General features: G+C 34.9%; 55 protein-coding genes and 1 tRNA gene (1 of these 56 running past the window's edge). 26 read left to right on the top strand and 30 right to left on the bottom strand.

The window, feature by feature from the left end; all coding sequences use genetic code 11:
* The first annotated feature begins 96 nt into the window (after positions 1 to 96).
* The 11 genes from FLUTA_RS01380 (at position 97) to rlmD (ending at position 8,609) form a co-directional block, all read left to right on the top strand.
* Complete coding sequence (locus FLUTA_RS01380) at positions 97 to 852, top strand: TerC family protein (RefSeq protein ID WP_013685058.1); 756 nt, start codon at positions 97 to 99, stop codon at positions 850 to 852.
* Positions 849 to 1,424 carry a hypothetical protein gene (locus FLUTA_RS01375; protein WP_013685057.1) on the top strand — a complete coding sequence of 192 codons (576 nt, stop codon included), beginning with the start codon at positions 849 to 851 and terminating at the stop codon, positions 1,422 to 1,424. Before FLUTA_RS01380 ends, FLUTA_RS01375 begins: the two co-directional genes overlap by 4 nt.
* Before the next feature lie 41 nt (positions 1,425 to 1,465).
* Positions 1,466 to 1,735 (top strand): DUF493 family protein, encoded by a 270-nt coding sequence (locus FLUTA_RS01370; protein ID WP_013685056.1) that lies wholly within the window; start codon positions 1,466 to 1,468, stop codon positions 1,733 to 1,735.
* Positions 1,736 to 1,739: 4 nt separating this feature from the next.
* A complete protein-coding gene (locus tag FLUTA_RS01365; RefSeq protein ID WP_013685055.1) occupies positions 1,740 to 2,222 on the top strand; it encodes a hypothetical protein in 483 nt (160 codons plus the stop codon).
* An 84-nt stretch (positions 2,223 to 2,306) separates the two neighbouring features.
* Positions 2,307 to 2,624, top strand: a complete 318-nt coding sequence (trxA, locus tag FLUTA_RS01360; RefSeq protein ID WP_013685054.1) for a thioredoxin — start codon at positions 2,307 to 2,309, stop codon at positions 2,622 to 2,624.
* A gap of 76 nt (positions 2,625 to 2,700) precedes the next feature.
* Positions 2,701 to 3,381, top strand: a complete 681-nt coding sequence (locus FLUTA_RS01355; protein ID WP_013685053.1) for a hypothetical protein — start codon at positions 2,701 to 2,703, stop codon at positions 3,379 to 3,381.
* 91 nt (positions 3,382 to 3,472) lie between these two features.
* A complete protein-coding gene (gene lpxD, locus FLUTA_RS01350; RefSeq protein ID WP_013685052.1) occupies positions 3,473 to 4,519 on the top strand; it encodes a UDP-3-O-(3-hydroxymyristoyl)glucosamine N-acyltransferase in 1,047 nt (348 codons plus the stop codon).
* A gap of 1 nt (position 4,520) precedes the next feature.
* Positions 4,521 to 5,927, top strand: coding sequence for a bifunctional UDP-3-O-[3-hydroxymyristoyl] N-acetylglucosamine deacetylase/3-hydroxyacyl-ACP dehydratase (locus FLUTA_RS01345; RefSeq protein WP_013685051.1), 1,407 nt, complete (start codon positions 4,521 to 4,523; stop codon positions 5,925 to 5,927).
* The gene (lpxA, locus tag FLUTA_RS01340) at positions 5,924 to 6,700 is read left to right on the top strand and encodes an acyl-ACP--UDP-N-acetylglucosamine O-acyltransferase (RefSeq protein ID WP_013685050.1); all 777 of its coding nucleotides are present in this window, start codon (positions 5,924 to 5,926) and stop codon (positions 6,698 to 6,700) included. Before FLUTA_RS01345 ends, lpxA begins: the two co-directional genes overlap by 4 nt.
* A 51-nt stretch (positions 6,701 to 6,751) precedes the next feature.
* Positions 6,752 to 7,171, top strand: a complete 420-nt coding sequence (locus FLUTA_RS01335) for an RrF2 family transcriptional regulator (RefSeq protein WP_013685049.1) — start codon at positions 6,752 to 6,754, stop codon at positions 7,169 to 7,171.
* Between the two features lie 10 nt (positions 7,172 to 7,181).
* The gene (rlmD, locus tag FLUTA_RS01330) at positions 7,182 to 8,609 is read left to right on the top strand and encodes a 23S rRNA (uracil(1939)-C(5))-methyltransferase RlmD (protein ID WP_013685048.1); all 1,428 of its coding nucleotides are present in this window, start codon (positions 7,182 to 7,184) and stop codon (positions 8,607 to 8,609) included.
* A gap of 80 nt (positions 8,610 to 8,689) precedes the next feature.
* Here the strand turns inward: rlmD and FLUTA_RS01325 are convergent, their stop codons facing one another.
* The 8 genes from FLUTA_RS01325 to FLUTA_RS01290 all read right to left on the bottom strand — a co-directional run bounded on the left by FLUTA_RS01325 (position 8,690) and on the right by FLUTA_RS01290 (position 18,362).
* Entirely contained in the window at positions 8,690 to 11,473 is a 2,784-nt protein-coding gene (locus FLUTA_RS01325; RefSeq protein ID WP_013685047.1) for a DUF4135 domain-containing protein, read from the bottom strand.
* Positions 11,474 to 11,500: 27 nt separating this feature from the next.
* A complete protein-coding gene (locus FLUTA_RS01320; RefSeq protein ID WP_148235368.1) occupies positions 11,501 to 12,583 on the bottom strand; it encodes a hypothetical protein in 1,083 nt (360 codons plus the stop codon).
* 113 nt (positions 12,584 to 12,696) lie between these two features.
* Positions 12,697 to 12,894: a hypothetical protein gene (locus tag FLUTA_RS01315; RefSeq protein ID WP_013685045.1), complete on the bottom strand. Its 198-nt coding sequence runs from the start codon at positions 12,892 to 12,894 to the stop codon at positions 12,697 to 12,699.
* Positions 12,895 to 13,329: 435 nt separating this feature from the next.
* On the bottom strand, positions 13,330 to 14,085 hold the full coding sequence (locus tag FLUTA_RS01310; RefSeq protein WP_013685044.1) for a phosphatidylethanolamine N-methyltransferase family domain-containing protein: 756 nt from the start codon (positions 14,083 to 14,085) through the stop codon (positions 13,330 to 13,332).
* Positions 14,082 to 15,059, bottom strand: coding sequence for an NAD-dependent epimerase/dehydratase family protein (locus FLUTA_RS01305; protein WP_013685043.1), 978 nt, complete (start codon positions 15,057 to 15,059; stop codon positions 14,082 to 14,084). The genes FLUTA_RS01310 and FLUTA_RS01305 overlap by 4 nt, the downstream gene beginning before the upstream one ends.
* Positions 15,059 to 16,450 (bottom strand): sugar transferase, encoded by a 1,392-nt coding sequence (locus FLUTA_RS01300; protein ID WP_013685042.1) that lies wholly within the window; start codon positions 16,448 to 16,450, stop codon positions 15,059 to 15,061. The genes FLUTA_RS01305 and FLUTA_RS01300 overlap by 1 nt, the downstream gene beginning before the upstream one ends.
* Positions 16,451 to 16,464: 14 nt before the next feature.
* Positions 16,465 to 17,328: a hypothetical protein gene (locus FLUTA_RS01295; RefSeq protein ID WP_013685041.1), complete on the bottom strand. Its 864-nt coding sequence runs from the start codon at positions 17,326 to 17,328 to the stop codon at positions 16,465 to 16,467.
* 35 nt (positions 17,329 to 17,363) lie between these two features.
* Complete coding sequence (locus FLUTA_RS01290; protein ID WP_013685040.1) at positions 17,364 to 18,362, bottom strand: Gfo/Idh/MocA family protein; 999 nt, start codon at positions 18,360 to 18,362, stop codon at positions 17,364 to 17,366.
* Positions 18,363 to 18,548: 186 nt separating this feature from the next.
* On the opposite strand from FLUTA_RS01290, the gene FLUTA_RS01285 reads away from it, so the two are divergent.
* A tRNA-His gene (locus FLUTA_RS01285) sits at positions 18,549 to 18,624 on the top strand.
* A gap of 111 nt (positions 18,625 to 18,735) precedes the next feature.
* Here FLUTA_RS01285 and FLUTA_RS01280 read toward each other — a convergent pair.
* Together FLUTA_RS01280 and FLUTA_RS21695 are read right to left on the bottom strand one after the other, a co-directional pair.
* On the bottom strand, positions 18,736 to 19,689 hold the full coding sequence (locus FLUTA_RS01280) for an ISAon1 family transposase (protein WP_043023561.1): 954 nt from the start codon (positions 19,687 to 19,689) through the stop codon (positions 18,736 to 18,738).
* Between the two features lie 19 nt (positions 19,690 to 19,708).
* Positions 19,709 to 20,062, bottom strand: coding sequence for an ISAon1 family transposase N-terminal region protein (locus FLUTA_RS21695; protein ID WP_043023560.1), 354 nt, complete (start codon positions 20,060 to 20,062; stop codon positions 19,709 to 19,711).
* A 296-nt stretch (positions 20,063 to 20,358) separates the two neighbouring features.
* Here FLUTA_RS21695 and FLUTA_RS01270 point away from each other — a divergent pair, with 296 nt between their 5' ends.
* Positions 20,359 to 20,949 (top strand): YceI family protein, encoded by a 591-nt coding sequence (locus FLUTA_RS01270; protein WP_013685038.1) that lies wholly within the window; start codon positions 20,359 to 20,361, stop codon positions 20,947 to 20,949.
* A 23-nt stretch (positions 20,950 to 20,972) separates the two neighbouring features.
* On the top strand, positions 20,973 to 21,482 hold the full coding sequence (locus FLUTA_RS01265) for a YceI family protein (RefSeq protein WP_218916782.1): 510 nt from the start codon (positions 20,973 to 20,975) through the stop codon (positions 21,480 to 21,482).
* A 65-nt stretch (positions 21,483 to 21,547) separates the two neighbouring features.
* Here the strand turns inward: FLUTA_RS01265 and FLUTA_RS01260 are convergent, their stop codons facing one another.
* The 13 genes from FLUTA_RS01260 to FLUTA_RS01200 all read right to left on the bottom strand — a co-directional run bounded on the left by FLUTA_RS01260 (position 21,548) and on the right by FLUTA_RS01200 (position 37,829).
* On the bottom strand, positions 21,548 to 21,928 hold the full coding sequence (locus FLUTA_RS01260) for a response regulator (protein ID WP_013685036.1): 381 nt from the start codon (positions 21,926 to 21,928) through the stop codon (positions 21,548 to 21,550).
* Between the two features lie 117 nt (positions 21,929 to 22,045).
* Positions 22,046 to 23,218 carry a hypothetical protein gene (locus FLUTA_RS01255; protein WP_013685035.1) on the bottom strand — a complete coding sequence of 391 codons (1,173 nt, stop codon included), beginning with the start codon at positions 23,216 to 23,218 and terminating at the stop codon, positions 22,046 to 22,048.
* Positions 23,219 to 23,339: 121 nt separating this feature from the next.
* Entirely contained in the window at positions 23,340 to 24,761 is a 1,422-nt protein-coding gene (locus tag FLUTA_RS01250; protein WP_013685034.1) for a vWA domain-containing protein, read from the bottom strand.
* Positions 24,762 to 24,816: 55 nt separating this feature from the next.
* Positions 24,817 to 26,316 (bottom strand): glycosyltransferase family protein, encoded by a 1,500-nt coding sequence (locus FLUTA_RS01245; RefSeq protein ID WP_013685033.1) that lies wholly within the window; start codon positions 26,314 to 26,316, stop codon positions 24,817 to 24,819.
* A gap of 43 nt (positions 26,317 to 26,359) precedes the next feature.
* Complete coding sequence (locus FLUTA_RS01240; RefSeq protein ID WP_013685032.1) at positions 26,360 to 27,916, bottom strand: glycosyltransferase family protein; 1,557 nt, start codon at positions 27,914 to 27,916, stop codon at positions 26,360 to 26,362.
* Positions 27,917 to 27,970: 54 nt separating this feature from the next.
* On the bottom strand, positions 27,971 to 28,813 hold the full coding sequence (locus FLUTA_RS01235) for a DUF2911 domain-containing protein (protein ID WP_013685031.1): 843 nt from the start codon (positions 28,811 to 28,813) through the stop codon (positions 27,971 to 27,973).
* 90 nt (positions 28,814 to 28,903) lie between these two features.
* Positions 28,904 to 29,557 (bottom strand): inorganic pyrophosphatase, encoded by a 654-nt coding sequence (locus FLUTA_RS01230; protein WP_218916788.1) that lies wholly within the window; start codon positions 29,555 to 29,557, stop codon positions 28,904 to 28,906.
* A gap of 129 nt (positions 29,558 to 29,686) precedes the next feature.
* Positions 29,687 to 30,802 (bottom strand): mechanosensitive ion channel family protein, encoded by a 1,116-nt coding sequence (locus FLUTA_RS01225; RefSeq protein WP_013685029.1) that lies wholly within the window; start codon positions 30,800 to 30,802, stop codon positions 29,687 to 29,689.
* Between the two features lie 2 nt (positions 30,803 to 30,804).
* The gene (gene dnaG, locus FLUTA_RS01220; RefSeq protein WP_013685028.1) at positions 30,805 to 32,787 is read right to left on the bottom strand and encodes a DNA primase; all 1,983 of its coding nucleotides are present in this window, start codon (positions 32,785 to 32,787) and stop codon (positions 30,805 to 30,807) included.
* Between the two features lie 161 nt (positions 32,788 to 32,948).
* The gene (locus tag FLUTA_RS01215; protein WP_013685027.1) at positions 32,949 to 33,368 is read right to left on the bottom strand and encodes a toxin-antitoxin system YwqK family antitoxin; all 420 of its coding nucleotides are present in this window, start codon (positions 33,366 to 33,368) and stop codon (positions 32,949 to 32,951) included.
* A gap of 348 nt (positions 33,369 to 33,716) precedes the next feature.
* Positions 33,717 to 34,685, bottom strand: a complete 969-nt coding sequence (locus FLUTA_RS01210) for a polyprenyl synthetase family protein (RefSeq protein WP_013685026.1) — start codon at positions 34,683 to 34,685, stop codon at positions 33,717 to 33,719.
* Between the two features lie 99 nt (positions 34,686 to 34,784).
* Complete coding sequence (rlmN, locus tag FLUTA_RS01205; protein WP_013685025.1) at positions 34,785 to 35,864, bottom strand: dual-specificity RNA methyltransferase RlmN; 1,080 nt, start codon at positions 35,862 to 35,864, stop codon at positions 34,785 to 34,787.
* Positions 35,865 to 35,960: 96 nt separating this feature from the next.
* Complete coding sequence (locus tag FLUTA_RS01200; RefSeq protein WP_013685024.1) at positions 35,961 to 37,829, bottom strand: LTA synthase family protein; 1,869 nt, start codon at positions 37,827 to 37,829, stop codon at positions 35,961 to 35,963.
* 127 nt (positions 37,830 to 37,956) lie between these two features.
* Here FLUTA_RS01200 and FLUTA_RS01195 point away from each other — a divergent pair, with 127 nt between their 5' ends.
* The 11 genes from FLUTA_RS01195 to FLUTA_RS01145 all read left to right on the top strand — a co-directional run bounded on the left by FLUTA_RS01195 (position 37,957) and on the right by FLUTA_RS01145 (position 48,786).
* Positions 37,957 to 38,634: a response regulator transcription factor gene (locus tag FLUTA_RS01195; protein WP_013685023.1), complete on the top strand. Its 678-nt coding sequence runs from the start codon at positions 37,957 to 37,959 to the stop codon at positions 38,632 to 38,634.
* Positions 38,631 to 39,902: a sensor histidine kinase gene (locus tag FLUTA_RS01190; RefSeq protein WP_043023559.1), complete on the top strand. Its 1,272-nt coding sequence runs from the start codon at positions 38,631 to 38,633 to the stop codon at positions 39,900 to 39,902. The genes FLUTA_RS01195 and FLUTA_RS01190 overlap by 4 nt, the downstream gene beginning before the upstream one ends.
* Before the next feature lie 111 nt (positions 39,903 to 40,013).
* On the top strand, positions 40,014 to 40,469 hold the full coding sequence (locus tag FLUTA_RS01185) for a PepSY-like domain-containing protein (RefSeq protein ID WP_013685021.1): 456 nt from the start codon (positions 40,014 to 40,016) through the stop codon (positions 40,467 to 40,469).
* 94 nt (positions 40,470 to 40,563) lie between these two features.
* Positions 40,564 to 41,340 carry a DUF2490 domain-containing protein gene (locus FLUTA_RS01180; protein ID WP_013685020.1) on the top strand — a complete coding sequence of 259 codons (777 nt, stop codon included), beginning with the start codon at positions 40,564 to 40,566 and terminating at the stop codon, positions 41,338 to 41,340.
* Between the two features lie 103 nt (positions 41,341 to 41,443).
* A complete protein-coding gene (locus FLUTA_RS01175; protein WP_013685019.1) occupies positions 41,444 to 42,013 on the top strand; it encodes a nucleotide exchange factor GrpE in 570 nt (189 codons plus the stop codon).
* 59 nt (positions 42,014 to 42,072) lie between these two features.
* The gene (gene dnaJ / locus FLUTA_RS01170) at positions 42,073 to 43,191 is read left to right on the top strand and encodes a molecular chaperone DnaJ (protein WP_013685018.1); all 1,119 of its coding nucleotides are present in this window, start codon (positions 42,073 to 42,075) and stop codon (positions 43,189 to 43,191) included.
* Between the two features lie 285 nt (positions 43,192 to 43,476).
* On the top strand, positions 43,477 to 44,382 hold the full coding sequence (locus tag FLUTA_RS01165; protein ID WP_013685017.1) for a CPBP family intramembrane glutamic endopeptidase: 906 nt from the start codon (positions 43,477 to 43,479) through the stop codon (positions 44,380 to 44,382).
* A 22-nt stretch (positions 44,383 to 44,404) separates the two neighbouring features.
* Complete coding sequence (locus FLUTA_RS01160; protein ID WP_013685016.1) at positions 44,405 to 45,328, top strand: ABC transporter ATP-binding protein; 924 nt, start codon at positions 44,405 to 44,407, stop codon at positions 45,326 to 45,328.
* Positions 45,318 to 46,607: an ABC transporter permease gene (locus FLUTA_RS01155; protein ID WP_013685015.1), complete on the top strand. Its 1,290-nt coding sequence runs from the start codon at positions 45,318 to 45,320 to the stop codon at positions 46,605 to 46,607. Before FLUTA_RS01160 ends, FLUTA_RS01155 begins: the two co-directional genes overlap by 11 nt.
* Before the next feature lies 1 nt (position 46,608).
* Complete coding sequence (locus tag FLUTA_RS01150) at positions 46,609 to 47,502, top strand: Ppx/GppA phosphatase family protein (RefSeq protein ID WP_013685014.1); 894 nt, start codon at positions 46,609 to 46,611, stop codon at positions 47,500 to 47,502.
* A gap of 114 nt (positions 47,503 to 47,616) precedes the next feature.
* Positions 47,617 to 48,786, top strand: a complete 1,170-nt coding sequence (locus tag FLUTA_RS01145) for a sigma-54-dependent transcriptional regulator (protein ID WP_013685013.1) — start codon at positions 47,617 to 47,619, stop codon at positions 48,784 to 48,786.
* Positions 48,787 to 48,790: 4 nt separating this feature from the next.
* On the opposite strand, the gene FLUTA_RS01140 is transcribed toward FLUTA_RS01145, so the two are convergent.
* The 4 genes from FLUTA_RS01140 to FLUTA_RS20405 are packed head-to-tail and all read right to left on the bottom strand — an operon-like array spanning position 48,791 to position 52,188.
* Complete coding sequence (locus tag FLUTA_RS01140) at positions 48,791 to 49,231, bottom strand: hypothetical protein (RefSeq protein ID WP_013685012.1); 441 nt, start codon at positions 49,229 to 49,231, stop codon at positions 48,791 to 48,793.
* 15 nt (positions 49,232 to 49,246) lie between these two features.
* Positions 49,247 to 50,203 (bottom strand): hypothetical protein, encoded by a 957-nt coding sequence (locus FLUTA_RS01135; RefSeq protein ID WP_013685011.1) that lies wholly within the window; start codon positions 50,201 to 50,203, stop codon positions 49,247 to 49,249.
* Positions 50,204 to 50,206: 3 nt separating this feature from the next.
* The gene (locus tag FLUTA_RS01130; protein WP_013685010.1) at positions 50,207 to 51,220 is read right to left on the bottom strand and encodes a hypothetical protein; all 1,014 of its coding nucleotides are present in this window, start codon (positions 51,218 to 51,220) and stop codon (positions 50,207 to 50,209) included.
* Positions 51,217 to 52,188 (bottom strand): hypothetical protein, encoded by a 972-nt coding sequence (locus tag FLUTA_RS20405; protein ID WP_013685009.1) that lies wholly within the window; start codon positions 52,186 to 52,188, stop codon positions 51,217 to 51,219. Before FLUTA_RS20405 ends, FLUTA_RS01130 begins: the two co-directional genes overlap by 4 nt.
* Before the next feature lie 185 nt (positions 52,189 to 52,373).
* Between FLUTA_RS20405 and FLUTA_RS20400 the strand changes: the two genes are divergently transcribed.
* Positions 52,374 to 55,385, top strand: coding sequence for a glycosyltransferase family protein (locus FLUTA_RS20400; RefSeq protein ID WP_013685008.1), 3,012 nt, complete (start codon positions 52,374 to 52,376; stop codon positions 55,383 to 55,385).
* A 20-nt stretch (positions 55,386 to 55,405) separates the two neighbouring features.
* Here FLUTA_RS20400 and pseI read toward each other — a convergent pair whose 3' ends face one another.
* The 3 genes in view from pseI to FLUTA_RS21085 are tightly spaced (each overlapping or abutting the next) and all read right to left on the bottom strand, a layout consistent with a single transcriptional unit that may run on beyond the window.
* A complete protein-coding gene (gene pseI / locus FLUTA_RS01110; protein WP_013685007.1) occupies positions 55,406 to 56,443 on the bottom strand; it encodes a pseudaminic acid synthase in 1,038 nt (345 codons plus the stop codon).
* On the bottom strand, positions 56,440 to 57,114 hold the full coding sequence (locus tag FLUTA_RS01105) for an HAD family hydrolase (RefSeq protein ID WP_013685006.1): 675 nt from the start codon (positions 57,112 to 57,114) through the stop codon (positions 56,440 to 56,442). The genes pseI and FLUTA_RS01105 overlap by 4 nt, the downstream gene beginning before the upstream one ends.
* On the bottom strand, positions 57,111 to 57,671 hold the 3' portion of the coding sequence (locus tag FLUTA_RS21085) for an NAD-dependent epimerase/dehydratase family protein (RefSeq protein WP_013685005.1). Its footprint extends 1,341 nt past the window's final position; 561 of the gene's 1,902 nt are visible here — the last part of the coding sequence; its start codon lies beyond the right edge, outside the window — the gene reads right to left on this strand; it ends in the stop codon at positions 57,111 to 57,113. Before FLUTA_RS21085 ends, FLUTA_RS01105 begins: the two co-directional genes overlap by 4 nt.

The following is a 57,671-nucleotide window of genomic DNA, read 5'->3' as shown; positions in this document are numbered from 1 at the left end:
AATTTCAGAACTAAAAAATCTGTTAAAAATGAAAATTATCACAAATCGATTTTTTATAGTTGAATTGAAGTTAAATTTGTCCTAAAATATAGCAAAGTGGATTTTAACATATTAACGACCGGTATCGGAATTTTTTATTTAGTAGTACTAACTTTATTGGAGATAGTATTAGGGATTGATAATATTATTTTCATCTCTATTATCACAGATTCATTAGTGAAACAAGATCAGCGCAAAGCTCGGATTTTAGGATTGAGTTTAGCATTGATTATTCGATTGTTGATGTTGAGTATCGTTTCCTATATCATGACTTTGGATAAAACGCCACTGTTTACAGTTTTCGACATCAAGTTTACTGCGCATTCCTTGGTTTTATTGATTGGAGGACTTTTCTTGATTTACAAATCGGTAGGAGAAATGCATAGTAGTGTAAAAGGAGAGCACTCGGAAGGTAAAACAAAGAAAAAAGTGCGTTTAAGTGCTGTTGTTATGCAAATCGTGATGATCGATTTTATTTTCAGTTTTGATTCAGTGATTTCTGCTATTGGTATGACCAATGACATCCGTCATGAAACTCATGGAAATCCTTTTATAATCATTGTTTTAGCTGTTATTATTTCAATGATTGTTATGTTGATTTTTGCAAAACCAATCGCAGATTTCATCAGTGCTCGCCCAACAATTAAAATGATAGCCCTTGGATTTTTGGTGACGATTGGTGTTTTGTTAATCGCAGAATCATTTGGTCAACACATTCCAAAAGGATACATTTATTTTGCGATGGTTTACGCTCTGTTTGTAGAGTTTCTCAATATTCGGATGCGTAAAAATAAAAATGAGCCTGAGCAGTGACCGAAGAGGAAATACTAAAAACCCTGCGTGTTAATGATCTTTCGGAAGTTTTTGATGCGCTTGAATTGGAACTTTTTGAAATAAAAAAAAACATTTTAGGAAAACCTTTGCTTCGTCAAACACTCAAATCGAAATTACTTCGATTGAAAATCCTTGCGCAAATCGCAGTAGATCAAAATTTGTTTCAAAACGATTCGAAAGTTGTTTTTAAAATTGATTCGATAGAAACAGACGAGGTCTTGAAACTTTGGGAATCGTATATGCATGCCAAGAATTACTGGAAAATGATGCTTTCACAAATGCAATCACCAGAACAAATAGAAGCTGCTTTAGAAGATGGATTAAAGATAGAGGGATACTTTACAAACCAATTTCCAACTTTAAATTGGACTGATGAAGAACCTGTTTTTGGTATTGAACCAGATCCCATGTTGATTCAAAACGGATTGAAAAATGCACTTGAAAGAGGATGGATAACGTTTGCTGATTTAGAAAAGAATAAAGGTGAGTTAAAAAAAGATCTGCTCTTAGCTTTAAAGCGCTTATCTTTGTTGCCGAAATACGTGCAATGAGTGTAGTTGAAGCGCATGTAAATAGAAATAACAGTTAAAATATGAGTGAAGGTACTTTTGATAAATTGAGAGAGCAGTTGGAGTTGCAAGAATGGCCAAATGTCTATTTGTTTAAATTTATTGTTCCAAACACCCCTCATTTATTAGCTCAAACGACGGCTTTGTTTGATGAAACTGCTCACATTCAATTTCATGAATCAAGTAATGCAAAATTCGTAAGTGTGAGTGTGAAAGAAATGATGTTAGATGTTGATTCAATCATTGAGGTTTACAACAAAGCACAAAAAATAGAAGGAATAATATCACTTTAAACCCATGAAAAAAACATTACTTACACTTGTTGGATTAAGTTTATTAATTACAACATTAGTGCTTTTTAGAGTAAACTTTGTAAAAGGAATAAGATCTTGGGAAAGTAAATTGCTTGCTACATTAATTGGTTTGGCGGCGATTACTATGTTGTATATTGCATACAAAGCTGTCATCAAACGTTTCTCAAAAGGAATGCTTCAAAAAGAAGATTATGCTTTGTTATTCGATTTGGAAGGGAAATATCAAACTGGCATTTTGGAGTTCTATTTTACGATAGAAAAAACTAAGAATGTTGTGTTTTCAATTTTGAACGCAAAAATGGAAGCAATTGAAGTGGTTCAGGATAAGGAATTTCCATCTGGCGGACATATCATTCGTTATGATACGAAAGGCTTAGATAATGGAGTGTTTTTCTATTGTTTGGAGACAGATAATCAAAAAACTATGAAAAAAATACATGTTCAGCATGACAATCTGACAGTGTAATTTGTCTTGGCAAAGCTTTTGACAAACAAAAACAAATAGTACTTTTAAACCGACGAAAGAAGTCACATTAAAACACAAACAATTATGGCAATAGAAATCACAGATGCAAACTTCGAAGAGCTTGTATTGAAATCAGACAAACCGGTAATGGTAGACTTTTGGGCAGAATGGTGTGGTCCATGTAGATTAATTGGTCCTATCGTTGAAGAAATGGCAAATGAATACGAAGGTAAAGCAATCATAGGTAAAGTAAATGTGGATTTAAATCCAGGTGTATCAGCACAATTTGGTATTCGTAATATCCCAACAATTATTTTTGTTAAAGGTGGGGAAATTGCTGATAAATCAGTTGGAGCAGTTCCAAAAGGCCAATTGACGGCCAAATTGGACGCATTAATTTAAGTAAAAATTGAATAGGTAAAAGTCCGTCCCGATAACTATCGAGGATCGGACTTTTTTTTTGAATAAATAGTTTCTCATGAAAAATTTTTGGCGACGTGTGCGCTTTTACGGGGTGGGTTTTGGTATCGGCTTAATCTTTGTTTTTTTCTTTTTTAGAAATAGAGGTTGTACTTGGTTGCCTGAAAACAGAGTCAAAAACACGATTATGGGTAAAGTACTTGTGGTTTCAGATGCGAATCAGAAACTTTTAGACAAACATCATTTGAATGACTCAACGATTGTGACTTTTTTGGATGATGGATCCATTTCATTTGGATCAAGTAAAAAGCAGGGTAATTTAAAAGTGTACAAAGTGACCAAAGAAGTGAATGGCAAATCGATTGACTTGTGGTTTTCCATTCCTGAAGGTGGATTCGTTTCAGAAGTGATATGGCCAAAAGGTTCCATTCAAAGTTATAAAAATACAATCACTGGTTTTGGGCGGATGATTCATTTTCCAAACGTAAAAAACTTTGTTTATCTGAAAGAAAATGATGTACTATCTAAACAAATGGTAAAATTCGGATTGAAAGATGATAATTCGGTACAGTTTTTATTGAAAAAATCAGGTTTGATTGATTTTTCAAAATCTAAATTGAACGCAGAGCCTACGCCAGAGCAATATATTGTAATTCCGCGTAAAAGTGGTGATACTTTGAAAGCTCGCACAACTTGGTTTAAAGATCATATTGAATTTTACGAATTCGAAGAAAATTAATGCAAAATATAGGGGGTTTCATCACAATGAAGTGTTAATAAATCGTATATTAACACACGCTTAACCTAAAGGTTTTTACTAATTTTGTTTCATGGAATTTTCTGCGCTGCAAATAGCTGCTATTTTAAACGGTGAGGTCGTTGGTAACTCTGAGATTACTGTTAATGGATTGGCTAAAATTGAAGAGGGCGTTACAGGGACTTTATCTTTCTTGTCGAACCCAAAGTATGAGGAGTATATTTACACAACGCAATCAAGTATTTGCATTGTAAATAGCACTTTTGTTCCATCAAAGGCTTTGCCTCAAACACTTACGTTGGTTAAAGTTGAAGATGCATATGCATGTTTTGCTAAGCTTTTAGAGGTGTATAATCAAATGCGTCAAAAGCAGCCGAAAATTGAAATTCCTTCGTTTATTTCTGAAAGCGCAAAAATAGGTGAGGGGCTATATTTGGGTGCTTTCGCATATATTGGTGAGAATGTTGTCATAGGTAAGAATGTGAAGATTTACCCGCAGGCATACATTGGTGATGGTACTGTTATTGGTGATGATTGTACAATTCATGCTGGTGTAAAGATTTATGCTGATACCAAAATTGGTAATCGCTGTGTTTTGCATGCTGGAGTTGTAATTGGTAGTGATGGTTTTGGGTTTGCTCCTGATGAGAAGGGTGTTTTTTCAAAAGTTCCTCAAATTGGAAATGTCATTTTAGAAGATGATGTGGAGATTGGTTCCAATTCAACGATTGACTGCGCTACAATGGGCTCAACGATTCTTCGTAAAGGAGTGAAAATTGATAATTTGGTTCATTTGGCACACAATGTAGAGGTTGGTAGTCATTCTGCTATAGCTGCTCAAGCAGGTGTTGCAGGGTCTGCAAAAATAGGTAAACATGTACTTGTTGGTGGTCAAGCTGGAATTAGCGGTCACCTTCATGTGGCTGATGGGACACGAATTGTGGCGCAATCAGGTATTCCAAATACGATTAAAAAAGCGGAAATTTTAATGGGGTCTCCTGCAATACCGATGGATGATTACAAAAAGTCATTTGTTGGATTTAGAAGACTTCCAATCATTATTAAGAAATTGTCTGAATTAGAAGATAAAATAAAAACACTCTCAAAATCTGCAGAATAATATGTCAGAAAAACAATTCACCCTTAAAGAAAAAATCAGTTTCAATGGTATTGGATTACATACTGGAGAACAAGTTGTAATGGAGATTCACCCAGCGGCTGACAACCATGGATATAAATTCCAACGATTAGATTTAGAAGGTCAACCCATTATTAAAGCAGATGCAGATTTAGTAGTTTCAACGGATCGAGGAACTACACTTGAGTCAAATGGTGGGAAAGTGTATACAACAGAGCATGTTTTGGCAGCGTTGTATGGAATGGAAGTAGATAATGCTTTGATTACATTGACAGGGCCTGAGATTCCAATTATGGATGGTTCTTCATTGTTGTTTGTTAGAGAAATTCAACGAGTTGGTAGAGAAGAGCAGAAAACAGATCGCCAGTATTTGGAGTTGACAGAGAATATCAAATGGGAAGATGCTGAAAGAGGAATTGAATTTTTAGCCGTTCCTGATAAAGAATATCGTGTTACCGTGATGGTGGATTACAATTCACCGGCATTGGGTACACAGCATGCGAGTATGTATCACTTGGGTGAGTTTGAAAAAGACATCGCAGCATGCAGAACATTCTGCTTTTTAGGAGAATTGGAGTTCCTTGCTCAAAACAACCTAATCAAAGGTGGAAGTTTGGATAACGCCATCGTTTTGGTTGAACGTAATGATGTGAAAGAAGAGGAATTGGACCGTTTGGCGAAATTGCTTGGAAAAGATAAGTTGAAAGTGAACTACGATGGAATCGGTGTTTTGAATAGCTTGAAATTGCAGTTCGAAAATGAGCCAGCTCGTCATAAATTATTAGATATTGTTGGAGATTTAGCTTTAGTAGGAAAATTCATCAAAGGACATATTTTAGCAGCTCGTCCAGGGCATTCAGGGAATACACGCTTTGCGAAAGTATTGAAAGAAGAGATCAAAAGACAAGAGAAAGGCGCACGCCATTTTGATTTAGAGAAAGAACCCTTGTACAACATCAATGATATTGAACGGATGCTCCCTCACAGATATCCATTTTTGTTGGTTGACAAAATAATGGATATCACCGATGAAAAAATTATTGGTGTGAAGAATGTAACTATGAATGAACCGATGTTTCAAGGGCATTTTCCAGGGAATCCAATTTTCCCAGGGGTTTTGCAAATTGAGGCTACGGCACAATGTGGGGGTATCTTTGCTTTGAGTAAAGTAGAAGACCCACATTTGTATTCGACTTACTTTATGAAGATTGATAATGTAAAATTCAAGCAAAAAGTTATCCCTGGAGATACATTGGTGTTTGAATTAACGTTAATTTCACCTATTAGACGTGGATTGGTGCATATGCAAGGAAATGCGTATGTAAATGGAAAACATGTCATGGAAGCTGAAATGCTTGCGCAGGTCATTAAAGATAAAGTAGAAGTATGATAAGTCCACTAGCACATGTTTCTCCTAGTGCAAAATTAGGAGAAGGGGTAATTATTGAAGCATTCAGTACAATATATGATGATGTTGTTATTGGAGCTGGAACGAAGATCCATCCAAATGTTACCATTTATCCGGGTGCTAGAATTGGAGAAAATTGCGAAATTTATCCAGGAGCTGTCATTGCAGTAATCCCTCAAGATTTGAAATTCGACGGAGAATATACCACCGTTGAAATAGGTGATAGAACTGTTATCAGAGAGTGTGTTACGATTCATCGCGGTACAAAGGATATGTGGAAGACGACTGTTGGACACGATTGTTTGTTGATGACATATGTACATATTGCCCATGATTGTCAGATTGGAAATCATGTCATAATGGCTAGTTATTCTGGACTTTCAGGTCATTGTACAGTAGGAGATTATGCAATTTTAGAAGGACGTTGCGGATCTCAACAATTCATTCATGTTGGAGCCCACTCATTTATTGCAGGAGGATCATTAATTCGTAAGAACGTTCCTCCCTATGTCAAATGCGCACGCGAACCACTTACTTATGCAGGAATAAATTCTGTCGGGCTTAGAAGACGAGGTTATACGGATGATCAGGTACGTGAAATAGAAGATATTTACCGTATTATTTTCGTTCAGAATAGCCATGTTACAAAATCATTGGATATTGTAAAAGATACAATTCCGGATTCACCAATTCGAAGAGAAATACTTTCTTTTATTGAAGCTTCTGATAAAGGAGTTATCAAAGGATTGATTTAGTAATAGTCTTTTTGAATTTAATTGTAAATTAGCCTCAATAGATAAAACCTTATGTTATCAAAGAAAACAAAATATGCATTGCATGCTTTGACTTATTTGGCAAAGAAGGAAGCTAATGAACCAACTTTAATTCTTGAAATTTCAGAAAACGGTCATATTCCGCGTAAATTTTTAGAGTCTATTCTCTTGGATTTAAAAAAACAAGGGATTCTCAACTCCAAAATGGGGAAGGGAGGTGGATACTTTTTAAGACAAACTCCTACCGAAATTCAAATTTCAACAATCATTCGCCTATTTAATGGTCCAATAGCCTTGCTTCCATGTGTAAGTCTCAATTATTACCAGCGTTGTGATGAATGTACGGATGAGAAAACATGTGGATTAAACAAAGTGTTTATCGATGTTCGAAACGAAACACTGCGTATTTTAGAAAATAAATCAATTCAAGATATAGTCGATCAAGAATTGTAAGAACAACAAAGTGGTACATAGAAATCAAATTATAGAAATTAAAATCGACGATTTCGCATTTGGCGGTCAAGGAATTGCGCGCATGAAATCCGAAGAAGGAGATTTTATCTTATTCGTTGAAAACACCTTTCCAGGTCAATTTGTAAGAGCACGTGTAGACAAGAAAAGAAAACGACATGCTGAATGTAAATTACTCGATGTTATAGAACGCTCTCCACTTGAAAAGGAATTGCCATTTCAAGAAATTTCTGGAGCACCATATTTGTTTGTTCCGATTGAACTTCAACAAGAATACAAGAAAAAAGCTACGCTGGATGTTTACCGAAAAATTGGAAGAATTCCAGATCCTTCGGCTTTGTTTGACACCTTTATTTCATCTCCAGAAGCGTTTTTTTACAGAAACAAAATGGAGTATAGCTTTTCATGTATCGAGCATGTTCCAGAAACAGGAGAAGAGCTTGACGATGCTTTTGCACTCGGTTTCAAACGAAGAGGAACATGGTGGAAAGTCGAAAATTTGAATAAGCCAAGTGGTTTGTTTGATGAACAATGGGAAACAATCTTGCCTCAATTTAGAGATCTTTTAAAAACCTTCGGACTCCCAGCTTGGCATCCACCAAAAAAAGAAGGATTCTTTAGACACATTGTCGTTCGCAAATCATTTGATCAGGATAAAATATTGCTTCATATTGTAACAAGTTCTGCAGGAATAAAGAAGTTTGATAAAAAGCAGGTTGTTGCCTTTTTGACTGAGAAATTAGGAAATCGATTGGCTGGTGTTTGGCATACAATCAATGATAATATTGCAGATCGTGCCAAGATTGAAAACGGAACCAGTGAATTATTATACGGAGATTCTGTTGTAGTTGAGAAAATGTTGGGTCTTTCATTTGAGATTAGCATGGAAAGTTTCTTCCAGACGAATCCGAAAAGTGCTGAGCGTCTTTATACCAAAGCAATTGATTACGTGTGCGATCATGCAAAAGATGGTGGAGTAATCATGGATTTGTTTTGCGGAACAGGAACCATCGGTCAATTAGTAGCACAACGTGTAAATGCGGGAGAAATTATCGGTGTAGATATCGTTGAAGAAGCGATTGAAGATGCGAAACGTAATGCGAAACGCAACAATTTAAGTCATCTCCATTTCTTTGCTGCGGATGTTGGGAAATTTTTGACCTTGCATCCAGAATATTTGAATCGAATTGATACAATCGTCTTAGATCCGCCAAGAGCTGGAATTGCGCCTAAAACACTTCAGAAAGTAATTGCATTGGGTGCGTCTCATTTGGTTTATATCTCGTGTAATCCATCAACTCAAGCAAGAGATACTGAGACTTTAGAAAAAGGGGGATATAAATTGACCAAATTATCGTTGGTAGATCAATTCCCACATACCAGTCACATTGAGGCGATTGCTGTGTATGAAAAAGTTTAGTCTGATTATCATCTTTAGATACTTTTTAAATTTGAGTTTTCTTCTAGTCAATTAAAGTATTAACCTCGTTCAATATGGTGTTATTTAAGAGCGAAATTTTCAAGGGAGAGCCATTTGTTATTGGGGATTAAAAATTCGATACTTTCGTCATTCCCATAAGCTAGGAATCCGGATAACCCATTGTACAAACCAAAATAAGTCATCGACTTCATATGAATATCACCATCTAGATGAAAGAGATCTTCAAAGGTCATGTTAACTGTCTTATTATATTTCGACGGATTTAAATCCGCTAATTGTTGATTGATTAATAAGAGACCTAAACTGCCTCCTGATAGTCCAAAGCCGTTTATATTTTCGAAACTGGATTTCTCTGAAAAAATACTCAATAGATTAGTCGATTCTGGAATTTCAAGGGAAATCAAAAGAGAAATAATACCAGAAAAACCAGTATACCAGCTATAATTATTATCTAAGGTGTGAATGTTATTTAGAATGAATTCAATGTCATTTATCAATTGGTTGGTTAATTCAGCTTTTTTCGCTGCTATAAAATTATCTGAAATATTTTTTTTCTCAAGAGTGTTTAATAAAATAAGAAAACCAGCAGTCTGGCTTCTCATATCCCATTTTCGTAAGATATTGATATCTCTTTCTTCGATAACATGGGAAAATTTATTAAGAGTAGCTTTAATCTGATCTTCGAACTCTGAGTTCGTTTTATCTTCAAATAAATGAGAATTGTTTACCAAAAACAAAATGGTTGAGCTAATTCCATCCACAAAAGAAAAGTTGAGGTCTTCCTCTTGTTTTAAGTAGTTAGAAAACTGCTGAATAAATCGTTCTAATAAAAGATTATTATTGGATTTGATATAAATCATATCATATATAATGAACGAAATTATAGATGCAGATGCTGAATGAAACAAACCAAAATCACTGAACCCTAAATTTTCTAGAGAAGATCTGAAAACGGAATGTCCGAACTTAGATAGTTGTTCTATTACTTGCTTTGATTCCTGTGATTTATCTTTTTCTTTTAAGTTTGAAATAGCTAATAATAACCCATCAGTACCGTCATACAAACCAGTTTTCATTAAGCTAATAGTTGCAGAAAATCTCTTTGAAATTTGTAAATTACTTGTGTCTGGAATTGGATTTAAAATTAATGGAACTTCGTTATAATAGATATTAGATTGAATAATATCTACGACTTGAGACATCAGGTTGGATTCAGTTATTTTTAATTTACTGACGTTTCCGAATAAATTATTAAAAATATCTTTATCAGGTAGTTGCATTAATAAATTAGAAAATAGAATTTTTTCATTAAATACATGATCATAGACTTTCATAAGCCTCTCTTCTTTTTTGTAAAAATCGTGTATAATTAATTCTTTTCTGTCATTATACAAATTTCCACTGGAAAGATAGAACATCGGAATATCCAATTTAAGAATTTGATTTACTTCAGAGCGATTAATATCTGCCAGTTTTTCTTCTTTCATAGGTAGTAAAACAGCCAGTTGCCTCAGGAAAATTTCCTTATCGATTAGAAATTCCGGATGATATAAGTAATCCATTAATTGAGCATATCTCGCAGTATCTCTTACAATAATACGCGTCATATTTTGATCAATCTGATTGATTGTGTCGGTTTTTGTTTCTACTTGATAGTCTTTATATCCTGAGATTAAATGATAAATACAGGCAATGTACCCTTCACTATTTTCGATCAAATAAAAATCAGGCAGATAAGTATCGATTACTTCTTTTTTAAAAATGAAATTGAATAACTCCTGATCATTATTGATATTTCTGGATTTACTTCTCTTTGATGGCAGTATAAAGGAATAATCATATTCAAAAAGTCCTATTTTACTTGGGATGGAAGATGTGCCTGCAACCGATAATTCAAGCAATTTTGATTGTTGGTGAAACCGATTGTTTTCATCAATAATTTTTGGCATGAATATACTTTCGGAATCAATCAAAAATAAATTCCCATTTGAATAGATTAAGTTTTCACCTATAATATCTTCCAGTTGATTACATGTTATAAACTTGATTACTTTACCTAATTGATAAAAATAATCCTCTGTTTTTTTGTGTGATGGGACATCATTTTGACTGTTGAAAATATCTTTAGAATACCCGTAATCACCTTTTTCAATAAATGGCGGAATTTTCAAAATTAGATCTTCATTTTCCAGCAATTGCATAAGAATTTGATCGTTTCTAAAATTACGTGGCTTATAATAAATATTTCTATCTGTGAAAATTAGTTTACACACTGATTTATTTCCGCAATGTAGATCGCCTTTATAAAGCTCAATATTTTCCAATTTACCTGAAAATTGAAAAAATCCTTGGAGTTCTTTTATATCGTTTGTAATGCGTTCAAGAAGAGTATTGCAAAATAATAGCTGAGTTTCAATAAAATGATTAATTAATGTTTCTAGTACTGGATACTTCTGGAAGAAGTATCGAATCCATTCTGAATCATTTGTCAATTCAACAAACTGATAGTGGGTATCAGCTTCATCAATAAACGCATGCTCTAATGCAAGTTTTTTTTCTGCTTTTAACGTGTTTCTCAGGAGTTCGGTTATGAGATAAGAATACATGTCGTTTGAAAATGATTCCGTTATGGAAGAATAACTTGCCCAATTTGTATCAGTTCCTTGTTTTTTTTTAATAATTGTATTTAGGTTAGTTGTAATGTACCTTTTCAATGGAAATATCATCCCATAAAAATTATTTTCCGCAAAAGGGAATACCTGTTGGTTCTCTTCTATTAGAATATGCTTATTCAGATTCTGAATAAAGTCAATGGATTCGCTGGTGGTATTAAAATCAAACATAATGGTGTTTAATGATGTGATGATTTTTTATTTTAGTAATTCAATTAAATAGCTTACCTGTTTATCGGCAGGTACTTCTAAATATTTAGATAAAAAGTCTGCAGGTTTAATTTTCCAATCATTTTCAGGTAATTCTATAAAATGTTCGGTTCCATTCTTTTTAAAATACTCTTGCAATATTAATCCGGAACAGGCATAATAAATTGGTAAGAAAGAACCACCTTCTATCTGATTCATAAGGAGCTTCTCAATTAATACTTTTTGTTCTTCATCTGAAAAGGTAGCAATGTACGTTTCTTTTACAAACTTCAAGAAGTTCGTGAATGTCATACCCATACTCCCCCCATTATATACAGCAAGTCCTTCGTTTAAAAACAAGCCAAATGAGTAGTCCTGAAAAAAATAATGTGAGAATTCGTGCTTATCTATACTGATATTATGTTTGCTAACAATCAGATGAAATTTTTTGAAATAACGATTAGTGGCTGACATGCTATATGGAAATCCAAATATTTCAAAATTTCCTATAATGTAATTGAGCTTCTCATTCGGTTTTGAAAGATGGAATTGTTTTGATGTTTTTTTCAAAAACATCTTATAGTCTTTGTAAAAACCTTTATTTAAGTTGTTTAGGTGATAAATATTCCCAAAGGATGTTTTTTGTTTCTGGTAATTAGCATGTCTAAGTGATAAATCAACCACCCACTTATTATTTACTTTAGATAAAATTGCGTTATAAATGAAATTTGCTTCAAATTGAAAACAATAATCATTCCCTAGTTTTTCATAGTCAAGTTTATTAAGAATCTCAACTTCAAATTTGGTGTCATTTATTTGAAGTATATTAAGCAAATGATACTCTAAATAGTATAGCGGATAATACTCAGGAAAAAATTCAGATAAGATAAAATCTCGATATTCAATTCCGTCTTTACATATTGTTAAGCTTGTATCCTGTTTTGAAATAAAGGAATGTAAATTTAATATTCCTTCTTTTAGATCTGAATTTTTAGAAATTTCAAAATCAACTAGCTGAGAATTTGAAATTTTCGGAGAAAGGCTATCTACTTGAGCAATAGTTGTGTTCAAGTAGTAGAGAGCGAAAATCATTGCGAAAATTTTGAAATTCATAGAAGTCGTAAATTAGTCTAATAAAAGAAAGGTAAAGGCGATTGTATTTTACAATCGCCTTTACTAAAATATTGAATTTATTTCCTAGTTTATTATTTCTTTACTGGAGGAAGACAGGTAAAGCAAAGAGCAGTACCATCACAAGCATTACTGTTTGAGGTATATCTTGAACTTACAGCTCCAGAACCTGTGTCTTCTCCTCCTCGGATACTCCCTAACATGGATTTAATTTGTTTTTTTGAGATTTCACTTGATTCAATTTTTGAAATCATTTTATTGAACTTTGACATAATATTAAGTGTTTAAAAATAGGCCTACTCTTTTAAGAACTGAAAATCAGTTATTTTCATATAACAATAATTTTTTCGGCAACCAATAATTGCTACGTTCGCACCCGAGTAATATACCGGTCAATATATTATTTGGATACTTTTAAACATGTGACCGCACATTTAAATAGTTAATAAATGAAGATTTTTGATTTAATGGTTTATAAATAAATGGTTTTTCAATTTTATTATTGAAAAACTAATTTAATAAAAAAAAAATATCATGTGAACATTTTCTATAAAAAAATAGTTATTCATTTTTTTTAAGCGTATTCAGTAAGTTTATAAGTGTTTTTGGTTTTATTATTGCGTGTAGTGAAATAATAAAATAGATAGTTTACCCGATTAAATGGTTGATTTTGTTTCGTTTGAATTTATGAAAATTAGAGTAAATCACTAACAAATAAAAGGAATCACCGCTTTTCTTTCTTTCGGATAATCTGCGAATGTTTGTTTGTACCATTTGTGGTTCGCAAGTGCTCTTGGAAATAAATTACAAAAAGTAAAGAACGCAAAGCAGAAAGCAGGAAGATTCCAGCACAGAATCGCAAAACCAATCCATTCCAATAATTCACCACCTAAATTTGGTGCAGAAATCAAGTTAAATGGGCGTCCGAAAGGAATTTTGTATCCATCTGTAGGATTTTTTCTTAACCTGATCAAAACAGTATCAGAATAGATATTCGTGAACATTCCAATTACAAAAAGAGTAATTCCAACAATGAATTGCCAAGAAGTAAACCAATCATTCGTATAGGAAGAAAAATGAGAGAGATAATAGCCGATTAGGAATCCGTTTGCTAAATTATGGAATAGTGCCATTCCTACAATGCTCACAGGTATTTGCTTGCCTTTTGTACGTGTTCTGAATGGATAAATGAAACTTCTGTTGATGTAATGTGCAGTAAACAAGCTAACGATTGTCCAATCAACAGCTGAGAGTTTTTTAGAGCTTGTAAGAATGAAATAATAAAGAACAACCAATACAAATGCTTCCATAATAACCCATCCCCAGCGATTAGACATCGTTGGCCCCCATTTGGAAGTGGTGAATTTACCGTAAGGCGCATCCTTGAATTGAAGCCCTAAAAATGCAATAACGCCCACTCCGATCCAGACGTAGCAGAAGTAATAGAATTGTTCTTGTGTCATGATTTTTGATTCTCGCTATGCCAAGTTAATAAATCTTTCATCGTATCTTCTATTGGTCGCGGATTATGACCTAAATCTTTCCTTGCTTTTTCAGAATTAATTTGTTTATTTCCAAATTCTAAAATTTCGATGCTTTCTTTGGTCAGAGAAGGATCTTGTTTTCTTATTTTATAATATCTTCCAATTATTGGCAGAAATGATTTCACCAATCCAATAGGGACTTCAAAACAAGGAATTCGCTTATTGGAAACTTTGGCAACTACCCGTGATAAATCTTTCAGTGTATAATAATTTCCACCAAGAATATAGGATTCTCCAATTTGACCTTGAGTGAGTGCATTACAAATTGAATTTGCAATATCTCGCACATCTACCCAATTGTATCCTCCTTTGAATACGAATGGAACTTTTCCTTTAGACATAGAGATAAATGCGCTGTTTTGTTTGCACTTCGCATAGTTTGGTGGACCGAAAACAGAAGTTGGATTTACAACAATAATAGGCAAGCCTGCTTCAAAGTATTTATGTGCAAGAAGTTGCCCATCTCGTTTGCTTTTATCGTAATGATAAGCTGTGTCAGAAACAAAATTTCGCTTCTCATTCAACAATTCATTCATTGGTTGATGATTGTATGCATGAACAGAAGAAAGGTGAATAACACGTTTTAAATTGCTTTTTAAAGCAACACGGAGTACATTTTCTAATCCTTTGATGTTGATTTCTTGAACCAATCCATTCTGATCCCCCGAAATTGAAATAATAGCTGCACAATGAATCAAATAATCGCAATCTTTCATGAGTTCAGTGAGTGAATTCTCATCTAACAAAGAACCTTTTACGATTTCAACAGCTCTACTTTCCAAGAAGTTGCTTTTTGAATGAACAAGTGCTTTGATTGTATAATCTCTGCGAAGTAATTCTTCAATAATGGCATTCCCAATATGTCCATTACCACCTGTTATTGCTACTTTCACTACTTCCCTTTAGCTTTTACGATTATCAGAACAGTATGCATCAATATTTTCAGATCTAATGCAATGGATCGATTACGCAAGTAAAGCAAATCGAATTTCATACGCTGAATCATTTGATCTACATTTTCTGCATATCCATATTTTACTTGTCCCCAAGATGTAATTCCTGGCCTTACCTTGGTAAGTTCTAAAAACTGCGGTTCTCTGACTTTTATTTGATCAATGAAAAACTGTCTTTCGGGTCTAGGTCCCACCAATGACATATCACCTTTTAGTACATTGAAGAATTGAAGAAATTCATCCAAACGAGCCTTGCGCATGAATTTTCCGATTGGAGTAATGCGCGGGTCATCGGTACTTGAAAGTTGAGGTCCAGCTTTTTCAGCATCAATAAACATGGTTCTGAATTTGATAATTTTGAAAGGTCGTCCATTTAATCCAACCCTTTCTTGAAAGAAAAGAATTGGTCCTGGAGAGGATAACCGGACAGCTATTGTCAAGAAAATATAAACTGGAATTAGGAGAATAATAGCAAGAATTGAAAAGAAAATATCGAATACTCTTTTTGCAATGCGCTGCCAATAGGGCATAACTTCAGCATTAACTTCCATCAGCAATGCTCCAAATATATTGTTCAATTTTACCGATCCAGATAATATGTCGTACATATCAGGAAGAACTTTTATGACAATGTTTTCACTATTAATTCTAGAAATAATGTTTTTTAATCGTTCATGCTCCGTACTTTCTAAAGCAATAATAATTTCTTCTACTTTGTTTTCAGCAATAATTTTTTCCAATTGGTCTACATGCCCGAGATAAGGCATTTTATTCTCTAAAAGTTTGTCAATCCCATTTAGATTAACAAAACCAATGAATTTGTTTCCACCTCCTTTTTCAATACTTTCAATTTCTTGGTAAATGGCCACAGCTTTTTCAGAACCACCAATTAATAGCGTTTTGAAACCATCCTTTCGGGAATGAATTCGGCCAACTAGAATACTTGTGATAACTAATCGAGAGAAAAAAGTTAGTCCAAAATGAAGTAAAGCAAGTGTTAAAAGTGAGCGATAATAATTGAAGTATGTACTTACATCATCATCAATTAATAGGGCGAAAAATAAAACGATAGAGCCAAAAATGGTAGCAAAAGCTGTATAAGACAGGATTTTTAATCGATATAATCTTCTTACATCCTGATAGGTTCCTTGAAGTGTGTAAAATAACAACCAAAGGATTGGGATGAAAATGATTCCATAATAAAACGTTTGATTGAAAAAAAATCCTTCTTGTTCTATGGTTGTTTTTCGGTAGATGTAAAATAATGCCCACGATAAAGCCGCAGTAATTAAGTCACTTCCTATAAATAGCCATCTAAACAATCTTTGCATTCGAACTAATTATTCTATAAAGCGTGAACCACTTTGATATTATCAATATAGATATCACTTTGACTTAAATCAGGATCCAATAAAGTACGGATATATTGTCTGAAATAAATCGAATTTCCTGAGTTTGAAACAATATCTTTCAAATCAATATATATTTTCTTCCATTTCAAATCGGAATTTTGCCGATTCATAGAAATATTTGGGTTGTTTTGGAGAGCTCCATATGGATAAGAAAAAACTCCTGTTAAAACAGAGTTTGTATTCATATAATCGATTTCTAAATATACTTCGGCTCCACTTTTAGGTAAATACAATGAATCTGATGTTACCCCCATCCAAAGTGAATCGGTTGTGTTTAAAGCGATATGACCATAATTTCCCCAATGACCAATGGAACTATTACTTTCCTTGTTCATGGTTGCGTTTGACACCGTTAAATCATCAATAATTTTGATGGTAGAGTTTTCAAAATCTTCAATCCAAAAAACAGTACTTGAGTAATATTCCGTTGTTGGATTAATTGTATAGGTTTGTCCAGGTACCAAATCAAGGGTAGTTTCAAATTGAGTTAAAAACGGATATACTTTTTTTGTGGAGGAGATGCCATTGTTACGAATGGTTGGCAAAAGAACTACTTTGCACGAACCAGAAAGAAGAACTGGAATTTTGCACGGAACTTCAAAAACCCCAATTATTTTATTGTCTACATAAACAGATACATCCGTGATATTGTGAGTTAATTCACCTTGTGGGTTTAGAGGATTTAAACTTGGATTCAAGTCCCAAGTGTTTATTTCTAGCCAAATTGGGAGTGCATTATTCTTCACACAACTAGATAATCCAAAAGTTAGAAGAATAAAAAAATAAATATATTTCATTGATAAAGTCTATCCGTTCCTAACGCAAATTTACGTTAATTATTGTCGAAAACCGATAGATGACCCGATTTCAATTTATCAATAATTTGATAAGCAACATCGAGCGCTCTATAAGCATCATCTATTGAAACTACAACAGGCTGATTATGAACGATAGAGTTGTGAAAAGATCGAAATTCTTCTTGTATGGCATTTGATTTTTTTACCTCAGGTTTTAATGCTGAAAAGTTCACATCATCATTCAGTTCAAAACTGAAAAATCCAGGAGCTTCTTGATCTTTTGGAGTAATCATGATTTGGTCAACTGTTTGGTTCAAATAATCAATGACCAAATAACCTGTTTTTTGAAAAATACGCGTTTTCCGCATGTTGTTTAAAGACATACGTGATGCTGTTAAATTTGCAACGCAACCATTGTCAAATTCAATGCGAACAGAAGTAATGTCGGGTGTTTTGCTAACAACACTTACACCGCTAGCAGAAATCCTTCTAATAGAAGAATTGACACAACTTAACACGATATCTAAATCGTGAATCATCAAGTCTAAAATAACCGAAACATCTGTCCCCCGTGGATTGTATTGAGCTAAGCGATGGATTTCAAAAAACATCGGCTTAACAATGAGTGATTCAGCCGCTCTAAATGCAGGATTGAAGCGCTCAACATGCCCAACTTGAACGATAACACCAGCTTCACGTGATAAATCCAGTAATATTTTAGCTTGTTCGGTTGTTTCAGCAACTGGTTTTTCTATAAAAACATGTTTACTCGAACGAAGAGCTTTGTAAGCAATATCGTAATGGTGCAATGTAGGAGCAACGACATCTACGCAATCACATGCTTCGATCAACTCTTGCATGTCATCCCATCGAGTAACACCAAATTCTGAAATTGATTTTTCAGACGATTCATCCGAAGGATCATAGAAACCAATAAAATCGAATAAGTCACTTAATTCTAATAGAAGTCGAATGTGTATACGGCCTAAATGCCCCGCCCCGAAAACCCCAATTTTAAGCTTCTTTGTACTCATACTACAAATGTAAAGTTTCAGGCTTTTGAATCACAAACCCAAGAGATTGGTTATCAACAACAGATGTTTAGTTGGTTATTTTACTGTGGAAACCACTCATTTTCTGATAAATACTACTTTTAAGAAAAAAAAATGAAATTCCCTGTAGGATTTTCAATAGAAATATTTAATTTTGCACCACAATACGGAGGTTGTAGCTCAGTTGGTTAGAGCGCTGGTTTGTGGTACCAGAGGTCGCGGGTTCGAGACCCGTCTCCCTCCCTAAAAACAAAAGGAGAATGTGAAAACGTTCTCCTTTTGTTTTTCTATTCAAATTCCTCCCCAACTTTTGTGATTGATCCGATAAAAAGGGATCAAGACCAAATTCTGGGGACTAAGCATAAATTTGCGTTAATCGGAATAAAAAATATTGGATATCCCTAACACCTCTAAATTGAGATCTAAATGCTTTTATTTTGGCATTAAAGGCTTCAGCGGAAGCATTTGTACTTCGGTTATCAAAGTAATTGAGGATTGTTTTGTAATGATTTTGGATTGTTCTAGATATGGAGTTGAAAGATTTAAAACCAGCTTTAGTTACTTTTTCATGCCATTTGGCCAATTTGGTGTAAGCGTAAATTTTGTCTTTGGTTTGTTCAAAAATCCCTTTCAGTTGTTGTGCTAGTTGATAAGCTATTTGGATATCCGGATAAAGATAAAATAGGATTTCCGCTCGTTGTTTTTGATTGAAGGTCCATTTAGAAGGTTTTTTATAAAGTACGTATCTGCTTCTTGCTAATAATTGCCTGATGGTATCTCCGTTTTCAAGGATAACAGGATGGTATGCTTTCTTTTGATTCTTTGCTTTTTCAATGGCTTCATTTTCTGCATCGAGCGCTTCCCATCGATGCTTTACGCGAAGCTCCTGAACGGCTTCCAAAGCTAGTTTTTCGACATGGAAACGATCTGTAACAAGCACAGCATCTGGAAAGTTTCTTTTTGCAATCAAATTCATGCTTCCAGCCATATCCAGAGTTATTTCTACTACCTTTTTACGAAGCTTTAGTGGAATTTTTTGAAGTATTGTTGTAATGTATTCGGAGTTGGTTCCTGTTATAATTGCGACAATGGATCCTTGTTTTCCTTTGGCTGCTTTGTTGGTGATGATGGTGTAAAGCTCACCCTGAGATAGAGAGGTTTCATCCAGGGATAAATGAGTTCCAATATTATCGGTAAAAAGTAAATACTCTTTGGCATGAGCAAGCTGTTCCCAGTTCCTAAAATCACTTAACCAATCCTTATGCTGTCGTTGTAGTTTCTTACCCTTGACACCATAAAATGAACCAATAGTATGACAGCTGAACGGTTTAGAAGCGACTGATTTGTTTTAAAAAAGAGGCAAACTCATCGGTCATGCGAGTACCTTTAGCAACGATATTCCAATCTCTTTGAACAATCTCCTTGGTGTTCTTATCAGTCCATCTTCTGCGCTTTACATGCAGAAAAACATGTTTACCTCTGAGTGGAAAATCCTGAATCGTAATTTCATCATGGAATCCTTTAGAGATTAATTCTTTATGAAGATGCTCTGTTGGTGGTTTATTTAATTCTTCAAAGTAAAGATGCAACGTTTCATTTTGCTTTTCAACTTTCATGAAGTCAAAGAAATCAACCAATAACTCTGGAAGTACCAGTTTCAATAGTTCAATTTGTGGATCCAATCGCTTTTTTTTCCAAAGTTCTAAATTCTATTCAAATTCCTCCCCAACTTTTGTGATTGATCCATTTTATCCTTCAGATTGCCTTTGGATATGGAATCTCCAGAAATGTTTCCCGGATTAGCAATTCCAATGCACTTTTTTCCTGCATTATCCTTTTTGTCACTCGTTCCATTCTTTTGGAAGTTTAAATCAAGTAATTAATAACAAATAAGAGCCAGCCGTGGCTGGCGAAAAAAGATATCGGCGGTAGCGGATAATGATAATTTAAATAAGTAAATAAATAAACACAAACAAATATGAAACGTACATTAACAATTGTAGCTGCAGCATTTGCAGGATTATCACTTTCATTTACACTAGCAACCTCTTCAATCTGGTCTTCAGATGCAGTACACTCGAGACTTGGTTTTTCGGTGGTACACATGGGAGTTTCTGATTTGAATGGAAGTTTCAACACATACGAAGCAAAAATCACTTCAGCAAACACCGATTTTTCAGATGCTAAAGTGGAAGTATCAGGAGACATCAGTAGCATTAACACAGCTAGCGAAATGCGTGATGGTCACTTGAAAAGTGCAGATTTCTTTGATGCAGAAAAATTTCCAAAATTTACGTTTGTAAGCAAATCATTTACGAAAGTTGCGAAATCGAAAAACGAATACACAGTTGTTGGTGATTTGACTTTACATGGTGTAACGAAAGAAGTTAAAATGACTGCTGTTCACAATGGAACTGTTACAAATCCAAGAAGCAAAAAAGAAGTAAGTGGTTTCAAAATGACAGGTTCATTTAAAAGACTTGATTTCGGGGTTGGAGCTACAACGCCAGTTGAGGCTGCAAGTGATGAAGTTAAAATCACTGCTGACTTAGAATTAGTTAAAGAATAATGATGAAGAAAATAGTTTCTTTTATGTCAATACTCCTCCTAGTTGGGGGAGTATTTGCTTTCACACAGGTTGCGACTTGGAAGCTTGGAAAGGATTACGCTATTGAGTTTTCTGCAAAAGGAGTCGACGGGATTTTTAAAACATTCAGTGCGACTATCAATTTTGATGAAACGAAACTGGCTGCATCTAAGTTTTCAATGTCACTTGACGTGAATTCTATCAATACTGGAAATGGATTGCAGAATAAACATGCCATCGGAGATGAGTGGTTTGATGCGGAGAAATTTCCAAAAATCAAGTTTACTTCTTCTTCGTTTGAGAAAACGTCAGCTGGATATTCCGTGAAAGGGAAACTTCAAGTGAAAGATGTAACAAAGGATGTAACGATTCCATTCACTTTCGCTAAAAAAGGAAACAAAGGTACTTTTGTTGCTTCGTTTAGTATTGATCGTTCTGTTTATGGAGTTGGAAAATCGGGTGGAGATGTGAGCAATAATATTAAGATTACTGCAACATTACCTGTTTCGAAATAAACGCGTTTTAAACAATTTGAAAAGAGGATGAATGTCCTCTTTTTTTGTGTCTAATAATTGATAGATTACGATTTTAAATAATGAATTCGCTGAATTTCTTCAACAATATGTACAATGTCAGAATCTTTACTGATAAAGGCAGAAGCTCCATTTTCTAGATAATTCTCTGTGATTTCTGGAGAATTGTGAAAGCTATAAACAATCACTTTTGTATTGGATTGCGATTTTTTGAGGTACTCTAAAACTTCATTTCCATTCATGATTGGCATGTTGATATCCAAAAGGATAATATCAACAGAAGTTTGAATTAATTGCTGAATTAAATCTAAACCGTCCTGGGCCTTGATTAATACTTTGAATGGACCTTTAGTTTCTAACGCATTTACTAACAAAAGCCTTAAAGGTTCGTTATCTTCAGCATAAGCAACAGAAATAGATTGATTCATCGGATTTTGGTTCTATTTAGAAGGTTTAAATTACACAAAAATATCCAACAAATAAAATTAAGAAATTAGTTTGATTTATTTTAATCCCATTTATTCGTATTCAAAAAATCAGAGATGTTAGTTTGTTGGAACAATCCTTTTTATGACTGTTTTTGGTTCATCAAAGCTTTTCTTTTTGAAAGGAAAAACATTTGCCAATTCACCACTATAGAAAAATTCATAGGCTACAGAACCAAAGGTGTATTCTTTGTCTTTTATTTTATAAACAGAGCCACCAACAGCAGGATTTGGTTTTGGAACAGAGCGTTGGAATCCAAGATTAAAAAGAGAAGCCAAAATTTCAGGTCTGTCTTCAATAGAATAACCCGCTTTTTCCCATTGCGTTTTTATTTCACGCAAAAATAATGCTGTATAAAGGTAGGAATAGTAGTGGTTTTCCCACTGAACCAATCGCTGTAAACGAATATCTAATGTGTCATTGCTTTTACTTGCATAATTGATTGTTGAATCAAAATCCAAAAGAGCTTCGTATTTTTCGCCAGGGTAAAATTCACTTCCTTTTTCTGCTAAAAATCGCTCGATAGTTAATGCTGTTCCATTTTTTATTCCTGTAACGCCATAAGAAAGGTGGTTTTCAAGAGCCAATACTTTTAATGGACCAATATATCTTTTGTACGATTCTCTACTCGAATTAAACAAACGAATTTGTTCTCCGACTAAACATGCTACGATTAAACGTGGTTCAACTCCAGTAACTTTATACACCGAATCAATGTATTTTTTGTCTTTGGTAACTGCTTCTTTGAAGTCTTTCCATTCGGCAATGTTCATCCATTCAAAAACACTCAGTCCAGTTGATTTTTGATCCGATTTTTGGTCTTTGTGTTTCCACTTTGACCATGCTTTACGGTATGATTTGTTCTTTTTTAATTGTAAATCTACAGCATCGAGCATTCGTAAGGCTAATTTCTCGTCTTTGTTTTCAGTGTATGTAGCGAGAATTAAATTGGCATTTTTGGGATAATACTCATTCACAAGCATGATACGATTCAATACTTCAAATCGATGCTTAATCATGGAAACAGAATCAACTTTAAAGGATTGATCATACTTATCATGCATTTCGGAGAAATAACGATTGTTGACATCGACAGAACCTTTTTCATTGGTCCAATTGAATTTTACAGCGAAATAAGTTGCCGTGAGAATAAATCCATAAGCGGCAAATCCATAAAGCAGAAGAGTATACGGTATTTTGAACCACTTTTTCCTTAGAAAGGAGAATTTCATTCGTATTTATTTAGAACAGATGCAAAGCTAGGAATAGATTCGAAATAGAAACTGCTTTTAACAGATTCATTGTTTAATAAAATTATAGAAAATTATTTCGGTGAAAAACAATTAGAATGACTTATTTCTTAATTCCTTTGAATGCAGCAATCCTAATTTCTTCCGTTAGATTAGAATGCGCGTCAACTAGTTTTTGAATGGATACATACCTTCCATTTCCAAATGCAGCAGCTTCTTGCAATAATTTAGCATCCCTTTCGCGTGTTTCAATTCCTAAAACAGAAAAAACAACCCCCTTTTTCGCATATTTTTGAACCGTTTTCTGATAATCATCTGAATCTTTGTTGAAAGCTCCATCTGTAATAATGATAACCATATTTGCTTTTGCTGGATCATAGTTTTTCATAACCTCTTTGTAGCCCAATTTGATTCCCTTTCCTCCAGCAGTCATTCCTGAAGGCTTTAAGCTTGTAATTGAACTTTTCAAAGATTCCTTGTTACTACCAGAAGTGGGAGCTTGAAAAACATCAGCAGTGTTCGCGTAAGTTACCATTCCCATATCATCATTGGGCCTTAATTTACTCACCAACTGATTTAAAGAATACTTCATTAGATTCATTTTTTCGCCATTTTTCATGGAGCTTGAAATATCAATAACGAAAATCACATTGACATCTTTGAAATAGGACTCATCAAAATTGTCACTTGGAATGGCGGCTAATTCAGGAATAATTTTTTCTGTGATAGAATCAACCTGTTCATTATTCATTTGTTCGTTTAATTTCTTCTCAGCATCTAGTTCGGGTAGTTTTTGAGCAATATCTAATTCGGGAATTTCTATTTCGACTGGAACTGGTTGATCGTATTTCGGATCTTTTGACAAAGGAATGGTGATCTCAGAGATTTCAGGTCCTACATAAATTCCAGCTTCTTTGGTTAGATAGCCTTCTTTACTAACTAAAAAATAGAAGAAGCCAGGAGGTAGCTTTTCCTTGAATAATCCTAAGTTCCCCGTTACCCATGTTCCGCTTGGCTGACCGTTGTGTATGATACTTATGGTCGATTTTGAAATAACTTCTTTCGTTTCTTTGTCGATAGTACGAATTGTTAACTCACTTGGTTGAGCTGATTTTACTGGAACAGCATTGAAATCAGGACATTGCGTGAGATAGTCATTAGTAGGTAATTCATCTTCCAGAGAACCATTTAACTGATAGACAACAGGAGCTTCTGATTGGTCGCTTAAATGCATTTTAAACACAAAATTGAAATCACCTTTTTTTTTAGGGTTAACTTGAATTCGTAAATTGACGGAAGAATCGGGGGAAATTAGATCTGAGCTCAAACGGTAGGTAACTTCTGGGCTATGTTCAACCCGCAAAATGTAAATCTTCGTTGTTTTTGAATTTCCAATAGTCAAATCAATATATCGTTTGGAATTGGTATAAATTTCACCAAATTCAAACACATCATCAGAAATTGCTTGTTGAGCGTGCACAAATCCTGTAAAAAACAGGAGCCAAATGATTAAACTGATTTTCATTGTTGTCTGACTTATTCTAAAATACGAATAAAAAATGTGCTTGCAATAAGAATGCCTATTTTTTTAACTCATATAAATAAGTGATATTTTGATCTTCAATCCCTCGAACATACTTATCCATTTTTAATTGATATTCAGGAATGCTTTGTTGGATTAACTTGAAACCTAGTTTTTGGATGTTTTCTTTATGTGGATAGGTTTCTAAAAAGAACTGAGTTGTAACAAATAAATTGATCTCATTCTTTTTGATAATAGATGAATTGAGTGCTTCAAAATTATCAATTGGTGTGAAACCTACATTTTTATCTAAGTAGAATTTTTCATTGCGAAACCAAGGACTATATGGATTTGCATAAGGCATCGCAATGAGATTAACAATTTTATTCGGATATTTCAGATGAATGAAACGAGTGATTCCATTTCTACCGAGGCCAGCTGGGCTACTTGCCAAAATGGGCAAACCAACAATACTTGTTGTTACAATTCCCAAGCTAGTTAAACCAATTAGCATGAGTGCAATTTTTCGTGGAATCGAATCCATGAGTAGTTGAAAGAATTGAATAAAAAACAACGGAAAGAAAAATGCGATTGGAAATAGGAAACGTTCTTCTTTGTGAGACACTAACATGTGTAATAGAATGAAACTAATAATCATCCAAATGAATGGTGCTTTATTTCGAAAGATAATAGCAGAAGTAATACTTAAAAAGAATAAAGTTCCAATCAATTTTGTGGGGAGATGAAATAAGGAGCTGATGTAATAATCCCAGGGTAATTCTCCAAATTCAGCAGCTTTGTGTTGCAAGATATTTTGATCAAAATAGTTCCAAACACTGATAGTAAATTCGTTGTAAAAGATACTGTCAATAAGAATTCCGAAACAAAAAACGAGTGAAAATGCACCAATAATTTGAAGGAGTTCTTTCCAGTTTTTTCGATTGAAAATTAAAAACCACATTCCAAAACCTACCAGTGCGAACAAAATTTGAAAACGGAATAGAAAGCTTAGTCCGAAAAAAAGACCAGTAAGGAGTATCTTTTTTCGACTCTTGTTTTCGGAACAAAAACAGCCCATTGCGAAGAGTAAGAAGATTGCTGACCAGGTTTCAGATGAAAATCGAACTCCTAAATAGGGGATGTACCAAATAAGTAGGAGAAACCCCAAATACAGCGCTTCCAGAAGTTTGCTATTTGTACTTTCTTTTTTAGAAGGTATGAAGCGTTTGGTATTGGTGAAAAAGAAAACAAGTGCAAAAATGAGTAATAGAGCAGTTATTTCACGTAAGAGAAAAGAAATAGTGTATGGATCGCTTGCTCCAAAAAACTTGAAGATTGAAATGAATCCAACTGCAATTGTTGGTTGAAGGGTTGGTCTAATTTTAGTGTGATATTCCCATACGAGATCTTCCGGAGTATTCCATCCAGCTTTTAACCCAGCAAATTCTATGATTTGGTAATGCTCATCGGCGTGAAAAAAACCGACACTATTGGTTGCTGTAATAGTAAATACGACAACAGAAATGAAGATAATAATAGATTTTATGGATAACTTCATGAAGTAAGTATGTTCGTTAATTTCACTGAGTCAAAGCTACTATTTATTCATTAACGTGAGTTCGAGATCTTTTGGTAGTGCTTGTATTGTGTCTTTTCCATTCATAAAGATACAATACATCTGCATTTTCAAATCCTTTGACATAACGATTCATGGATTGTTCTTTTTTCGAAATACTTTGAGCAATCAACTTCAATCCCATTTTATCGATGTTCTTAGGCAGCTTGTTGTTCTCTAGATAATACCCACGAACAACTAACAGATTGATGCTCTTTGTTTGGAATAACGTATCAGAGAAATTTGCGAGATTATCAATTTGTTGAAAGTCAATCTTTTTTTCCAGATACATTTTTTCAGGAAGACTTCCCCATGGATTATATGGGTTTGAATAGGGGGTATTGATTAAATGGATTTTTTGTGTGTCGTAATGCGAGTGAATGTATTGGGTGATTTCCATTCTTCCAAGTCCAGCAGATTTAGTTGTCATGAAAAATAGCCCAACCACATGGGTGAAAAACAATGCGAAAATGGTATAGATAACGAGGGGGTTGAAAAATTTTCGAAGAAATGTGGATTGACTCATTACCAAGAAAGCGGAAATAATAAAAAAGGGAAATAGAAATACAATTGGAAATAGAAACCGCTCTTCTTTATGTGCAATGAGTGAATGGATTAATACGAAAGGAATAATAAACCAAACAACTGGATTTTTCGGTTTGAAAATTACAGCGATTACGAAGCAAATCAATAGAACAATTCCAATGAAATGAGTAGGAAGTTGAACCAATGCTTCGAGGTAATAATACTTGGAAGATGTTCCAAAACTTGATTCTACATTGTTAAGAATGTCATTTTCGAAGAACAACCAAAAGTAGTTCCAAGGCGTGAAAACCCATTCCGAATAAAACCAGCGATCGATAAAAATACCAATCAATAAGACGATTGAAAAACCGATTAAAACGCTCAATGTCGTTTTGAGTTTTTGTTGTCCGTAGATTAAGTGGTAAATTCCGATTCCGATGAGTCCGAATGCCATTTGAAACCGAAATAGAAATGAAAGCCCAAAGAGTATTCCTATAATGAGTGCATTGTATTTGTTTTTACCGATTTCAAAGTAGAATCCCAATGCGAAAAGTAAGCAGATTGCAGACCACGTTTCGGATGAAAATCGGACACTTAAAAATGGAATATACCAGCTTAAGAGTAATAAAATGAGATAAGTCGCTTTAAAAAAGGAATTGGATTGCTCTGGTTTAAAGATTACTATACTTGATTTTCGAAAGAAAAAAACGAGAGCAAATAGACACAAAAATCCACTAATCAACCGCAGTACGAATAAAGAAGTGTAAGGATCTGTAATGTGAAAGAAAGAGTTAAAGCTAAAAATCCAATAGGCTAGAGTGGGAAGTAAAGCGGATCTGATTTGTGTGTGATATTCCCAAGCAACTTCTTGCGGTGTATTCCAACCTGCTTTTAAGCCTGCGAATTCAATGACTTGATAGTGTTCGTCTGCATGGAAATAACCAACACTGAAGTAAGCCGTTAGTGCAAAAACTATCGTGGCAAGGAAGATGATGAGTGAGTTGAAATTCAATTTCATGGATATAAAAATAAGCGATTAGAATATCAATCTAATCGCTTATTTAAAAGAGATTTACTTACTCCATTCTTTCAATGACTCATTGAACATTTTTACATAAGGAGCATAGCTTGCTTTTTCAGCCAATGCTAATCCTTTTTTTGCAGATTCAATGGCACCTTTTTTATCACCCAATTCCGCTTGAATCAATGACTTTGTACGGAAAATCCAAAATGCTTCAGGTTGCATCTCAGTAGCTTTTGTTGCCCATTCCAATGCTTTTTTCAAGTCTTTTTTAGTCTCTAAATAGTAACTAGCTGCACCAGCGTAATCATTTGCAGAAGGTCCTGCCATTACTTTGTTGATGTTTGCCATCACTTTTGAATCGGTAGGAACTGCAAATGGAAAAGCAACTGCTGTTTGATCCCATTTTAGTGTTAAAGTTGCTCCGTTTGTTGATTCTAAACCATCCACTGAAATGGTAAATGTTTCTACTGCATCTTTCAAACTAGTTGACTTAGCATTTACTTTCAATGCTACTTTTTTCTCGTCCCAAACTTCAGGAGTCCCCCAGTTTGTAACATCTGTGTAGAAAATTAAGTCCCAAGATTCTTTCGTTGGTTTTGTGTAAAGTGCATAAGTTCCTGGTTTCAAGGTGTCTTTTCCAAAAATAAGAGCATCTGAATTCGTGAATTTCGTATTTTCATTTGCACCAGTTCTCCAAACTTCTCCAAAAGGAACAACATCTCCAAAAATCACACGACCTTTCTTACTTGGTCTTGAATAGTGAATAGAAAGATCTGTAAGACCTACTGTTTGCTCCAATTTACTCATTGAACTTGATTGTGGCGCTAATTGCGCGTTTGCTAATGTACTTAAGCTAAGAGCTAAAATTGTTGTGATAAACAAGTGTTTCATATTCTGAATTTAATTTATGTTTAATCCACTGAGGCAGATCCGTTATCGGAAGCAATACTTCCTCTTGTGTGATAAAAAAAATGTCAGGTATTAACCTAACAATTTTTCTAATGCAACTGCCAAATTCTCATCGGCATTTCCGTATTTGTTTGTATAATCGTTGTGTGATCTTTTAATCACTTCAAAAGCTTCTTCTTTCCCATAAACGTGAGTAATCTCCACATTTTTAGCTCCACCATCCAAGTCTTTGTAGGTCAAGAAAAAGTGACGCACACGATCAATCACCATTTTTGGCATTTCCGAAATATCTTCAATCCCTCCGTAAGCTTGATCTCCTTTTAGTACAGCAATGATTTTATCATCGGCTTCACCACCATCAATCATGCGGAAACCACCAATTACTTTTGCATCACAAATGATGTTTCCTTGGTGAAAAACCCGCTCCGAAAGAACACAGATATCTAATGGATCACCATCTCCTGTAATGTCAGTACGACCTGTTTTTTCATTTGAAAAAGCCGCCACTTCTTTGTCACAGTATGTTTGCGGAACAAATCCATACAAACAAGGCATGTGATTGGATAATTTTTGTGGTCGATCAACCATCAAATAACCTGATGGTTTGTGTATTTCGTATTTGATTGAATCTGCTGGGATAATTTCAATATAGGCATTCACGATTGCTGGTTGTTTCTCACCGATTTCAATTCCATGCCAAGGATGCGAAGTAAAACGCTTACTCATTGCATCAATAACTGCTTTAATTTCTGCTTTCATAGGGTGCAAATATACAAACTTGGATGAGTTTGAGAATGGATTGGAAAGTAAAAAGACTTTAGACTAAAGACAAATTTAGTCTTTGGTCTAAAGTCTCTAGTCTTTATCCTCGTTTGAATTTTGAATAATACGCATATCTCTCTGTGGATAAGGAATTCGGATTTTGTAATGACGGAATAAACGATCAATCTCAAAACGAATCTCTGACTTGTAGATATTGATATCCCAACTTTGGTCGGCCCAAAACAGCACTTCCATTTGAAGCCCATTCTCACCAAAATCATTTAATCGCACATCAACTCCTTTGGATTTGTGCACTTTTGGATGGCTCAAGACGGCTTGCTTTAGAATTTCACTCACCATATGTGTATCGCTTCCAAAAGCAACGGTTACTGGAAGGCGGAACCTGGAAAGTGTACTCCCATGGCTCCAATTTTCAATGTATTCTTGTGTAAGCTTTGCATTTGGAACAATTAATACATTTCCATCACGGGTTTCAATTTGAGTGGTTCTTACATTGATTCGAATGATTTTAGCCACCATTGATTCGGATGATTTACCATCATTGAATTCTACGACATCTCCTACACGAATACTTCCTTCAAATAGAAGAACAAATCCCGAAAACATGTCTTTGAAAACATCCTGTAATCCAAGTCCCAAACCGACCAATAATGCAGCAGAACCTCCTAAAAATAGTTTCGCATCGACATCTAAAGCGACTAAAATTAAGAAGAATGCAAATATGTTGATAATGTACTTTGCTACTTGTGTGTAAACGTATTCCGTTCCTATTTCGGATATTTTATTTCGTTTAAAGCGACGTTGAAAGAATAAACGAACGACATTGAGAACCACTCGCGCACTGAAAATGATGAGGATGACTAAAATGACATTCTCAAAGCTCACCTTGATTTTGGAAGTGTCAATAAATTTGTAATCTAAAAACTCTCGAAATGTGACTCCTTCATTGTTGATGTTGAAGCTTTTAACAGAAATGTATGTTGCAAGTGCAAATCCACTTTGACTGAGTAATTTGAGCCATGTAGTTTTACGACCCTCCAAATGAATATTTGCAGAAGTCAAGTAACGTTTTACAGAACGAGAAATAATTTTTCGCGCAACATAAGCGAGAAAGAAGGAAACCGCAATAATTAGAATATTCAGATAGGAAACCTGAATGAGACCAAGTTTGAATTGCTCTTCTAACATATTTAATGAATAATTGTTTGATTCAATTTTCCTGCAATAGACATTTTTACACGTTCCAATACGATTTGTTCAGAGAGTAAATCCTGAAGTTGTTCGTCTGTAATGTTTTCAGCCAGTTCATTCAAGTCTTTCTGTATTTGTTCGATTCGTTGCATGATACGCAGCTTTTTAAAGGCGTAAATTCCATTCATTACTGTTGCTTTGAGCTTATCAACTTCGCGATTCGTATCTACATTGTATTTAGAAAGCCATTTTGGACTTAATTCGTATTGATCTGTTTCAATTTCAGTAATTAATTGCACGACTTCAGGTTTTTCATGACGCAACCAAAATGAAATTTTGTAGAGTGTTTTAGAACTTAGTCCTTCGACTATCTGCTGGTATATTTCCTGATATATGGGATATTGAAAGATTAATTCATCTTTGGATAATTCATGATGAACCAATTCTGCAACGCTCACTTCTACAGGGTGAGATACTCCATGTTCATCAATATGATCAGTTGTGATAGCAAAAATTCCATATTTCACTAAAATCCGAATCAATTCAAACTCCTCAATGGCATAAGGGTTTTTAACTTCTTGTGCAGTCGTCGATTGAGGGGTAGGAGTAGTAAAGGTGTCTGTAAAAGCAGGATTTTGTGCAATTTGTGGTTCTTCTAAATCACGCGCAATGTTGTTTTTGCGCAGTTTGTTGAGTTCATTGATGACAATACTCTCATCAAACCCGAAAACCCTTGCAATTTCTGTTGTAAAAACAGAACGTGTGATTTGATCAGGAATCAAGGAAATAGAATGGACTACGTCGCGAATTATTTGTGCTTTTTGAAGCGGATCATTGTTTCCTTCAGCAAGTAGGAGAGATGTTTTGAAGCTTACGAAGTCTTGCGTATTGGCCTTAATGAAATCCATCAATTCCGTTGTACTTACTTTTTTGGAATAGGAGTCTGGGTCATCCCCATCAGGGAAAAGGACCACTTTGACGTTCATTCCTTCTTCTAAAATCAAATCAATTCCGCGGAATGAAGCTTTGATTCCAGCTGCATCACCATCGTATAAAATTGTAATGTTTTGCGTGTAGCGTTTGATTAAGCGGATCTGTTCTTTCGTTAAAGAAGTCCCAGAAGAAGCAACCGAATTGGGCACTCCTGCTTGGTGCATCGAAATAACATCGGTATAACCTTCACACAAGAAACAATTGTCATATTTGATAATATCTCCTTTTGCAAAGTACAATCCATACAAAATTTCACTTTTGTTGTAAATGATACTTTCAGGAGAATTGAAGTATTTCGCTACTTTTTTGTCTGTGATTAACGTTCGTCCTCCAAACCCCAATACGCGACCAGAAATGGAATGAATAGGGAACATCACGCGACCGCGAAAAAAATCAAAGCTGCGTTCTTCTTTGGTTCTGGTTAACCCAACAGATTCTAGATATTCCTTTTTATATCCTTTTTTTAATGCTGCTTTGGTGAAATCATCGCCTGAATTCAAACAATAACCCAATTGAAATTTCTGAATGATGTCTTTTCGAAATCCACGTTCTTCAAAGTAAGAAAGTCCAATGTTTTGGCCTTCGTTTGTTTCATGCATGTTGTGCATAAAATGCTCTTTGGCGAATTCATTGATGATGTATAAACTTTCGCGTTCGGTAATGGCAGCCATTTCTTCCGCAGTTTGCGGTTTATCTTCAGGAACCTGAATTCCGTATTTGTCTGCCAACCATTTTAAAGCTTCGGGATAAGAAAAATGTTCTTTTTCCATGAGGAAACTAACCACCGTTCCGCCTTTTCCAGAAGAAAAGCACTTGAAAATTTGTTTCGCTGGAGAAACCATGAAGGAAGGTGATTTCTCATCCACAAATGGACTCAATCCTTTCAGGTTCGATCCCGATTTTTTCAAGCTCACAAATTCCCCAATCACCTCTTCAATACGAGATGTTTGCATGATTTCATCTATGATATGCGGGGGAATGCGTGACATACTGTTATATATTCTTTGATCTTTACTGTGGCTTGATTTTCATCAAAAGCTTTGCTTAAATTTAACTTCGCTTATGCTTGTTCCCGAGCGTTAAGCAATTCGTCTTGCTTAGCTCAGTCTTCACAAACTACGTTTGTTCTTATCGAAAGCAGTGCTTTCTCTTATTGGATAATTTCGGTGTTTGCGTAATCTTTCTCTGAAGAAATTGTTCCGTCTTCATTGTAAAATTTCCAAACTCCAGATTCCACATCCATATTAAATTCTCCGGTATAACGCATGGATCCATTTGGATAACGGACAAAGATAAATCCGTGTTTTTTTCCATTGACATATTCTGTCATAGAAAGCTCATTTCCCTTCTCATCATAGAAAAACCAACGACCGTTTCTTAAATTTTCATCATCTTGAGGACCTTTGAATTTAACTGCTTTTCTACCAGGATAGTATTCTGTATAGATTCCATTTTTGATATCTACTAAATCACTAGCTGATTCTTTTTTAGCAGTATTTTGGTCATCTCCACAACTTCCTAGCGTGAGTAAAAAAAGTACCACCGAAATAATTCCAATTACTTGTTTCATGTTTTTTTAATATTAATTCAAAGATAAGAAAAAGCACTAGCTTTTGAAGACCAAATCATGACAAACGTTAGTGCGAAAATGATTTGGGAAAAAGCGTTAGCTTTTGAAGATTAAATAATGATCCGTCAGCTGACGGATTAGTGCGAAAATGATTTAGGGAAAAGTGTTAGTTCGCCGTGCTGGAAAGACTGGGTTATAACAAAAATTAATTCGGCAGCAACGATGGATAATTATGAATGATTGATTTGTCATTTGAAAGTTGTCTAAAGAAATTTGCTTATCACAACGTTGAAATGAATCGATTGGTTGAAAACTTATCGCTTTTCTTTCAGCTTATTGAATTTTAAATTATTTATCTCTAGTAACTGTATATTCCACCAAACCAATCAACGCTCTTTTCGATTCAGAATCTGGAATATCATTTAGGAGTGAGAGTGCTTCTGTCTTCAATTCAATCATTCGATTATGAGCATATTCAATTCCTCCAGCTTCAATCACTAATTGAATGGCACGTTGAACATACTTTTTTTCTTCATTGTGGTTCTTCACAATATTCAATAATTCTTTTTTCACCGAAATATCACTGTGCTGCATTGCATAAATCAGCGGTAAGGTCATTTTTCGTTCACGAATGTCATTTCCTGTTGGTTTGCCAATATTACCTGGAGTTCCATAGTCGAAAATATCATCTTTTACTTGAAAAGCAAGTCCAACTAATTCTCCGAAATTTCGCATGCGATCAGCCATGTCTTCCCGATCTACGGAAGCAGCAGCAGATTCACAAACAGTTGCGATGAGACTCGCTGTTTTTTGACGAATGACATCAAAATAGACTTCTTCGGTAATATCCAGTTTGCGCGCTTTTTCAATTTGCAGCAATTCTCCTTCACTCATTTCGCGAACTGCTCGTGCAACAATTTGCAATGCGCGTATATTATCATTTTCCAATGAATGGAGCAAAACGCGTGAAAGCATATAATCGCCAACTAAAACAGCAATTTTATTCTTCCAAAGCGCATTTACAGAAAAGAATCCACGACGTTCATTGGCATCGTCTACCACATCATCATGAACAAGAGTTGCGGTATGCAATAATTCAACTAATGAAGCGCTTTGATACGTTTTTTCATTCACTTCGCCCAGCATTTTTGCTGTTAGAAATAAAAACATCGGACGCATTTGCTTTCCTTTTCTTCGAATAATATAATGGGTAATTTTGTCCAGTAAAGGAACTTTTGATTTCATACTCTCATGGAAACGAACCTCGAAAAGTTTCATCTCGGTTTCTATGGGTGCTAAAATCTCCTGAACTGTCATGAATACAAATTTAACTTAATTCAAAATGTGAAATTCAAAACGCGAAAATAGTTTAGAAGAAATTGCGAACTATTTTCTTAGACTGAAGTCTATTGTCTTCTAAACAGTTTTCAAAACTCGTTTATCAATCATTTTATTTTTATTCGCTAATTGACCACAAGCCGCATCAATGTCTTTTCCACGACTGCGTCGTACATTTACGATGAGGTTGCATTTTTCTTCTAAAAAACGCGCGAAATCATCTACTTTCTGACGATCAGCTTGTTGGTATTCTCCATCATCAATCGGATTGTATTCGATGATATTGATTTTGCACGGAACAACTTTCGCGAAATCTGCTAATTCTCTAGCATCTTCCAAACCGTCGTTGAAATCTTTGAAAATGATGTATTCGAAAGTAACGCGAGATCCTGTTTTCTCATGGAAATACAACAAAGCCTCAGAAAGTTCATCCAAGTTGTTGGTGTCATTGATGTCCATGATTTTTGAACGCTTCACATCATTTGCTGCATGAAGAGAAAGTGCTAAATTGAATTTGACATCGTCATCCCCCAATTTTCGAATCATTTTAGCGATTCCAGCGGTAGAAACTGTGATTCGTTTGGGAGACATTCCAAGTCCGTTTTCATCCGTCAAAATATCGACGCTTCGAACCACATTTTTGTAATTCAGCAAGGGTTCTCCCATTCCCATGTAAACAATATTGGACAGATTGGTGTTGTATTTGCCAGTTGCTAAGTTTTTCAGATAAACGACTTGATCTACAATTTCTCCAGCACTCAAGTTCCGCATCATTTTTAAGCGGCCAGTTGCACAAAAGGCACATGACAAGCTACAACCAACCTGAGAAGAAATACAAGCTGTCATCCGATTCGTTGTAGGAATTAAAACTCCTTCAACTACTTGACTTTGGCCTTCAATTCCAAAAGCACATTTGATGGTTTTATCGACGGAAATTTGTTGATCTTCGATGGTAATTCCATCAAAGTAAAAATTTTCCTGCAATTTTTCCTGCAGGCTTTTTCCAATGTTTGCCATGGCATTGAAGTCGTGGACATTTTTCTTCCAAATCCACTCATAAACCTGTTTTGCACGAAATGCAGGTTCTCCAAAACCAACAATAGCTGCTTTTAGTTCTTCCAGATTTAAATTTCGAATATTGATCAATTTGGATGCCATGCTTTCTTCAATGGGGGTACAACACTTGCGCTATAGCTTTAGCGTCGGCGCAAAGATACGCTACTTTTCTCGTACAATCTTGGAAAAACCAAGAACTTACAATTTTTTATAATCCTCGTAAAGCGTATTGAGGAAATAAGAACAATTCAAGCGTTCTCGTGCGAAGTCTTTTTTTGAATAGGTATTGTCTCCAACAATTTTTTGCTCCATGTAATACGTGAAGTTTCCTTTATTCGTTCCCCAGCCATATCCCCGAATAATGGAATGGAAAGCAAATTGAGGAACTTTTGGATTCATCAAATCTTTGCTATAAGGATAACGTGCTGGTTTTCCTTTCATTTGATAAATCAAAGTAGCAGCGATATCTGCTTGCGAACCAATGACATTCATTCGTTTGCCACGATACGTTTTTTTGATTGGTTCACCATAAAATAAAAGAGGTACGTGGTAAAATTTTCCACTTCCTGGATCAACCATTCCTGGAGCAGCATGGCCATGATCTGCTACGAAGACGAAGAGCGTGTTTTTATACCACGAATATTTCTTACAATTGTTGATGAATTCTCCCAGGCAATTATCTGCATAAACCAATGAGTTCATGAAATCGGCTTCTTCACCAGTAAAGTGTTTTCCTTTTCCTTTTGGCTGATCATAAGGAGCATGTGTACTTCCTGTGAAGGCACATTGTAAAAATGGTTTCTTGTTGCTGTTAATTTCTTGAATCAAGAATTTGTATAAATCCCGATCGTAAAAGTTGAGTTTTCCTCGAGGTAAATCAGAAGGGAAGTCAGTTTCATCTTTGACTACATCAAAACCGTGATCCATGAAGTAACCGCCAATATTTCCGTATTTCAAATCACCACTAAAAATATATGAGCTGTGGTATCCCCAAGCTTCCATGTCTTCATTGAGACAATGCAATTTTCGGTGTTTCTCTGGTTGCATAGAAATAGAAACTTCTGGCAAGGTGTAATGCCCACTGAAAATACTTGAGTTTCCTATCTCAGAAGTGGTGCTTGTTGCGTAAATATTTGAAAAAAGAACTCCACTTTTTGTTAATCTATCAAAATTAGGGGTCGCGCCTTTATTTTTACTTAAACTTCCTATTGCTTCTGCGGACCATCCTTCCAAAATAATAAACACCACATTTGGGCGGCTATCCTCCAAAAAGTAATTATCGTGTTCCTTGGGATAACTGTACCATTTTTCAACAGTTTTTCGTGCCAATACTTTATCAACTTTTGGAATAAAAGCATCTATTTCCGAGCGATTATACAACAAATAGCTTTTTCCGAAAAAGTAAAGTGAGTTAATCGAAATATCATTCACCACTGCTTTGTTGGAATAACTGGCAGCATTGATATTTAATGGAATTGGTTGAAACCCTCCACGAAGTGACATGAAGAATAGAAAGCCTGCAAGAATGTAAGTTACTGGTAAACCGCTCCATTCAAACCAATGGCGAATATTGACCTTTTCGATGGGGGTTTTCTTGAAGAATTTCCTCGAAATGAAAATATAAATTACCAATTGGATTAAAGCGTACAATATATACCAGAAGATCATTGAATAATTCGCCGTTCTAGCTACTTCATCTGGGTGAGATAAGTGCATGAAGACACGAGATGTTAACTTGTGATTCCATTCACCATAAGCTACCGTTTCACCTGCCTGAACTAAAACGAGAAATAAAACAAGTGTGATTAATGAAATTCTAAAAAGTCGCCGCCACCAAATCCAATTGCTGTAATACTGAAGTAATCGGAATAAGAATGGAATTGCGGATAATGCTGCTGCTGCTGCCAAATCTAATCTGAATGAATAGATAAATGCTAATAACCATTCGCCTAAACCTACATCTTTTAACTTCCCATAATGGTGTATTGAAAACAAGATCCGATGAATGTCGAAACAAACAATCCAGAAAAGAAGAAGTTTAAGTACATCACGAAAAGGACGAAGCATGCAATTCTAAAATTGGTTCAAATTTAGAGCTTATTTCTAATTTGAGTTCATTTGAGTTGTTTTATTATTGTGAATTAATGGAGAATAATTCCAGTTTTTTTTCAGAATTTTAAAGGAACTTTGAAAAATGAAAATTCTAGTTGTAGAAGACGAACCCGAAATGCTGGAGTCAATTGAACGAGCTTTAAAACAAGAAAATGCGCTTGTTGAATCTGCTACGAACCTAAATGATGCCCTCGATAAGGCTTTAATCTACGAGTATGATTGTATTTTACTAGACATTAATTTGCCAGATGGTAGCGGATTGGAGTTACTTCAAGAATTGAAAAATCAAGGGAAATCAGACGGTGTTTTAATTCTTTCGGCCCGAAATTCGTTAGATGATAAATTGGAAGGATTGAATTTGGGGGCGGATGATTATTTAACCAAACCCTTTCATTTTTCGGAATTAATTGCTCGAATACGTTCCATTGTACGCCGGAAAAAGTTTGATGGAAACGCATTATTCGAAATCGGAAATCTTCAGGTTGATATTACAAACCAAGCTCTTTCGATGAATGGAGAACCAATTGTACTTAATCGAAAAGAATTTGCGATTTTCATGTATTTGGTATCAAACAAAGGAAGATTGGTGTCAAAAACAGCATTGGCAGAACATGTTTGGGGAGATAACATTGATGAATCCGATAATTTTGAATTTATTTATTCTCAAATAAAGAATTTGCGCAAGAAAATGAACGAGATGGACACTGGACTAGAAATCCAGTCTATTTATGGAGTCGGTTATAAATTGATAGAATCGTGAAGTTAATTCAACGCACAATAATCTATATGGCTGTTGCCTTATTGGTTGCGTTGACTGCATGGGCCTTCATTTTTTACGTAAATATGATTGATGAGGTTCATGACAGTATTGATGATGGATTGGACAATTCTAAATTGTTGATTATTCATCAGGCAAATTTAGATTCTACCGTTTTGGCAAAACAGAGTTTCGATGAAGGAAATTATGCAATCCGAAAAATAGAAGGACATCATGCTTTGAATCATTACGATGTGTACAAAGATACCTTGATGTACATGGAGAATGAAGACGATTTGGAACCCGTGCGTTTATTAACAACGGTTTTTGAAGCTTCTGAAAATGAATTCTATCAACTGAAGGTCATTTCATCCATGGTGGAAGAAGACGATTTGATCGAAGATTTATTCTACTCCTTATTATGGCTTTATCTGATTCTAATTGTCACTATTTTAGCCATAAACACAGTGGTTTTGAGAAGCATGTGGAAACCCTTTTTTAAGTTTTTGAATCATTTGAGTGAGTTTAAATTGGGTAAAAACGAACAAGTTCAGTTACTGAAATCCAATGTAGCTGAATTTAAGCTGTTGAATAAAGTGATTGCTGATGTTTTGGAAAGTAATATTCGTTCCTTTCACAATCAAAAACAACTGATTGAAAATGCCTCTCACGAACTTCAAACCCCACTTGCAATTGCTTTGAATAAATTACAATTGTTAGCAGAAAATCCAGAATTATCTGAAGAAGTAGTGAATGAAGTTTTTCAAACAATTGAAACCTTACAACGACTAACAAGACTGAATAAATCACTCTTACTTCTCTCGAAAATTGAAAACAAGCAATTTTTAAACGAAGAAACAATCGATTTTAATGATTTGATTAAAAGTCTATTGTTGGATTTTAAAGAGTTAATTGAATTCAAAGAACTGGAGGTCATTTTTAAAAAGGAAGATGATTTGAAAGTAAAAATGAATCCTGAGTTAGCTCGGATATTGATCACTAACTTGATTAAAAATGCAATTCGACACAATTTCAACAAGGGAAAAATCGAACTTTTGATTACAAATTCTTCCTTTCAAATTTCCAATTCTGGTTCCGATAAAGAATTGGACTCGACCAAAGTCTTTCAGCGTTTTCAGAAAGAGTCGACCGACCAATCTTCTACAGGTTTAGGTTTAGCAATCGCAAAATCTATTGTTGATATTTCTGGATATCGAATTGAGTATGCTTATTCTAATTCAATGCATCAATTTACAGTGAAGTTTGATTAGAAAGTTTAAAAGACTTAAGATCCAGATGTTCTAAAGTCTAATTCATTTTTATTCCAGTTTCTTTCCCAATTTGCCTCATAAATTTGTAGTATAAATTAAAAAACACAAGTTATGAAAAGTTTAAAATGCATCGTATTGGCTTTTTTGCCACTGTCATTTATCTCATGTGCTAGCACAATTGCTCAGCAAGAAATCCCATCAGTTGTTATCAACGCAGTGATGACAAAATATCCGAATGCAAAAGATTTGGAATGGGAAGTGAAAAACGGAATCTATGAAGCTGAATTTGATTTAGATAAGAATGATTATGAAGTTTGGGTGAATACGCAAGGAACGATTTTGAAAGTAGAGGAAGAAATCAGGAATGATCAAATTCCTGCGGTTATTTTGGCAAAAGTGAAAGCTGAGTTTAAAGACTACAAATTGGACGATTCAAAACGAATTGAGATTGGCAAAAGTATCTATTATGAAATTGAAATCGACGGTGCTTTGGGAGATCAAAAAGTGGTTTATTCTGAAAAGGGTGAGAAACAAGATCCATTTGTATTGACAAAAATAGGGAAGTAGTTGAAAAGATGGAGTCAAGATAATTATCAATTCTCAAGGATGGGATATCTCTTGATAATTGTCTTGACTATTTATCTTAAAGAATTAAATATTCATGATGAAGCTGCCAATAATATCTCTTCTTTTCCTATTGTTTTTCGACCATTCTTTTGCACAATTAACCCCTCCAGGTTTGGGAAGTAATTCGAAAATGAATGGGTGGTTCGCCATTGGTTTAGATCAAAAATTGGATTCTGTTGGAAAATTTAGCTCCATCACTTATTTTGGACTTGCAGGAGAAAGTACTGTTGATAATACCAATGTTTTTGAACATTTGGGGATTTTTGTTATCAATGAAGAAGTGAAATTTAAATTCAAACCAACTTGGAGCGTTTCTTTGGCTGCAAGCTATCGTCATCAAAATGAATTCAATAAAATACCACCATATTTAGCTACTGAAGATCGATTCAAACACGAGTTTAGAATCTATTCGAGAATTACCAAAACATGGAAGAAAAAGTGGATTCCTTCTATCGCTTTCAGACAAGAATATCGTAAATTCTATAATCCTCAATTTCGAGCGTGGAAAGTCTCATCAGCTTTTAGATCTCGGTTGAAATTTCAAAGTGAATTTGACCTAATTCCTTCCAAAAGGCTTACTGCGCTTATAGGGTGTGAGTTTTTGTTTTCAACCGAATTTCAAGAAGATACCCAGTCATGGAGGCATTTTGAATATGGTGAAACGCGATTTTCTGCGCTTGTTTCTTACCACTCAAAAAATAAAAAAATTACTTATAGTTTAGGATACATGAACGATCTGTTACATGTTTCAGCAGGAGAAAAATCCGTTCATTACATTTCTACGAGTATTATTTTTAAAAACCTCTTTTGAATTGAGAATGTAAATGGAAAAAGTGTCAGTTCCATCTGTCAGCTTGTCTGTAAATTCGCAATGGCAAGGTAGTTGACTAAATTGAATCAAAAAAAAGACAATCATGGCAGAAGAAGTAGTTCAAAACGAAGAGTTTAACCAAGATGCGAATACGCAAAATCAAGGTAATCAAGAAGAAGTGGTGAACGAAGAGGTTGAAAACGCTGACAATTCGGCAGGAAATGCTGGTGCAACTTCAACTGAAGATCAAATTGCAGCTTTGAATGACAAATATTTGCGTTTGTATTCGGAGTTTGATAATTACAGAAAACGTACAAACAAAGAGAAAATAGAATTGATTTCAACGGCAAGTGCTGGTGTATTGAAAGATATGTTGTCTGTAATGGATGATTTTGAGCGTGCAATTGCAAACAACGAAAATTCAGAGGATATTTCAGGAGTAAAGGATGGATTCAAATTGATTCATCACAAACTTCGCAACTTGTTGGAAGGGAAAGGACTGAAACAAATGGAAGCAAAGCATCAAGCTTTTGATTCTGATTTGCATGAAGCTATTGCTAATGTTCCAGCTCCTTCTGAAGACTTGAAAGGGAAAATCGTTGATGACGTTGAAAAAGGATATTACCTGAATGATAAAGTAATTCGTTTTGCAAAAGTTGTTGTAGGACAGTAAAAAGAGTGGAGATTTAAGAAAGAAGATTTTTAGAATCTTCAATCTTCAATTAATTGAAAATGGATAAAAGAGATTATTACGAAGTTCTTGGTATTTCAAAAGGTGCGTCGGAGGCTGAGATTAAGAAAGCTTACCGCAAAATGGCATTGAAATATCACCCAGATAAAAATCCAGGTGATTCCGAGGCGGAGGATAAATTTAAAGAAGCTGCAGAAGCATATGAAATCCTTTCAGATGCCAATAAAAAAGCACGATATGATCAATATGGTCATGCCGGTTTAGGTGGAAACGCTGGCGGATTCGGTGGCGGAATGAACATGGATGACATCTTTAACCAATTTGGAGATGTTTTCGGAGGTGCTTTTGGCGGAGGCGGAAGTTTTGGTGGTTCACGAGGTGGAGGACAACGTGTTGTGCGTGGAACGAACTTGCGTGTTAAGATGAAATTGACTTTGGAAGAGGTAGCTGAAGGCGTCACGAAAAAAATCAAAGTCAATAAACTGGTAAATGCAGATGGTGTAACCTACAAGACTTGTGCTACATGTAACGGATCTGGTCGAATTACCCGAGTTGCTCAAACGTTTTTAGGAGCAATGCAAACGCAATCTACCTGTAATGTGTGTCAGGGAGCTGGAAAAATGATTGATCAGAAACCAGCTGATGCAGATAACCAAGGATTGAAAAGACAAGAAGAAGTTATTGAAATCGATATTCCGGCGGGAGTTGAAGAAGGAATGCAATTGAGTGTTACGGGAAAAGGGAATGCTGGCCCATTCAATGGAATTCCGGGGGATTTAATCGTTGTAATTGAAGAACAAGCTCACGAAGAATTACGAAGAGATGGCGAACATTTACATTACGAAGCATTCGTAAACTTTGTGGATGCCGTTTTAGGTGAATCTATTGAAATTCCAACAGTTTCAGGTAAAGCGAAAATAAAAGTGGAGCCTGGAACTCAAAGCGGAAAAATGTTGCGCTTGAAAGGAAAAGGGTTACCTATTCTTCAAGGTTACGGACATGGAGATTTGTTTGTTCATATCAATGTTTGGACGCCAAAGAAAGTAAGTAAAGAAGAAAAAGAAATGCTTGAAAAATTAAAGAAAAGCGAAAACTTTAAGCCAAGTCCTGGACAAAACGAGAAAGGATTTTTTCAACGCATGAAAGATATGTTTCAATAAGTAAATTGAAATTCAGGGGAGCCGCTCAATTTATGAGCGGCTTTTTTTAATTAATTGATAATTAATGTTTTAATCTTAAATCTGTTCACATCTTTATGAACAAGCTAATTCTAAAATTCCAAAAGAAATAAATTCTGGAATTTTGAAAAACAGCTCCAAAATTAAACTTTAGCCGATGTGAGCCCCTTTTTTACTTGGGAATAAAATCAATTCTCTTCTAGAAGAAATTTGAACACATTTGGAATGAATCGAACATATAAAAATTCTTTTCACTAGATTTATCGAATGAGAAGATTTACCAGTCCACTCGAGCCTTCTATTGGCATCAGACACTATATTTTAGCACTTGTAGTTATTGTGTTTGGGCTTTACGTACTTAGTTCTGTTTTCATGAGTCTGATTATTGTCAGTCAAACACCAAGTTTACATGCTGTAAAAAGTACATCAGAAGGAATTAGTGACCTTTTTTCAAAAAACGGGTATCTGTCATTGAATATGATTCCTTTTTTTGTTGGTCTTTTTTCCATTGCATTTGCAGCAAAGGTTATTTTCAAAAGACCTTTCAAGACCTTTCTAACAGCTCGGTCTCGATTTGATATTCGACGATTTTTTTTCTCTTTTGGTTTGTGGTCTATCTTAATGATCGTTTCTTTTTTCATCACTTTTATTGATTTCAATCACGATTTGATATGGAATTTTAAACCTGAAAAATTCTATATATTACTAATTTTAGCAATCATTTTGGTTCCTATTCAAACTGGATTTGAGGAAGTGTTTTTTAGAGGGTTTTTAATACAACTTTTTGGAAAGGCTACTCAAAAAGGGATTTATTTAATTTTGATTACGGGACTTCTTTTTGGAGCGATGCATTCAATGAATCCTGAGATTGATAAGTTGGGTCCATTTGCAATGGGGTATTATATTATTTCTGGTTTTTTCGCATCTTTAATAACTGTTATGGATGATGGGCTAGAGCTTTCTTGGGGATTTCATTTGGCAAATAATCTTTTTGGGATAATTATTGTCACCAACGAGTGGCAGGTAATTCAAACTGATGCTTTATTTATGGATGTTTCGTCTCCTGTTCTTGGTTGGGATATGGTTGTAACCCTATTCTTGTTTTATCCGTTAATGATTTTAGTTTTTTCCTTGGTGTTTCGTTGGAAAAATTGGAAAAAGACACTTTTTTAAATAGTATGAATCAATCAGTTAAATGTTAGAAATTCAAGAGCTTACAAAACGCTATCAGCGAAAAGCAGCAATAGATCAAATCTCATTTAGTCTAAAAAAAGGCGAGATATTTGGATTACTTGGACCAAATGGTGCAGGAAAAACAACGTTGATTCGAATCATTAATAAAATTATTGATCAAGATTCAGGTACGATTAGATTCAACGGTGATTTACTTCAGCAAAAACATTTGGCTAATATTGGATATTTACCTGAAGAAAGAGGTTTATATAAGCAAATGACTGTTGAAGCACATGCTCATTTCTTGGGTGCTTTGCGGGGAATGAGTAAAAGTGATATCAATATTTCATTGGATTATTGGCTGAAAAAATTCGATTGTATAGATTGGAGAAAGAAGCGTATTCAAGAGCTATCAAAAGGAATGGCACAAAAAGTACAGTTTATTTTCTCGATTTTACATGAGCCAGATTTACTCATTTTAGATGAACCATTTTCAGGATTTGATCCAGTAAATGTGGAGTTGATAAAAAAAGAGCTTCAGGAAATGAAGTTGAAAGGAAAGACCATTTTGATTTCGACACACAACATGAAAAGTGTGGAAGAAATTTGTGACCGAGTAGTTCTAATTCACCAATCAAAAAAAGTATTAGAAGGAAGAGTCTCGGAAATCCAAGAAATGCAAAAAAATGGCGAATATGCGGTTAAGTTCCGAGGAAATATGATTGCTTTTGTAAACGCACTTTGGACTGGATTCGAGTTGATTGATAAAGAAATTTTAGGGGATGATCGATTCATTGCTCGGGTGAAAATGAGAGGAGAAAACTCGTTTGAAGATTTATTAAAAACCTTAATCGGACAAGTGAAGATAGAAGCTGCTTGGGAAGTTTTACCAAGTATGAATGAAGTATTTATTTCAACTGTAACAACTGAAAGTAATGAGAAATAGTTGGATAATTGCTCTACGAGAATTGAAGGAACGAATGAGTAGTCGCTCGTTTGTTTTGATGGCGATCTTAGGTCCATTGGTTGTTCTTACGTTTACCTATTTGGTTTTTCAGTTTGGAGGAAATGAACAGCAAAAATGGCATGTTCTGGTTGTTGATCCAGCAAATGTAATGGAACAAAAAATACGTGCTCAAGAAGACCCGAATATTGAATATTCTTTCGCAACTAATTATGTTGAAATAGAACAGTTTGCTCAAGATAAACGATTTGCTCCTTTTGATGCAATGGTGGAGATAAATGAAAAAATTCTTTCTAATAAAGCGTGTTTTTTATTTTATCGCGAAAAGCCATCCTTCAATATGTCAATCAATGTGAGGTATCAAGTGGAAAGACGTTTGGAAGAAGTATTAGCGAAAGAATTTACTAAATTATCTGTAAGTGATTTCCGGAAAATAAAACAACCACTTAATTTAGCTTTTCGTAATGTTTACGATCCTAAAGATGAGACTGGAGATTTGTCAGGATGGGTTGGTTTATTTTTTGGGACTGTTATCTTCATCTTCATTTTCTTATTCGGAATGACCATTCTGAGATCCGTATCTCGTGAGAAAACCAATCGAGTGGTTGAGATTTTATTGGCAACAGTGAAGCCTCGTTCATTAATGCTGGGGAAAATACTCGGAATCGGATTGAGTGCATTTATCCAAGTATTCTTGTGGATTCTCATCATTGGTTTTGGATTGTATTTTATGAGAGAAACTGTTTTTGTAGATATTTATGATGCTTCAAATCAAATTGAAGGTCAAATGAGTGATTACAATCAGTTTGTAGAACTGGTTTTTGACCGCGTAAATTTTGGAGTGATGTTGTTCTATTTTGGACTGTTTTTCACGTTTGGTTATTTGTTCTATGGTGCTTTTTTTGCTGCACTTGGAGCAACTTCCGGTTCAGAATCAGACGGACAACAATTTTTAATTCCATTGATTCTTATCTTGTGTTTCGCATTGTATGCAGGATACTTTGCATTGGAAAATCCAGATAGTAATTGGACCACTTTCTTGCTTTATTTTCCCTTCACGGCACCTGTTGTTGCGATGGTGAAACTTTCCATAGGTTTTGTAGAAGGAAATAGTTATCAGTTATTTGTCTCGATGATTATGTTGCTTTTAAGTGCGGTTGGAGTTATTGCTATTGCCGCTCGTTTATTCAAAAACGGACTTCTGCAATTTGGACACACCTTGCGCTTTAGAGACTTAATCCGTTGGTTGAAAACAAAATAAGATGCGGGCAGCTGTTATAGATTTAGGAACAAATACATTCAATTTGCTTGTAGCAGATGTGCATGCTGACGATTTTGATATCGTTCATAATTCCAAAGAAGGTGTTGCATTAGGAATGGGCGGAATCAATGAAGGAACCATTTCTGATGAAGCGATGCAACGAGCATTTCACGCATTTGAGAAGTTTAAGAAAATCTGCGATGATTTAACTGTTTCAAAAATTATTGGAGTAGGAACTTCGGCTGTAAGAGATGCGGATAACAATTCGTATTTTATTCGAGAAATCAAAAAACGGTTCGATATTGATATTGAAATCGTTGATGGATTGGAAGAAGCTATGCTGATTTATCAAGGCGTTAGTTGGTCTTATCAATTCGAGCAGACTTCTTTGATTATGGATATTGGAGGTGGAAGCACGGAATTTATTCGAGTCGAAAATGAGAAAGACCTGCAATTTTTCAGCGCGAATATTGGTGTTTCGAGAGCCATTCAACTTTTTGAATTGGGAGATCCATTAACAGCGCTAAATCAACAAGAATTACTTGAGTGGTTTGAGTTGAATTCAAAAGAAATGAATCACTTTGCACCCTGTGAGGTATTAGTCGGAGCTTCTGGTAGTTTTGAAACCTTTTACGAAATGGTACATGAAGAAGAATTTCCAAAAGGGTTGGCAAATATTCGTCTTTCAAGAGAAGATTTAATTGGAACCTTAAATTGGATTATTGAATCAACGTTTGAAGAAAGAGAAAATCACCCATTCATTATTCCAATCCGACGAAAAATGGCACCAATTGCAGCTTTGAAAACCAAATGGGTTGTCGAAAAGTTTGATATAAAAGAAATCGTTATTTCACCGTGCTCATTGAAAGAAGGGGTTTTAAGAAGATTCTTCTGAGGAAAGGGAGACGATGCTTCGCGTCCGTATCTTTGAATTTACATTTCGATAATTATCTGAATGGCATTCGTGTTTTGGCATTAAATACCTATTTTCGTTGACCAATCAAAAAACATGGCAAAGATTTTAATCATTGATGATGAACGCGCTATTCGTAGAGCTCTACGCGAAATTTTAGAATTTGAAGATTTCCAAGTAGAAGAAGCTGAAAATGGAGTAGAAGGAGTTGAAAAAGCAAAAAACACGCTTTACGACATTATTTTCTGTGATATCAAAATGCCTCAAATGGATGGAATGGAAGTTCTTGAGACATTAATTAGTCAAAAGAATGAGGCTCCAATTATCATGATTTCTGGCCATGGAAATATTGAAACAGCAGTTGAAGCAATCAAAAAAGGAGCTTTCGATTTCATTGAAAAACCACTTGATTTAAACCGTATTTTGGTAACCATTCGCAATGCGAAAGACCGCGTTGTATTGGTGGAAGAAACGAAACAGTTGAAAACAACTGTGCGAAAATTCAAAGGCTCATCCATTATTGGTGAAACCGATGGAATTATCAAAATCAAGGAGATGATTGAAAAAGTCGCTCCATCGGATGCTAGAGTATTGATTACTGGAGCAAATGGTTCTGGAAAAGAATTGGTTGCTCGTTCTCTTCACGATTTATCGAATAGAAGAAAAATGCCCTTTATTGAAGTGAATTGTGCGGCAATACCAACGGAGTTGATTGAAAGTGAATTATTCGGACATGAAAGAGGCGCTTTTACTTCTGCGGTGAAGGATAAAAAAGGAAAGTTCGAATTGGCTTCTGGGGGAACACTTTTCTTGGATGAAATTGGAGATATGAGCGCTTCTGCTCAAGCAAAAGTATTGAGAGCCTTACAGGAAAATGTGATACAACGAGTTGGAAGTGAGCGGGACATTAAAATTGATGCACGCGTAGTTGCAGCTACCAATAAAGATTTGAGAAAAGAAATCGAAGAAGGAAGGTTCAGAGAAGATTTGTATCACCGGTTGGCTGTAATTTTAATCCATGTTCCGTCATTGAATGAGCGTAGAGATGATATCCCCATGTTAGCGGATCATTTTTTGACCTTGGTTTGCAGCGATCACGGAGTTTCTAAAAAAGAATTTTCTGACGATGCATTGATTGAGTTACAGCAAATTGATTGGTCGGGAAATATTCGAGAATTGCGAAATATTGTAGAACGATTAGTCATTCTTTGTGGCTCAAAAATCACAGGTGAGGATGTGAAAATGTTTGCAAATCCGAAAAAATAAGGTGTTATTTCGCTGGTTTACTCGTTGCCTTCATTAAAGCATAAGTAAATTCGCAACCCCTTCGTTTTTTTAGCGCATTCAATAATTTTTGTATGACATCTTCTTCAGATTCGTTGGTGTAAACAGCGCTGTACTTTGAATTTAAACGTTCGGAACATTTTTTTAGCTCTATTCCCAATTCATCAATAGCATGCATATCTGCCACTCCTGATTTGGGGTCTTTCACAAAAACTGCATTCATAGCTGCTTGAACATTTGTACCTTCTTTTTCAGAAGTAATCATTGCCTGTCGCATTTCTTTCGAAATTTTGGATGTATGAGGGCTTGCACATTCACACATATCTTGAGCCAAAGCATCATAATCGGCATCATTTGCTTCGATATTGGAGCAAGATGAGTTGATAATCAAACAACTGAGTAAACCAAAAACGAGTATCTTTCGCATGTTTTTTCTTTAAAACTAGTCAAAATTTGGAATTTTTGGAATTTCAATTCCTCCCCATTCAAGGACATCAAATCCTTCTCGATTGAGTGGTTTAAGAATCTGACTTTTAATTAACGGAATCTGTGATGTATTCAAATCAAAGGTTGTCCAAATTAGATAAACGCGATTCACATGTGCTGGTTTTGGGTGAATATCCAATGTAGCGAATTGATTACATGATTCATTGATAAGGAATTGTGCTAAAACTAATTTATGTTTAGCGAGTTGTGGTCCCCAAAATGTAATAAAATCTGTTTTCTCTTTATCGTTGAAACCTAATTCCGTCAAGTGTTTGTCTAAAGTTTCTATCAGGTTTTCTTTATACAGAAGTAAACAACCAATATTCCTGTCAAAAAAATTGAATTGTTGTTCTGATTCCCAAAATAAATAAGGATATGTTTTTTCGTCAATAGTTATTGAACCATCGGGATGTGCAACTCCCTTCCACTCATTGGAATATTGGGGATAACTAAATGTCAGGTTTCCTGCAGGCTTCAAATCGATAGAAAGTGCTAAATCTGTTTCGGGATAAAGATAAATGACTGGTTTTTTGACTGTACGTTTTTCGCTCATTATCTTAAATCGCAAAGAAATAATTGTTATTTCTCCTTTTTTTATGGAGATAGAATCTGTTTCAATTTCTTGAAAGTTGCTGTCGTAGAAAAATTGAAATATTGCTTTTTGAGACTTTCGAATAATTACAGCTTCATTTTTTTCGTTGAGCGGAATCGTTTCATCACTTCCGTTGATTCCAACACGTAATTTGCGAGATAGACTATAATCTGTGTCAAATTCGCAGATAATCTTTATCCGAGATCCTGTGTTACTAGGGTTTTTGTCTTTTTCATAATGAACAAAATAATCAGGTATCCATTCTGGTTTCCCCGCAAGAAGAGGCTCACTTAAAAGCAAAAATAAGATTAGAATACGCATAACTTATAAGTTTGATTGAATTTGAATTCCGCCCCATTCTACGAGGTAATTTCCAGTTCGATTCATTGGTTTGAGTGATTTCACTTTTAAATTCAGGGGCTGTTTGAATATTTGATCTGTTTCCTTGAAGATTAAGTAAATTCTATTTTGCTGAAAATTTGGAGAAACCTCCAATGACGCGATTGAATTAATGGCCTCATCTTGAAGCCAAATGAGTTGCACGTATTTCATTTTTTCGATCCTTGGTGCCCAATAAGTAATGAAATCTGTTTTTTCTTTGGCATTGAAACCTAAATTATCCAGCCTTCTGTCAAGATATGTAACAATTTCTTTTCCTGGAGTTTGGTCGGCATTCAACCAATCTAATTTCAGATTTTCGGCAGGAAGAGCTGCATCCCAAAACAGATAAGGATAATTTAATCCGTTTACTTGAATTGTTCCATTTGAAGAACTTGTGCCTTTCCACTCGTTTTCAGTAAAAGGATACGTAAATTGTATGTTCGCATCTGTTTTAATTTTTAGATTAAAGTTTTGTTCCGATTCACTATACAAGTAAATAACTGGTTTTTCAACCATGTGATTTCTAATGATAGTGGGAGGAATATGAGGGGAAAGAGATCTTCCTTGATACATTCCTTGGAAGTTAAGACCAACTTCGTAATAATGTCCTCCAGTTAGTTCGTGATTAAATAAAAGTTCTTCAAAATTGGAATTAATAAAGAATTGAAAGCGATGTGCATTTTTCGAAACGGTAAATTGAAACATCTTTTTTTTAGCGGAAACAGTAAAGCGCTTCGTTTCAAAAACTGTTTTCATTTGAATGATAGCAGGATGTTGGTCGAGCATCAACTGATTGTCGTAATCGTGAACAGTAAAAACTAGTTTAACACTGTCTTTGTGAATAGATTTCGAAATACTGTCTTTGATGATCCAAACTGAAGGAAGTGATTCTTTTGATTTAGAAAATCCGAAAACAGGAATCAATAAATAGGATAGAATAATAAAATGTCGTATCATAACTCAGGTGTTATTAGTTCAAAACCTCCCCATTCTAAGAGGTTGAATCCAGAGCGATCAAAAGAATTCAGATCTGTTGGACGAAGAAAAGGAGTAAGTGTTTCATTCCATTCCGAAAAACCGATGTACAACCGATTGATTGCTTCTGGTCTCGGCTCGCACTGAAGAGTTGCAAACTGATCGCAATCTTCTTGGGTGTAAAATTGAATAAAAACAGATTCGTATTGAGTCATTCTTGGTCCCCAATAGGTAATGAAATCCGTTTTCTCTGTTGAAGTTAAGCCTGCGTTTGACAATTGTTTTTCCAAGAAAGGAATCACTTCTTGTTTCGAAATGTGGTAACCGTTTGAGTGATTCTTTAGACTGAATATCTGTTTGGAATCCCAAAATAAATACGGATATGTTTGATTTTCAATCTCTATTTCACCAGTTGGATAAACAGTTCCTTTCCAAAAGTCTTTATAAGCTGGATAGGTGAATGAAAATTCCGTTTTTGGAGTGACCGCTAGTTTAAAATCGAGTTTAATAGGACTTTGGAAGTAAATGACTGGCTTATCGACTTCAATCACCATGTTTTCAGAATAAAAATTGACTTGCGCGTCATTGGTTGTTTGATTTGAAATATCAATGCTATCAGCAATTACTTCGTTGTAACCAGGGCCAGCCCAAAATTTAAAATTCGTTTTTCCACTTTTGACTTGGATTGTTTGTGTAAAGGTCGAATCCAAAAACAAGGTATCTGTTTTTTCATTGATTGAATAATAGATAATTGTTTGATAACCTTTTGGAGTATTGTAAAAATTATCACTAACGAAATGAAATGTAATGTTTGCTGTTCCATTTTTCAGTGAAGTATTTTTGGCGGTGTTGTAGATTTGAAAATTGGGGTAGGATTTAATCCGTTCTTCTGCAAAAGAATGGGATGAAAATACACCCATTAGAATAAATAGAATAATTTTTATGTTCATGATTGTAAGGGTTTATATTTTGAGATACACTTTCACCTCAAAAAAGTTCAAAGGAACGAAAAATTTGATTTTCGGAAGGAGAAGAATAAATTCAAGAACATTCAGTGATAAATTGCTTATAATTTCACGTAAAATAAACGTTGGAAGATTAAAGTTCTTATTTTTGGCTGGAACAATTTCAACTTATGGACATTAAAGGATTTTTTCAAAAAAACTGGACGTATTTAACGATAATCGCAATAGGACTAGTCGTTCTTGCCGTTTTTTTCAAACCCCAACTTGAAGGATATGGTGTAAAGCAACACGATATTAAGGAATGGAGAGGGATGAGTAACGAAACAGATATGTATCGTGATGAATCTGGAAAAGAGCCTATGTGGTCGAGTTCTGTGTTTGGAGGAATGCCAACAGAACAAATTTCGATGCGTTATCCAGGTAACTGGTTTAAAACAATTTTAGACAATTGCTTCAAGGTTTTTCCTGGCCCATACGGTTTGATTTTCTTGCATTTTCTGTCTTTCTTATTGTTTGCAAGACTTTTGAAGTTGAATCCTTGGGTTGGATTATTAGGAGCAATTGCTTTTAGCTTTGCCAGTTATGAGTTGATTGTCATACAAGCAGGACATGCGACAAAATCAGCAGCAGCAGCATTTTTACCAGCAATTCTCGGGGCATTTATTTATGCTTTTCGAACGAATCGAATATGGGGAATTGTCCTTTCCGGAATTTTCATGTCCTTTGAATTGGCTATGAATCACGTTCAGGTAACGTATTACTTCTTTTTCGTTTTATTGTTCATTGGAATCTATTTCTTCATTGAGGCTATTCAGAAAAAGGAACTGAAAAAATTTGGTATTACTTCTCTTGGAATTATTGGAATTTTCATTCTTTCTTTTGTAATCAATAGCGGAAATCTTCTTTTGACAAATGATTATGGTAAAAACAGTATTCGTGGAGGTAATGATGTAACGATTTCAGCGAATGGTTTACCTGCTAAGAATCAATCAGCTGGATTAGATCGTGATTATATTACTCAGTGGTCTTATGGAGTAGGAGAGACATTCACTTTACTTTCTCCGTATGTAAAGGGTGGTGCTTCTGAACAATTGGCTAATTCTCCCTTTGCTCAAAAAATCGAGAACAGTGATTTGTCACAAGATGAGATAAATAATGCCTTAAAAGGATATTCCTATTGGGGAACTCAGCCGATTACATCTGGTCCTGTTTATATTGGCGTAATTGTTTGTATGCTTGCCTTTTTAGGGTTGTTCTTTTTGAAGGATAAAATTAAATGGGCGCTTTTCGCTGTTACTATTTTGGCAATTATGTTGTCATGGGGGAAGAATTTCATGGGATTAACCAACTTCTTCATTGATCATATTCCAGCATATAATAAGTTTAGAGCCGTAACAATCATTTTAGTAATTGCAGAATTAACAATTCCTGTAATGGGAGTTTTGTTCCTCAATGAATTAATTAAGCAAAGAGCTGCAATTATCGCCCAGAGGCAAAAATTTTTGATTGTTTTGGGATCATTTGTAGTATTTTTAATTGTCGTAAAAATAGCTGGTTTAGGAGATGGATATTCGAATCCTGCTGAATCGAAACAATACGCTGGATTGACGGAGGTTTATACCAAGCAGGTGATGGAAATGGATCCGCAAATGGCAGCTCAGCAGTATCAGTTAGATTTAACGAACCCACAACAAGTACAACAATTTGTAGCTACACAAGTTGATGGTCAAATGAAATCATATGCAGATGTAAAAACGGCTCGAAAAGTCATTTTTCATTCAAGTATGAATCGTTCTATCTTATTTGCAATTTTTGCTGGAGGTTTATTCGTTGTTTTCCTTTTCTCCAAGAATGAAAAAACAGCAAATAGCATTTTAATAGCTGGATTAGTTATATTGACATTTGCGGATGTTGTTCCTGTAGCTTATAATTACTTAGGTGCTGTAGATAACATTTCAGGAAATGGTTATAAGTATTGGGAGGAATCTGAATTAACGACATATCCTGTATATTCGACCAAAGGTGACGAAGAAATCATGGCTTCAGAAATCCGTCAAAATCCTTCATTGGCTTCTGTCGTTTCTAATGGAGAAGCGAAAGGAAAACAAAAAGCGGAAGAACTGGGGTATGATGGAGCGGCGAGAGCTAATGTGATCAATTCATATCGTTTCCATGCGTTGAAAATGGCTACAAATTACCGCGTTCTTGATTTTTCTGGTGCTTTTTCGGATAGTAGAGCTTCGTATTTCCATAAATCATTGGGTGGATACCATGGTGCAAAATTGAGAAATATCAATAACCTTATTGAATTTCAAATTTCAAAAACAAACAATCGTGTACTCGATATGTTGAATGTGAAGTATTTCTTGCAAACATCTCAATCTGGATTAGATACTGCCATTTATAATCCAACTGCTTTAGGGAATGCTTGGTTGGTGAAAGACGTAAAAGTATTGACAACTGCCAATGATGAGATTAGAGCACTTGGAAACAAGTTCAAAATTGAGAATAAAGGAGCAGGAATTCTTTTAGTCAATCAATCAGCAGTGAAACAAGCAGAGGTTTATGGTGGAGAAAGTTTACAATACTTGGTTCCAGGAAGAAAAGATACAATTCCTGTTCAATTGGCTAGCGGACTTCCAGAAGGACAAGAAGCGATGTTTGTAATGGATGTGAGAGGAAACACAAACCTTGTTCCATTGATGACCTTAGAAGTTGATACAGCGAAATCATTTACATCGCTTGTACAGTTGAAAGTTGTAAGTTCTTTTAAACCTTCTAGTGAAGCAGTAATGCTAAGTGATTTTGCAAATAAATTGTCTAAAAAGAAGTTCTCGGCAGAAGGTACCATTAAATTAACGAGTTCTGTTCCGAATAAATTGACTTATCAGGCAACTGTAAAAGGCAATCAATTGGCAGTTTTCTCTGAAATTTATTATCCAATTGGATGGAAAGCTTTTGTGAATGGAAAAGAGACTGATATTTTAAAAGTAGATTATTTATTGAGAGGTTTGGAATTGAAAGATGGGGATAATAAGATTGAATTTGTATATGACTTACCAAAATACGGTACTTATACCATCTATGCTCGTATGGGTTCCATTCTATTAATTGGATTGTTCGGATTTTCAATTTATTATTCTTGGAAAAGAAGAAAGAAAATAGAAGTTGCTAAGAAATAGAAGGATATAAAAAAGGAGGATTATTCAAAATCCTCCTTTTTTATGCGGTCACCTAAATTCATATCATGCATGGCTTTTTTTCCGATTAGTTCAGGTAAGTATTTCGGATGAAGGCTAAATCCAGGGCGTACGGATCGAATATGCTCTGAAGTAACTACTTCACCTTGTTTAATATCTTTTGAGATGTATAACGAACGGCTGTGTGCTCGGCTTACCAATTGCTTTTCACTCAATTCAAAAGTAATAATACCCATCGCTTTTTCTGCATCCCTAATAGATTTCACCATTTCTGTAAATTCTGTTTCATTCATCGAAAAACTTGCATCTGGTCCGCCGATTGACCGGTCTAGAATAAAATGTTTCTCAATGACTTTTGCACCCAAACAAATTGACACCAATGCAACCGTTGAACCCATTGTATGATCGGATAAACCTGAAAGCACATTAAACTCCTTTGCTAAATAAGGGATCATGTTCATATTTGCTTCTTCAATTGGTGCTGGGTAACTAGAAGTGCATTTTAATAAGATAATCTGTTCATTTCCTGCTTTTTTGCAAGCTTCAACCGCTAGTTTAACATCTTCATAAGTAGCAATTCCTGTTGAAATGATAATTGGTTTTCCTTTGGATGCCGTATATTCGATCAATGGAATATCCGTAATTTCAAACGATGCAATTTTATAAGCAGGAACTTCTAATACTTCTAAAAAATCAACTGCAGTAGGATCAAAAGGAGAAGAAAAACAGATCAATCCTTCTTCTTTTGCCACATCAAATAATCGCTGATGCCACTCCCAAGGAGTAAATGCTTCTTGGTACAAATCATAGAGATATCTCCCTTCCCAGATAGTACCTTGAATCAAAAAATCTTCCTTTTTGCTATTTAATGTAATGGTATCAGCGGTATAAGTTTGAAATTTAATAGCATTTGCTCCTGCACGTTTCGCTGCCCGAATTGTTTCAATAGCAGTTTCTAAACTACCGTTATGATTAGCAGATAGTTCAGCAATGATAAAGCAAGGGTTTTCAGGACCTAATTCAAAATTTCCAATCTTCATAATGCTATTTTTTTTATAAATTCTTCTGTAATTTCATCCAAAGTATTCACTGTATATTGCCCATCAAACTCTGGTTCTGCTTTCATTGAATGGAATTCACCAGTTAGTACACGAATTGTTTTTGTGCCCATTTTATTGAGCGATACAAAATCTTTTTTAGGATTATCACCAATGTAAACCAACTCACTAGGAGTTTTATTCCCTTCCCAAGCAAGAATTTTCTCAAAACAAAAAGCAGATGGCTTGGAATATTGAATTCCGTATTGATAGGTTGGAATTGTTTTTACAAAGTGCTTTTTTAATTCAAGTGCATGGATTTTATTTCTTTGAACGTGCGTGTTTCCATCTGTTACTAGGTATTTTCTGTAGTTTGAAAACCGACTAAGAAAACGTTCTGCTTCTGGGTAAAGTGTCAGTTTTGGCTGATGTGACCTATAAATAGATAGACATTTTTTTCGATTGAAAGCAGTGTTGAGTTGATGCTCTTTTAACACAGCATCGAATACATTTCCTCTGCCATTTGTTTTCAATTCCTGAAACATAATCTCATAAGATATCTTTGGATCTAAGTCAAATGTTTGTTTTAAATAAGAACAAACAGCCCGAAATCCGCTGTAAACAAATTCGATTTCTGGATAAAGTGTGTCGTCTAAGTCTGTTACAATAATCATAAATACAGATCTGCAGGATATCGAACTTGTGTAACTGTTTTTTTGTCTGGAATAAATGGATATTTGTCAAGAGAAATGGATGAGCTTTCTAGGTAAGCCCAATAAAAACTATCTAATCCAGCTTTAATGGATAAGGTAGATGCTCCTCCGAATCTGGGATTGCATTCTATCACATGAATTTCTCCTTTGGAATCAATAATAGCTTGTAAAATAACATGTCCTGAAAGCTTCATAGAATTAATAATAGCAAGAAATGCTTTTTCTAAATCGTTATCCTGAACTGTTGTTGTAATTTGCGACTCACCATTTACGATCAATTCGCGTCTTCGCATAACAATTCCTTTTACTTTTCCACTTAAATCGATGTAGGCATCGACACTTAACTCAGTGCCTTGCATAAATGGTTGATAGATGGGGAATTCCAATTGCTTCGAATGATCCAGTGATTCTTGTTTATTCAGATTTATGCCAATTGAGTCTGAACCAGCTCCGTAGCGTTCTTTGACAACAAATTGAGTTGTATTCAATGAATCTATTTTTTCAAATGTTGGGATAAT

It is taken from the genome of Fluviicola taffensis DSM 16823 (genome assembly GCF_000194605.1).
GTDB classification, from domain to species: Bacteria; Bacteroidota; Bacteroidia; order Flavobacteriales_D; family Crocinitomicaceae; genus Fluviicola; species Fluviicola taffensis.
Note: the sequence above shows the minus strand (reverse complement) of the source record. Positions and strands in the feature narration are given on the sequence as shown.

What these genes read in the sequence shown, in the direction of transcription:
- FLUTA_RS01370 (WP_013685056.1), top strand. Translation starts at nt 1,466, where the DNA reads ATGAGTGAAGGTACTTTTGATAAATTGAGAGAGCAGTTGGAGTTGCAA.
- FLUTA_RS01365 (WP_013685055.1), top strand. Translation starts at nt 1,740, where the DNA reads ATGAAAAAAACATTACTTACACTTGTTGGATTAAGTTTATTAATTACA.
- trxA (WP_013685054.1), top strand. Translation starts at nt 2,307, where the DNA reads ATGGCAATAGAAATCACAGATGCAAACTTCGAAGAGCTTGTATTGAAA.
- FLUTA_RS01355 (WP_013685053.1), top strand. Translation starts at nt 2,701, where the DNA reads ATGAAAAATTTTTGGCGACGTGTGCGCTTTTACGGGGTGGGTTTTGGT.
- lpxD (WP_013685052.1), top strand. Translation starts at nt 3,473, where the DNA reads ATGGAATTTTCTGCGCTGCAAATAGCTGCTATTTTAAACGGTGAGGTC.
- FLUTA_RS01345 (WP_013685051.1), top strand. Translation starts at nt 4,521, where the DNA reads ATGTCAGAAAAACAATTCACCCTTAAAGAAAAAATCAGTTTCAATGGT.
- lpxA (WP_013685050.1), top strand. Translation starts at nt 5,924, where the DNA reads ATGATAAGTCCACTAGCACATGTTTCTCCTAGTGCAAAATTAGGAGAA.
- FLUTA_RS01335 (WP_013685049.1), top strand. Translation starts at nt 6,752, where the DNA reads ATGTTATCAAAGAAAACAAAATATGCATTGCATGCTTTGACTTATTTG.
- FLUTA_RS01325 (WP_013685047.1), bottom strand. Translation starts at nt 11,473, where the DNA reads ATGTTTGATTTTAATACCACCAGCGAATCCATTGACTTTATTCAGAAT.
- FLUTA_RS01320 (WP_148235368.1), bottom strand. Translation starts at nt 12,583, where the DNA reads ATGATTTTCGCTCTCTACTACTTGAACACAACTATTGCTCAAGTAGAT.
- FLUTA_RS01315 (WP_013685045.1), bottom strand. Translation starts at nt 12,894, where the DNA reads ATGTCAAAGTTCAATAAAATGATTTCAAAAATTGAATCAAGTGAAATC.
- FLUTA_RS01310 (WP_013685044.1), bottom strand. Translation starts at nt 14,085, where the DNA reads ATGACACAAGAACAATTCTATTACTTCTGCTACGTCTGGATCGGAGTG.
- FLUTA_RS01300 (WP_013685042.1), bottom strand. Translation starts at nt 16,450, where the DNA reads ATGCAAAGATTGTTTAGATGGCTATTTATAGGAAGTGACTTAATTACT.
- FLUTA_RS01295 (WP_013685041.1), bottom strand. Translation starts at nt 17,328, where the DNA reads ATGAAATATATTTATTTTTTTATTCTTCTAACTTTTGGATTATCTAGT.
- FLUTA_RS01290 (WP_013685040.1), bottom strand. Translation starts at nt 18,362, where the DNA reads ATGAGTACAAAGAAGCTTAAAATTGGGGTTTTCGGGGCGGGGCATTTA.
- FLUTA_RS01270 (WP_013685038.1), top strand. Translation starts at nt 20,359, where the DNA reads ATGAAACGTACATTAACAATTGTAGCTGCAGCATTTGCAGGATTATCA.
- FLUTA_RS01265 (WP_218916782.1), top strand. Translation starts at nt 20,973, where the DNA reads ATGTCAATACTCCTCCTAGTTGGGGGAGTATTTGCTTTCACACAGGTT.
- FLUTA_RS01260 (WP_013685036.1), bottom strand. Translation starts at nt 21,928, where the DNA reads ATGAATCAATCTATTTCTGTTGCTTATGCTGAAGATAACGAACCTTTA.
- FLUTA_RS01255 (WP_013685035.1), bottom strand. Translation starts at nt 23,218, where the DNA reads ATGAAATTCTCCTTTCTAAGGAAAAAGTGGTTCAAAATACCGTATACT.
- FLUTA_RS01250 (WP_013685034.1), bottom strand. Translation starts at nt 24,761, where the DNA reads ATGAAAATCAGTTTAATCATTTGGCTCCTGTTTTTTACAGGATTTGTG.
- FLUTA_RS01245 (WP_013685033.1), bottom strand. Translation starts at nt 26,316, where the DNA reads ATGAAGTTATCCATAAAATCTATTATTATCTTCATTTCTGTTGTCGTA.
- FLUTA_RS01240 (WP_013685032.1), bottom strand. Translation starts at nt 27,916, where the DNA reads ATGAAATTGAATTTCAACTCACTCATCATCTTCCTTGCCACGATAGTT.
- FLUTA_RS01235 (WP_013685031.1), bottom strand. Translation starts at nt 28,813, where the DNA reads ATGAAACACTTGTTTATCACAACAATTTTAGCTCTTAGCTTAAGTACA.
- FLUTA_RS01230 (WP_218916788.1), bottom strand. Translation starts at nt 29,557, where the DNA reads ATGAGTAAGCGTTTTACTTCGCATCCTTGGCATGGAATTGAAATCGGT.
- FLUTA_RS01225 (WP_013685029.1), bottom strand. Translation starts at nt 30,802, where the DNA reads ATGTTAGAAGAGCAATTCAAACTTGGTCTCATTCAGGTTTCCTATCTG.
- dnaG (WP_013685028.1), bottom strand. Translation starts at nt 32,787, where the DNA reads ATGTCACGCATTCCCCCGCATATCATAGATGAAATCATGCAAACATCT.
- FLUTA_RS01215 (WP_013685027.1), bottom strand. Translation starts at nt 33,368, where the DNA reads ATGAAACAAGTAATTGGAATTATTTCGGTGGTACTTTTTTTACTCACG.
- FLUTA_RS01210 (WP_013685026.1), bottom strand. Translation starts at nt 34,685, where the DNA reads ATGACAGTTCAGGAGATTTTAGCACCCATAGAAACCGAGATGAAACTT.
- rlmN (WP_013685025.1), bottom strand. Translation starts at nt 35,864, where the DNA reads ATGGCATCCAAATTGATCAATATTCGAAATTTAAATCTGGAAGAACTA.
- FLUTA_RS01200 (WP_013685024.1), bottom strand. Translation starts at nt 37,829, where the DNA reads ATGCTTCGTCCTTTTCGTGATGTACTTAAACTTCTTCTTTTCTGGATT.
- FLUTA_RS01195 (WP_013685023.1), top strand. Translation starts at nt 37,957, where the DNA reads ATGAAAATTCTAGTTGTAGAAGACGAACCCGAAATGCTGGAGTCAATT.
- FLUTA_RS01185 (WP_013685021.1), top strand. Translation starts at nt 40,014, where the DNA reads ATGAAAAGTTTAAAATGCATCGTATTGGCTTTTTTGCCACTGTCATTT.
- FLUTA_RS01180 (WP_013685020.1), top strand. Translation starts at nt 40,564, where the DNA reads ATGATGAAGCTGCCAATAATATCTCTTCTTTTCCTATTGTTTTTCGAC.
- FLUTA_RS01175 (WP_013685019.1), top strand. Translation starts at nt 41,444, where the DNA reads ATGGCAGAAGAAGTAGTTCAAAACGAAGAGTTTAACCAAGATGCGAAT.
- dnaJ (WP_013685018.1), top strand. Translation starts at nt 42,073, where the DNA reads ATGGATAAAAGAGATTATTACGAAGTTCTTGGTATTTCAAAAGGTGCG.
- FLUTA_RS01165 (WP_013685017.1), top strand. Translation starts at nt 43,477, where the DNA reads ATGAGAAGATTTACCAGTCCACTCGAGCCTTCTATTGGCATCAGACAC.
- FLUTA_RS01160 (WP_013685016.1), top strand. Translation starts at nt 44,405, where the DNA reads ATGTTAGAAATTCAAGAGCTTACAAAACGCTATCAGCGAAAAGCAGCA.
- FLUTA_RS01155 (WP_013685015.1), top strand. Translation starts at nt 45,318, where the DNA reads ATGAGAAATAGTTGGATAATTGCTCTACGAGAATTGAAGGAACGAATG.
- FLUTA_RS01150 (WP_013685014.1), top strand. Translation starts at nt 46,609, where the DNA reads ATGCGGGCAGCTGTTATAGATTTAGGAACAAATACATTCAATTTGCTT.
- FLUTA_RS01145 (WP_013685013.1), top strand. Translation starts at nt 47,617, where the DNA reads ATGGCAAAGATTTTAATCATTGATGATGAACGCGCTATTCGTAGAGCT.
- FLUTA_RS01140 (WP_013685012.1), bottom strand. Translation starts at nt 49,231, where the DNA reads ATGCGAAAGATACTCGTTTTTGGTTTACTCAGTTGTTTGATTATCAAC.
- FLUTA_RS01135 (WP_013685011.1), bottom strand. Translation starts at nt 50,203, where the DNA reads ATGCGTATTCTAATCTTATTTTTGCTTTTAAGTGAGCCTCTTCTTGCG.
- FLUTA_RS01130 (WP_013685010.1), bottom strand. Translation starts at nt 51,220, where the DNA reads ATGATACGACATTTTATTATTCTATCCTATTTATTGATTCCTGTTTTC.
- FLUTA_RS20405 (WP_013685009.1), bottom strand. Translation starts at nt 52,188, where the DNA reads ATGAACATAAAAATTATTCTATTTATTCTAATGGGTGTATTTTCATCC.
- FLUTA_RS20400 (WP_013685008.1), top strand. Translation starts at nt 52,374, where the DNA reads ATGGACATTAAAGGATTTTTTCAAAAAAACTGGACGTATTTAACGATA.
- pseI (WP_013685007.1), bottom strand. Translation starts at nt 56,443, where the DNA reads ATGAAGATTGGAAATTTTGAATTAGGTCCTGAAAACCCTTGCTTTATC.
- FLUTA_RS01105 (WP_013685006.1), bottom strand. Translation starts at nt 57,114, where the DNA reads ATGATTATTGTAACAGACTTAGACGACACACTTTATCCAGAAATCGAA.